Origin of the sequence: Alistipes sp., assembly GCF_048465575.1 — a bacterium.
GTDB lineage: Bacteria > Bacteroidota > Bacteroidia > Bacteroidales > Rikenellaceae > Alistipes.
The window spans coordinates 57,672-115,342 of sequence record NZ_DBFWLG010000036.1; the positions used below are offsets into that span (position 1 = coordinate 57,672).

Consider the following 57,671-nt stretch of genomic DNA (forward strand, 5'->3'; position numbering starts at 1 on the left):
GGCCGCGGGCGTAGTTGTCCGGAAGACCGGTGAGGAATCCCAGCGAACGGAACGAACGAATTTCTTCGGTGTAGACGTCGAAGACGCCGTCGTTATGCGTTTTGCGGTAGTGCGTGAAGATGTCCTTTACGCGCTCGTCCACCTCCGTGCCCCGCTCCCGGCAGGCGCGGGCCACGACGTTGATGCCGCCGAACGGTTTGATGGCGCGCTTCAGGAGTTCATCGGTCTGAAGGCCCACGATCAGTTCGTTCTCGCGGTCGATGTAGCCGGCGCGGTGCGAGGTAATGGTCGAGACGGTCGCGTTGTCGAGCGAGCGGATGCCGCCCCGCTGCCGCTCCTCCTCGAGTGCTTCGAGACAGCGGTTCCAGAGGTTTCGGGTGCGCTCGGTGGGCCCTTCGAGGAACGAGGCGTCGCCCAGATAAGGGGTAATGTTCGTCGAGACGAAGCTCGCGGGGTCGATCTCCCGGCTCCAGAGCCCGTCGATAAAGGTCTTGTTGAGTTCCATGCTGTTATTCAATAGGTAATGAGAATTGTCCGATTTCGGCACTGCAAAGATATGTTATTTTTTTCACAATAACGTAAAAGGGCGCTCTTTTATTAAAAAAAATGAAAAAATACCTACATGTTGGGAGGGGCTTGGAGCGGCTGTCTATGCCGGGCTCCGGAGCGGGTTTGCACGGGGCCGGATTATTGCGTAATTTCGCGGCATGAAATATTTTGCAAAATGGAAGAACTGACGCTCACCACACCCGCCCTGTTGTTTTCGGCCGTATCGCTGATCCTTTTGGCCTATACCAACCGTTTTCTCTCCTATGCACAACTGGTCCGCACGCTCAAGGAGCAGCACTTGCAGCACCCCTCGAAACTGACGCGCGCGCAGATCGACAACCTCCGCCGGAGGCTCCATCTGACGCGCACAATGCAGATTCTGGGCGTTACGAGTTTGTTTCTCTGCGTGGTGACGATGTTTCTGATCTATGTGGGGCTCTTCGCGGCCTCGGCCTGGGTTTTCGGCCTGGCGCTCCTGCTGCTGATCGGCTCGCTCGGCGTGTCGATCCGCGAGATACAGATTTCGGTCCGGGCGCTGGAAATTCACCTGCGGGACATGGAGCATTAAAAAACGAAGATGCCGCGACCTCGCGTCGCTGCATCTCCCACTAACCTGATTACAACCTAAAACCAACTTTTTCGTCCGCATAAGAACGAAGGCGGGGCCGCTCGGGCCGAGCTTCGTTGCAGAGGGGATCGAAAGAACCTTACCGGAAAGGTATTGCTCCTTTCACGCTACAAAGATACGGGGCCGTCGTTACAGCGTAATGACGGCCCCGTTGCGTTTCGGTTACGATTCGGGGTTCGTGACTGTCCTGTTTCCCCGTCTGAAGCCCTCCTTTGAAAAGGAGGGCTTGGGTGGATTGTCGACAGGGTGCTGTTGGTACTATTTTTTGGAACACAAAAAATAGTGTTGCGATTTCAGAAGATTGCGCGCCTGCAAGACCATGGTTTTGGTCTCGTTGAGGATCGTCAGATACAGCACGCTGGCGCGCGTGCTGGCCGCCGGGTCGCCGTTCAGGCGCCGCAGCTGGCTCTTGATCGCCGCGGCGATGGTGTCGAACAGCCGGTCGCGCATTTCGAGCACGCGGTCCAGGTCCGAAAAGTCCTTGGACGCGAGCATGTCGTTGATCTTGTCGAAAATGGCCTCGACCTCGTCGTTGACACGCATCAGATCGACGATCTGCTCCTTGGAAAGCCCCTCGTGGTTGTTGTCGATGTGCTCGGCGGCCGGGCGCGTGATGTGCATGAGGGCCTTGCTTACCTCCGAGAGGTAGTCCGTCACCTGCACGTAGAAATGGCCCGTGTCGATGTCGCAGCGCTCCAGGCGGCGCAGCGTCGGCACGATGCCGTACTTGCGCGTGCGGGCCTGCTCGAAAAGGCGGTCCGAGGTCTGGACCATCTCGCGGAGGACCTTGCGGTTCTCCTTGAATACGGCCACCAGCGTGCGGTTGTAGATGCGCGTGACCTCCTGCATCGTGGTGCAGACCTCGCCGATGCAGGCGCACAGCACCTCGTCGGGGGTTTCGGCCGTCTCGATGGGCAGTTGCGCGCGTTCGGCCTCTTTCAACTCGGGCGTTTTGCGGTGGCTGCGCACCAAAAGCCAGACGCAGAGGAGCGTCAAGGCGGCCACGGCGATCCAGCCGCCCCAGAGCAGCAGGGCCGTGACGGCCAGCGCGATCAGGAATCCGCCCAGCGCCGTGACGAACCAGCCCGTGATGACGGCCATCACGCCCGTGATGCGGTAGACGGCGCTTTCGCGGCCCCACGAACGGTCGGCCAGCGACGAGCCCATCGCCACCATGAAGACCACGTAGGTGGTCGAGAGGGGGAGTTTGTAGGAGGTGGCGATGGCGATCAGGATCGAGGCGGCGGTGAGGTTGACCACGGCGCGGATCATGTCGTAGGGGGCCGACGAACGCTCCTCGGGGGGCAGGGGCTCGAACCGGCGGTCGATGGCCCGCTGGATGCGGAGGGGCACCAGTCCGGTCCAGAGGGTATTCATCACCAGCGTGGCCCGCACCAGGCTGCGCGAGACGAGCGTCGAGCCGAAGCGTTCGTCGCCCTCGTGCTGCGAGGCCAGCGAGAGTTCGGTCTCGGTGACGTGCTGCGATTTTTTCGAGAAGAAGAGCGTCAGGACCATGATAACGCCCGCGGCGGCGAGCAGCAGGAAATCGGCGCGCGCGGGGTGGGCCAGTGCGCCCATCATGATCTGCTCGCTGCCCGCCTCGCGCGCCGCCGACCAGGCGTCGTAGCCGGCCAGGGGCACGCCGATGAAATTCACCAGGTCGTTGCCCGCGAATGCGAGGGCCAGGGCGAAAGTTCCCGAGAGGATGGTGATGCGCATGATGTTGAGGCGCATGCGCTGTAAGAGGTAGAGCAGGATCGCCGACACGATCCAGAATGCCAGCAATGTCAGCAGTACATGCTCGCCGACCAGCTCGGAGATTCGTTCGGGAATCAGTCCCGAGCTCTTCAGCCCCTTGAACAGGGCGAAATAGAGGATGCCGGCCAGCGAGATGCCGCACCAGAGGGCGCCCCAGCGGCGGAAAACGGCCGCGTAGCGGAATGAGAAGATGAGCCGCGAGAGGTACATGAAGAGCGTTCCGGCGACGAATGCCAGCGCCACCGAGAGCAGGATGGCGGCGATGATTACGAGCGCCTTGCCTGTGTTGATGAACTGCGGCAGGTCCGAAAGCGCTGCCGCCGGGTCGCCGGCGATGCGCAGCAGCGCGGCGGCGACGGCTGCACCCAGCAGGCCGAAGACCATCGACACGGTGGTCGAAGTCGGCAGCCCCAGCGAGTTGAAGAGGTCCAGGAGCAGCACGTTTCCGAGCATCATTCCCAGAAAGAGCATCATGATCTCCGAGAAAGAGAACTGCGCGGGGTAGAAGACGCCGCTGCGGGCCACCTCCATCATGCCCGTGGAGGTGAGCGTGCCGACCAGGATGCCGGCTGCGGCGACCGTAAGGATCACGCGGCGCGGTGCGACTTTCGACCCCAGGGCCGAGTTGAGAAAGTTGACGGCGTCGTTGGCGACGCCCACGACGATGCCCATGACGGCCAGCAGGGCCAGGACGACGACGATCGAGGTGAAGAGTGGGGACATAGTTTCCGGTTTTTGCCGCTGCAAAGTTGCGAAACGGATGTTACAAAGCCGTTACGCAGGGGTTGCGATGCGGTGAATTCCGGCGGCTCAGGCGTGTTTGCGGAGCGTGAAGACGAACTCCAGGCCGCCCCGTTCGCGGTTGCGGACCGTGATGGCGCCGCCGTGGACGGCTACGGCGTTGCGGACGATGGCCAGTCCCAGACCCGTGCCGCCGAGCTTGCGCGAGCGGCCCTTGTCCACGCGGTAGAAGCGTTCGAACAGGTGGAGCAGGTGCTCCTCGTCGACGCCGATGCCGTTGTCGGCGAAGAGGATCGTACACGAATCGGCGGTCTCGGACAACAGCCGGATGAAGATGTCGCGGCCGCCCGAGTAGGCCGCCGCATTGTCCGCGAGGTTGCGCAGGAGCGAGCCCAGCAGGGAGGGGCTGCCCACGACGGCGACGGGGTGCGGGAAATCGCAGTTGACGCGCAGCCGCTGACCCGCGGGTCGAAGCTCCATCTCGGCCGCTATCTCGGCCACGATGTCGTTCAGCACGACCCGTTCCCGGCGGATTTCGCCCCCGGCCTCGTCCATGCGCGTGATGGTCGCCACGTCCGATAGCAGGCGAGCCAGCCTCTCCGCCTGTTCGCGGCTCTTTTCGAGGAATTCCATGCGCCGTGCATCATCCAGCGAGGGGTTGGCCGCAAGTGTCTCCAGATAGCCCCGGATTGCGGCCACGGGGGTCTTGAGTTCGTGGTTGATGTTGTTCGTAAGCTGCTTCTTGATGCGGATTTTCTCCTCCTGTTCGTGCAGCGCCAGCGCGTGTTCGCGGTCGCGGTCGGCCGTGGTGCGCTGCAAGGCGGCGTAGAGGCGGACGATGTGGCCGGAGATCGCGCCCAGTTCGTCGTGCGGAAAGTGCGGTATCGGGTCGATCGGTTCGCCGCGCTCGGCCCGCTCGGCGAACGCTTTGAGCCGCGTGATGTTCTGCCCCAGCCGCCGCGTGACGAAATAGCCCGCCACGCTCATCAGCAGCGTGACTCCGAGCATGAACCAGAGAAATTCGCGGTCGGCGGCGAGCAGCTCCCGGAGTGGGAGGGTGTAGGGAACGGCCGAACGGACGATGCACCGCTCGCCCCGCATGGCCGAGTAGAAATAGGAGCGGTCGGTGCTCTTCGAGTGGCGGCGGATGGTGTATCCCGTACCGCGGGATAAAGCCTGGGCGACCTCCGGGCGGTCGAGGTGGTTCTCGAGAAGCGAGTCGGCCGAGGTGTCGAAAACCACGGTGCCCCCGCGCCCGATCACCGTTACGCGCAGGTCGCCGAACGGTCCGCTGTGGAGCCGTACGGCTTCGGCCGCCGGAATGCCCTCTTTGAGCGCGTCCAGCAGGCGCAGGTTGAAGAGTTGCAGCCGGGCGTCGAGCCGCTCGGCCTTGAAATGCTTTTCGCGTCCGTACTGGAAAACAAGAAACGACGCCACCAGGGTCCACGAAAACCCCAGCAGTACGAGGAAAAGTCTCCGATGGTAGGGAAACCTACTTTTCGAAGCCGTAGCCATAACCCAGGCGCGTGATGATATGGTCCCCGTAAGGGCCGATCTTGCGGCGCAGGCGGGTGATGTTGACGTCGATGGTGCGGTCCAGGACGATCACTTCGTCGCTCCAGACGCGGCGGAGTATCTCCTCGCGCGAGAAGATCACGCCCGGGTGCGCCAGCAGCAGCGCCAGAATCTCGAACTCCTTTTTGGTCAGCCGCACCTCGGCATCCGCAAGCGTGCAGATTTTGCGTTTCAGGTCCAATCTCAACTCCTCGAAACCGACGGTCTCGGCCTCGGGCTGCGCCGCGCGACGGAGCACCGTTCGCACGCGGGCCATCACCTCGCGTACGGAGAAAGGTTTTCGGATGTAGTCGTCGGCGCCGAGGTTCAGTCCGGCGACCGTGTCGTCCTCCGTGTCGCGGGCCGTGCAGAAAATGACCGGAATGTTCGCCGTGCGGGGATTCGAGCGGAGCAGTTGCGCCATCCTGAAGCCGCTCATCCGGCCCATCATCACGTCCAAAAGGATTAGCGAGAAACGTTCGGGGTGCATCTCCAGCCCCTGCTCGGCACTGTATGCCACCTCCACCTCGTAGCCCTCTATTTCGAGGTTGAATTGCAGAATCTCGCACAGCGACTCTTCGTCGTCCACTACGAGAATTTTTTGTTTTGCCATGTCTGCGATTTGAATCCGGGTCAAAAATAGCACATTCCGGCCGCTTGCGGAGTGGCGGGCGGAATATTTAACCGAAATGTAATATTCGACTCACGATCAGGGGGTGTGCGATTCCTGATTTGTCATTCCGAACGCAGGTGAGGAATCTTCCATTTATCGTGTCGGCTTGCGACGCGTTGCTCGGGGATCGGAAACAAGTTTCGCCGCCACGGGCTGCGGCCCGCACCTGCGGCGTCTTGACTTTGCTCACGTTCGGCATAGCCTGCAAGCGGTCTCTTTCTTCGCTTGGCCGCAAAGTTCACTTTCACCTTTCACTTTTCACTTTTCACCTTGAGAACCTCCATCTGCTGCCGGATCGACTCTTCGTGGATGGCTTGCAGGACCGAGCGCATGAACTCGCGGTCCATACCCATCCCGACTGCCTGGGCCGCCCGGCGCGAAAGCAGCTCCTCGTACCGTTGAGTTTGCAGCACGGGCATGGCGTGCTCTTTCTTGTATTGTCCGATTTCGCGCGAGACGCGCATGCGGTGGGCGAGCAGATCGAGCAGCTGATCGTCGAGCTTGTCGATCTGGGAGCGGAGTTCGTTCAGACTTTCGGTCGTGGTATTCATTTCGCGGAGGATGAGGTTGCGGACGATGTAGGCCAGTGTCTGCGGCGTTACCTGCTGGGACTTGTCGCTCCAGGCCAGGTCGGGGTTGCTATGCGCTTCGACCACCAGCCCGTCGAAGCCCAGGTCCATCGCCTGCTGCGCCAGGGGTGCGATCAGTTCGCGCTTGCCGCCGATGTGGCTGGGGTCGCAGAAGATCGGCAGTCCGGGCAGACGCCGCCGCAGCTCGATGGGGATCGACCAGATCGGGTGGTTGCGGTAGAGGCTCCGGTCGATGGAGCTGAAACCGCGGTGGATAGCCCCCAGGCGGCGGATGCCGGCGTTGCGGATGCGCTCGATGGCACCGATCCACAGTTCCAGGTCGGGGCTGACGGGGTTCTTTATGAGCACGGGAACCTCCTGTCCCCGCAGGGCGTCGGCGATCTCCTGCATGGCGAACGGATTGGCTGCGGTTCGCGCTCCGATCCACAGCAGGTCCACGCCCCCGTCGATCGCGGCGGCGACGTGTCCCCGCGTGGCGACCTCGGTGGCGGTGTACATGCCCGTCTCGCGCTTCACACGCCGCAGCCACGCCAGCCCCTCGGCGCCCACGCCCTCGAATCCGCCCGGCTTGGTGCGGGGTTTCCAGAGCCCCGCGCGGAAAATGCGGAACCCCTCGGCGGCCAGTTCGCGGGCCGTGCGGAGGGTCTGCTCCTCGGTTTCGGCGCTGCACGGACCGGTGATAAGCAGCGGGCGGCGCGTGTCGACGCCCGGAAATTGAATGGGTTGCAAATCGTTCATGGTTTATCTGTTTTCGTCGTTTTCGGGATGGGGCGGATTGGGACACTCGGTGTATCGGCCCAGGAGGGTGAACTCGCCGGCCAGCGGCCGGGCCGCCTCGACGGCCTGCCGGAAGCGCTCGTGGTCGTCGAATGTCACGTCGACGTAGAACCGGTACTCCCACTCGCGTCCGATGATCGGGAGAGACTGGATTTTCGTGAGGTTCATGTCGTAGAACGACAAGACGGTAAGCACTTTGGAGAGGCTGCCGCGGGTATGCGTCAGCGTGAACACGAGCGAAGCCTTGTTGCATCGGAGCGGGTCGGTGAGCTCCGCCGCGCGGCTGCGGTCGGCCAGGATGAGAAACCGCGTGAAATTGTGGGGGTTGGTCTCGATGCCGCGGAAAAGAACCTCCAGCCCGTAGAGCCGCGCGGCCTCCTCGCCGCAGATGGCCGCCGTGCCCCGGAGCTGTTCGCAGGCGATTTCGCGGGCGCTGCCAGCGGTATCGTCCCGCTCGACGATCTTCAGATGGGGCCGGGTTTTCAGAAAGTCGCCGCACTGCATCAGCGCGATGGGGTGTGAACGCACCTCGCGGATGTCGTCCGCACGCTGCCCCGGCAGCGCCGCGAGCGTGTGCGAAATGCGGAGCTTGTACTCGCCGACGATGGCCGCGCGGCTGCGGCGCAGCAGTTCGTGGTTCGGAAGAAGGCTTCCCGCGATGGTATTCTCGATGGCGGCCACGCCCAACAGGCCGGGATCGCTGTCCATGCGTGCGAACAGCTCCTCGAAACGCTCCGCCGGGAGCGTTTCGAGCGGTTCGCCGCGGAAGAACTCCCGTGCGGCCGTTTCGTGGTAGCATCCACGGATGCCCTGTATTACTACCTGTTTCATATCGAGTTGCATAAAAAATCCCGCTCGGCACGAGCGGGATTTTCAGGTTTATGCTATAATCGTATCATCCGGTTACATACACGCCATCCCGCTCTTTCTCGTGCCGTAAAAGAAAAAGGAATAAAAATAGGATGCAAAACCGTACAATCTCATTGCAAAGCGTCTTTGTAGGGGACAAATGTAGCGAATTATTCGGGAATTCCAAATTCCGGGACCGTTTTTTCGCTTGTCAGGCCGCTTTTGGGCGCTGCCGCGAGCGGGTGCCGGGATGCTTCAGCCGTTTCTTGATCCGGCGGTGGCGGCTGAAAACCAGCCGGAAGAAAGTGCCGCGCAGCAGGGTGTCGTCGATGTTCCACGAGCGGTGTTCGGCGTATCGGTCGAGGATGCAGAGGAAAGCGCCTGCCGGGCACGCCAGCCGACGCAGGTTGACCATGCACTCGCGCGGGCGGAGCGCCCGTCGGCGGAAGCGCATCCGGTTGATGTCGATCAGTTGGAAACGGTAGCTGTCCGTGGCCCCGTCGTGCTGCCAGAGCACGTTGCTCTGGTTGAAATCCTCGTGAACGACCCCGGCGGCGTGCAGATCGGCTGCGAAGCGGGCGAAAGCCGCCAGCACGGGCAGCGTGTCGCGCGCCGGGAACCGTTCGGTTACCTCCGGGAGCGCCCGGTAATCCGAACGCAGGGTGACCAGGTAGGCATCGCGCAGCAGTCCGTGCCGACGGCATTCGCACCAGGCGACCGGACAGGGGGTGTCGAAACCCAGTCGCCGCAGACGCAGGGCGTGTTCGTAACCGCGTCGGGCCTTGCTTTTGCGCAGGAAAGAGTAGATAAAGGCATTGAGCGGGTTGGGACGCTTGTATCGCTTTACGACCAACTGTACTCCCTGCGCATCGTAAGCACGGATCGTGTTGCGCCCCTCGTGGAGCGTTTCGCCCCCGGCGGCAAAGGTGTCGGGCAATCGTTCGACCCAACCGCGCAACCGATCCCATGCGGGATTCAATCGAAGTTTCATACGGCAAAGGTAGGGCTTTCGGGCCGAACGGCGCAGTCCTTTTCGGCTGCGGGACTCTCCGAAAAGTTGAAAACGCACGTTTCGGGAGTTCGACGGTTCGGATGCTCGCTTTTCCTGAAGCCGAAGCAACAATTTACGAAAAAACCTTACATATCGTTGACATGTAAGGTTTGCTTTTTTTGCCTCTTTCTCAGTGCCTTGGGTGGAAGATGGGGCTCGAACCCACGACCTTCGGAACCACAATCCGACGCTCTAACCGACTGAGCTACATCCACCGTGTCGATACGCATCCGGCGTATCGGAATGCAAATGTAATACACTTTTTCGGTCCGTGCAAAAAAATCCCGGGAAAAATCATACGGAGTGACAAATTGGCAGTCGCCTCTGCTCGTTTGTCACCTCGAAACTGCCAAAAAACGGTTGGCACAGCTATTGATGGATGAGAGGTTGCAAACGCAAAATATTCTTCAAACTAATTAAATACGAAAGCTATGAATGTAAAACCCTTATCGGATCGTGTGCTGATTCTCCCGAATCCTGCTGAGGAGAAGACGGCCGGCGGATTGATCATCCCCGACACGGCAAAAGAGAAACCGCTTGCAGGCAAGGTCGTGGCAGCAGGTCCCGGCACCAAGGAGATCGCAATGGAGGTCAAGGTCGGTGACCAGGTGCTTTACGGCAAGTACGCCGGACAGGAGATTCAGATCGACGGGGTGGATTACCTCATCATGAAACAGTCGGACATTTTAGCAATTATCTAACACCATGGCAAAAGAGATCAAATATAACGTAGAGGCGCGCGAGCTCCTCAAGGAGGGCGTCGATGCGCTGTCGAACGCAGTGAAGGTCACCCTCGGCCCCAAAGGCCGCAATGTCATCATCGACAAGAAATTCGGTGCTCCGCAGATCACCAAGGACGGCGTGACCGTGGCCAAGGAGGTCGAGCTCGAAGATGCGTTCGCCAACATGGGCGCCCAGATGGTCAAGGAGGTCGCTTCGAAAACCAATGACGACGCCGGCGACGGCACCACCACGGCTACCGTGCTGGCGCAGTCGATCATCGGCGTGGGCCTGAAGAACGTGACGGCCGGCGCCAACCCGATGGATCTGAAGCGCGGTATCGACAAGGCGGTGTCTGCCGTCGTGGAGTCGCTCAAGAAGCAGAGCCAGGAGGTCGGTACGGATTTCGCCAAGATCGAGCAGGTGGCTTCGATTTCGGCCAACAACGACGAGACGATCGGCAAGCTGATCGCCGAGGCGATGGCCAAGGTCAACAAGGAGGGTGTCATCACCGTCGAGGAGGCCAAGGGCACCGAGACCCACGTGGAGGTGGTCGAGGGCATGCAGTTCGACCGGGGCTACATCTCGGCCTATTTCATCACCGATCCCGAAAAAATGGAGGCGCAGCTCGAAAAGCCCTATATCCTCATCACGGACAAGAAAGTTTCGACGATGAAAGAGTTGATGGGCGTGCTGGAGCCGGTGGCTCAGAGCGGACGTGCATTGCTCATCATCGCCGAAGATGTCGACGGCGAAGCCCTCTCGGCCCTGGTGGTCAACAAGCTGCGCGGCACGCTGAAGATCGCCGCCTGCAAGGCTCCGGGCTTCGGCGACCGCCGCAAGGAGATGCTCGAGGACATCGCCGTGCTGACCGGTGCAACCGTGATCTCGGCCGACAAGGGTATGAAGCTGGAGGATGCCACGCTCGACATGCTGGGCTCGGCCGAGAAAGTGACGCTCAACAAGGAGAATACCACCGTCGTGGACGGCTCGGGCAGCAAGGAGGCCATCTCGGCCCGCGTGGCTCAGATTCGCGCTTCGATCGAGAAAGCCACCTCGGACTACGACAAGGAGAAGTTGCAGGAGCGTCTGGCCAAGTTGGCAGGCGGCGTGGCCGTGCTCTATGTCGGCGCCGCAACGGAGGTCGAGATGAAAGAGAAGAAAGACCGCGTGGACGACGCGCTGGCCGCTACGCGCGCAGCCGTCGAAGAGGGTATCGTCCCGGGCGGCGGCGTGGCCTATATCCGCGCAACGAACGCGCTCGAGGGCATGAAAGGCGAGAACGAGGACCAGACCACGGGTATCCAGATCATCCGCCGAGCCATCGAGGAGCCGCTGCGCCAGATCGTCGAGAATGCCGGCGGCGAGGGTTCGGTAGTAGTGAACAAGGTCCGCGAGGGCAAGGACGCCTACGGCTACAACGCCCGCGACGACAAGTACGAGGATCTGATGAAAGCCGGTATCATCGACCCGACGAAAGTGGCCCGCGTTGCGCTGGAGAATGCCGCTTCGATCGCTTCGATGTTCCTGACGACGGAGTGCGTACTGGCCGAGAAGAAATCGGAGACGCCCGCCATGCCGGCAATGCCCGGAGGAGGTATGGGCGGTATGATGTAATCTTCAGTTGAAAATAAATCTGCCAAGAGGGGCGGTCGGAATTTCCGGCCGCCCCCTCTTTTTGTGGAACCAACGGTCTGCGAGCTACCTCCATCGGATCGTCGTTTCCGCTCCGGCGTCGAGCCTGAGGCGCCAGGTGCCGTCCGAAAGGCGCTCGGCGGGGAGGTCGGAGGTGGCGTTACGGGCTTCGGCGGGCAGGGCGATATGCAGTTCCGTCGCGCTGCCGCTGCGAACATGGAGGCTGTGCGTGTCGGCAGAAAGTGCATCGAGCCATCCGGTCGAGGAGAGGATGCGCACGCCCGTACCGTTATTGCCCAAGACGAACGCTTCGCGCGTGTCGTCCGGGGCGGCGAATTGCAGGTCGAGCCGCACGCCGCCGGAATCGGTCGAAAAGGCGTGGTTCAGTACGCCGAGAACTTGCGCGGTATCGAGTGCGATGTACGCCGTGTGGGCGACCGGCGAACCGCTGAATGCCGTGAACAGGGCGTACCCTTTTTCGGGTGCAGCCTGGATATATAGCTCTGGCGATGCGCCGACCCTGCCGGTGATGCTCAGGGGGCGTCCGGCTACATGGCGCAGGACGCGGCGCGCTTTGCCGGTCTGCTCGCGGATATAGCTTCGGTCGGCCGCGGTGGTTGCTGTCAGGTCGCCCCAGAATCCATGTCCGGCTTGCAAGACCGTGTTGACGTTGTAACGTTGAGTACAAAAGGGCGCTTTGTTGTGGGGATAGACGGCGTAGGTAAGCAACTCGGGCGGCAACAGACCGGCGGTGGCGTTGATCGATTGGCGGATGCTTTTGGTGCGGTAGGCGGAGTAATCGCCGTAGGCGGAAGCGCCGTTGTTCATCCAGAAGAATTTGCCCTCCTGCAACGGCATCAGACCGATCAGGGAGCGCTCGGGTTCGGTGAGATCGATCTCGACCACGGCGTCGGGACAATAGGCGCGCAACTCGCGCATCAGTCGGGTTACATAAAAAGGCAGGAGGTAGTTGTAGCGGTCGATCCGCTCTCGGCGGCTGTGTGTCGCATCGCCGTGGTCCAGTCCGGGCTGGGCGCTGTTGAATGTATTGACGGCATCCCACTTGAAATAGCGGATACCCATGTCCGCAAGACGCTTCAGGTCGGAAAGAATACAGTCGTAGAACCCGCCCACCAGGTCGCACGCCGGAAAATTCCACTGCGCCGCATAAGGCACACCCTGTCGGTCGCGGATGATCCACCCGGGATGCTGGCGGGCGCGCTCGGTCGAGGGGTCGATTCCCAGAAGCGAGAGCCAAATGCCCGGCGTAATGCCCTTGCAGCGCAGGGAATCGACCAGCGGACGGAGTCCCCGCGGCAGCCGTTCGCCATGCGGCCGCCAGTCGCCCAGGGTCTGCTGCCATCCGTCATCGAAAATGAACAGGTCAACGCCCGTTTCGGCTGCCAGGGCGATTTCGCGGGCGATGCGCTGCTCGGTGAAAGTTTCGCGCATATGGGGCGAGGCGTCGCGCTGCATGCCCCACGTGTTGTAATAGAATCGGGTTTCGCGCGAAGCGGCATGGTCGGTGATGCGGTGCAAGAGGTATTCGCGGATCGCATCTGCCGGTTCCTGGTTCTCGGAAAGGATGGAGATCGTGGACCAAACGGTTTCGTAGCAGCGGTCCGCGGGGATCACCTCGCCGTCGAGGTAGCCGCCTCGGCGGATGCGGCCGAAGAGCGTGCGGCGGTCGCCGTGCTGTCGGACGCCCGTGGAGATGAACCACAGGTCGTCGTCGGTCACCGTGTCGGAATCCCCTTTAACGCCCTGAGCCGCGTCGGTCAGGGCGGCGTCGATGGCCTGCTGCGTGGAGCGCATGTAGGTGCGGTCCTGCGAGGCGTGCTCGTAGGAGGTCAGGAGGCGGTGGCGGCGCGTGGGAATGAGCAGAAAGGGGCCTTTGACCTCGCAGCAGGTGTCGCCGCTAAGCCGATGGCGGATGACGTCGGGATGGAACATATGGCACGAGGCCAGGTTGCGCTCGGGTCGGCGGTCCTCGGTGCGTGCGGGATCGTATCCGGGCAGGATTTCGCCTCCGTAGGTTCCGATCCGCATTTCGGTGAGCGCGGTGCCGCCCGCAGCATCGGCCAGGGTGTAGCGCGGGAAGATGAAATGGTTGCGGCCTCCGACGTTCGTCAGGCGGAATGCCCCCTCCCGCTTCGAGCGCAGGCGCAGGCGTTCGCGCAAAAATGCTCCCGACGGGAAATAGTGGCGGTCGAGCAGCAGCAGGAGCCCTTGCAATGCGCCGCTGCCTTCGAACGTATAGGTCTCGATCCTGCCATCATTCGCAAGCCGTTGTTCTGCGGTCGAGACATAGCGCCACAGCGGCATGTCGGAAGAGACGCTGCGGCCGTTGACCGAAAATTCGAAGAGCGGTTCCCCGTCGGGCGCGAGCAGCTCGGACGCCGTGGCATTGTCGTAGAGCGAAACGGCGCGGATGCGGCCGTCCCGGACGAGCAGCGTGCTTCGGAAATCGTCGTTTCGTATCGTGAGCCGTTGTTCCGGTGTCGAAGCGTTTGCCGCGAGGAGCGGGCCGAGCAGAAGCAGGGCAGTCAAAATTCTATTCATGCGTTGTGTTCGGTTTGTCCGGGCAAAAATAGCGTCGGCTGCCCGATTCGGTTGTGCGGATCGATCCAAAGAGTTATTCCTGCGGTTCATTTTCACCGTTCGGAGCGGTTTCCCCGGCTTTTTCAGCCGCGTAGCGCGAGGGCGCGACGCCGTACTGTTTGCGAAAGGCGGCCGAGAAATGAACCAGGCTGTTGAATCCCGAAGCGGTGGCTACCTCCGAAACGCTCATGTCGGTTCGGCGCAGCAGCCGTGCCGCCAGATTGAGCCTTACGGACTGGATGTAGCGTGCCGGTGAGAGTCCGGTAGCGGCGGTGAGTTTGCGGTAGAGACTCGCGCGGCTCATGCCGATCCGCTGGCAGAGGGCATCCAGGTTCAGAGCCGGGTCGGCAATGTCGCGGTCGATGGCCTCGGTGAGCTGTTGCAGGAACTTGTCGTCGTCCGTGTCGATCTCGACGCCCAGGTTTTCGAGCGAGAGGCGCTGGCCGTAAAGTTCCTTGAGACGTTCGCGCGAAGAGATGATGTTGCGCACCTTGAGGATCAGCGCCCGCATGTGGAAAGGCTTGGTGATGTAGTCGTCGGCTCCGAACTCCAGCCCCTCTTTCATCTGGAGCACGAACTGGCGCGCCGTGAGCAGCACCACGGGGATGTGGGCCGTGCGGGGGTCGTGCTTGAGTGCATGGCACATTTCCAGACCGTTCATCACGGGCATCATCACGTCGCTGATTATCAGCGAGGGCATTTTTTCGAGTGCCAGCAGCCGGCCCGAGCGCCCGTTCTCGGCTTCGATGACGCGCCAGTAGGGCGAGAGGCTGCGGCGGATGTAGGTGCGCAGCGGACGGTTGTCCTCGACGATGAGCACCAAGGCGTCGCTGCGTTTTTCAGGGAGACGGACGGGGGCATCGGACTCCTCCGAGGGCTCCTCGGCATAGCGTTCGAGCGCTTCGCTGTCGCGGTAGTTCGTGATGATTTGATCGGGGCGGAAATGAGCATGCCCGGTAGGGAGGTATACGTGGAACGTGCTGCCGCCGGCAGGCGTCGATTCGGCCCGGATTGCGCCGCGGTGCATCCCGACGATACCTTTCACGAGCGAAAGCCCGATGCCCGTACCCATCCGTCCGAACGAGGATTCGCGGACCTGGTAGAACGGATCGAAAATGCGTTCCAGATCGTGCGCGTCCATGCCGATGCCGTCGTCCGTAAGTCCGAGATGGAGGTATTGCTCCGCCTCGGCATAAAATTCCTTGTCGTGCAGCACGACGTCGGGCAGCGCCGAACGATCTACGAGTTCCGTGCAGAGGGTGATGCGGCCTCCGTCCTGGGTGAACTTGAACGCATTGGAGAGCAGGTTCAGCACGACCTTTTCGAAAAGCCAGCGGTCGTACCACAGCATCAGTGGCCGCTGGGCGGATTGGAAACGGTAGTCGATGCGGTGCTGGCGGGCCTGGTGGTTGAAAGCGATGAAAATCTCCTCGGTGAAACCCGCGAAATCCCCCTCGGCGACCCGCACGGTCATCGTGCCGGACTCCTTGCGCCGCAGGTCCATCAGCTGGTTGATAAGCAGCAACATGCGCCGGGCGTTGGCTTCGATCATCCGCAATCCCTCCCGGGTCGGCGGCAGCGGGTTGTCCGCCGAAAGCATCTCTTCGAGCGGAGAGAGAATCAGTGTCAGCGGTGTCCGGAGTTCGTGAGCGAAACTGGTGAAAAGGTCGATGCGGGCCTTGTAGAGTTCCTCTTCTTTTTGTTTGATAAGGACGTGCCGCCGCAGTCGATGCCGCTCGCGTGCATGGCGCAGAACGAGCCGGGCTGCCGTGCCGAACAGAAGCGCATAGAGCAGCCAGGCCCACCAGCGGAGCCACAGAGGCGGTAGAATTTCGATTGCGAGGGTAGCTTCTTCGGGATTCCAGATGCCGTCGTTATTCGACCCGCGTACGCGGAAGAGGTAGCGGCCGGGCGCGAGGTTGGCATAGTTGACTTCCCGGTTCGAACCTGCGCTGCGCCACTCGTTGTCGGCTCCGTCGAGTTTGTAACAATAAGCGTTGCGCTCGGGGTAGACGTAATTCAAAGCACTGAATGCGAAGCTGAGGTTGTTTCGGTCGTGGGCGAGCCGCAGCCCCTTTCCGGCCGGGTACTCTCCGTCGAACGGGCGGTTGTTGACGTGGACCGACGTGATTACGACGGGCGGTACATAGGTATTGGCTTTTATCCGGTCGGGGTTGAAACTGACCAGGTAGTTGTCCCCGCCGACCCAAATCGTATTGTCGTCGGAGACCAGCGCCGAGGCGGGTGAAAATTCCTGCACCCTCAGGCCGCTCGAATGGTCGTAGGTCCTTCGAACGCGGTTCCCGGCGTCCAGCTCCGAAATGCCGGTCCGAGTAATGACCCAGATACGGCCCTGGCGATCCTCGACCGCCGAGCAGACCGTGTTGTCGTGAAGACCCTCCCGGTGGGTGACGGTCGTGAAGCGGTCGGCCGCGGGGTCGTAGATGTTCAGGCCGCCGTCGGAGGTGCCCGCCAGAATGCGTCCCCGGCTGTCGGCAGAAATTGTCGTGATGCGGTTACCCCAGATCGAGTTGCCGTCGTCGGAGGTGTACCGGATGAGTTCGCCCGAGGGACGGTAGCGGTAAAGTCCGCGGCTGCGGGTGCCGATCCACAACTCGCCGTCGGGCATGGAGTGGAGGGCCGAAATCTGGTTGATGTTGAGCGTGCGGCCGTCGTTCGATACAAGGTCGCGGTCCCGGATGCCGTCCGTAGCGAGGTATTTGAGCCCGTGAGCCGAATAAGTACCCAGCAGCAGCGTGTCTCGCATGCGCGCCAGGGCGTAGATGGCCGTATGGTCGGGATTATGCCATGTTTCGGTCCAGCGGCGGGTGCGGGTATTCAGCGAATGTAACTGACCGGTGTAGAGTCCGGCATAAAGTATTTCATCCGCCAACAGGAGCGTCTTGACGTTATTGTCTTTGTACAGATCGCCCGCGATGGGAGTGCAGGGGTAATGGTCGAACCGCTTCGAACGGGTGTCGAACCGCAGCACCCCGCCCGCATCGGTGCCGATCCAGAGCGCATCGCCACCGGGGTCGGCGACCAGGGCGCTCAATACCCCCGGCAGATGGCCGCTCTGCCGCGGGTCGTAATGGCTGAACATCTCCCGCTGCGCATGGGCGTAGTTGACCCCTCCGGCATACGTGCCGGCCCAGAGCGTGCCGGCCCGGTCGATATAGACGGTCTCGACGGCGTAGTGAGAGAGTCCGCCCTCCTCCTGCGGAGTTTGGTTGTAACTTTCGGTCAGTCCCGTTGCGGGGTCGTAGATGCGAAGCCCGTCGTAGGTGCCCAGAACAAGCCGTCCGCCGGGCTGTTCGGCGATGCTTCGGATCAGGTTGTCGCGCCGTTCGGGGGCGGCGGCGATGATCGTGCGTTCGAGCATTTCGCCCGTTCGGGGATCGAGCATGGCGAGCGTTCCGGTATTTGCGTAGCTGAAATGGATGAGTCCTGCGGAATCCGGGTAGATGAGGTTCACGGCACGGCTGCGGTCATCGCGGATGAGGTGGTGCAGCGTGCCCGAAGCGGAGAGCGTGGCAAGGCCGCGATCGTGGCCTACATAGAGCAGCGAATCGCAGTAGGCCAGGCTGTAAATGCGTTGCGGTAACGAGTCGACCCGCTGCGGTTCTCTTTCGACGTCGTCGATCCTGTAAAGCCCGTTGTAGGTGCCCAGCCACACGCCGCCCGCCGGATCGGTGCAGAGCGCATTGATCTCGTTGACGTTTCCCGTATGCCTTGTGCGGTCGACATAGCAGCGCGTGAAATTCCCCGACCTGGGATCGTAACGGTTCAACCCGTTGGTCGTGCCGATCCACAGTCCCTCGCCGCGGTCGCGGACCATGCAGCGGATGTAGTTGTCGCTCAGCGAGAGCGTATCGTGCAGTTCGTGCCGGAAGACGCGGAATCCGTAACCGTCGTAGCGGTTCAGGCCGTCGCGCGTGCCGAGCCAGAGAAAACCTGCGCCGTCCTGGATGATCGATACCACGGACATTTGCGACAGCCCGTCGCTGACCGAAAGATGACCGAAATGCAGCCGGCGTGTCTCTGCCACGGTGTCCGTGGGCGTATTCGCCCGCACGGTGGCTGTGGCCGGCAAAAGAGCCGTCAGCAGGACGAGGATGCGATTCGGGAAGAGGTTGCGCTTCATGACCCAAAGATAGGATATAATCGGAATAGTCCGTTCGGGCGCGACGGTCTTCCGACCGGTCGCAGGGCGGATTGAAACGCAGGAATAAATCGCTGAACGTTTCGATTAACCCCGTGCCGGCGATAATCCGTTCCTTTGTCTGTGGAAACGAATTCCTGAAATCCCTGATGAAAACTTTTTTTACTCTCTGCCTGTTCCTGCTCTGCTCGCTGCCATCGCGTGCTGTCTTACCCGACGAGGCGTTGCTGCGCCGAATCGCGGACCGTGTTTTGTCCGAGTATACCCTCTCGTATACAGACCGAGGAACGGGTTCGATCTACCGGAGTGTGGATGAAATACCGCAGGGTGCTCGCGTGCGCCTGGGGTGCAAATACATGGACTGGCATTACAGTCTCGGTGTATTGGACAGGGCCATGATACGCATGACAGAACGGTTCGGCGATGATCGCTTTGCCGGGTTTGCGGAACGGCAGATCGATTACGCCCTCGCGGTTTACGACCGTTTCGGCGTCACGGAGGGCGAGGACCACGAGCCGTTCCATTTTCTGCGCAAGTTCAACGAGCTGGACCACATGGGAGCCCAGTGCGCCGCCATGATTCTTCTGTTGGAACGCCGTCCCGCCAAAGCCGCCGTGTACGATCCCTGGATCGAACGTGCCGCGGACCATATTCGCCGGATACAACTCAGGTTCGCGGACGGTACGCTGGCGCGCACGTGGCCGCACCGCCCGACCCTCTGGGCCGACGATCTCTACATGGGGCTTTCGTTCATGGCTATCTATGCAAGCCGGTACGGCGACCGGAAGATGCTGCACGACGCCGTGCGGCAGGTGCGGCGGTTCCACCGCTACCTGTGGAATCCCGCGGCGGAGCTGATGTACCACGGCTATTACGGCGATCTGAAGCGCCCGGCCGGGGCGCACTGGGGCCGCTGCAACGGCTGGGTGATGCTGGCCACCTGCCATCTGTTGGACGTGCTCGAACCCGGAAGCGGGGAGCACAAAAGGGTCCTCGCGCTGCTCGAACGCCAAATAAGCGGCATCGTGAAGCGTCAGACGGCATCCGGGCTGTGGCGTCAGCTGCTCGACCGCGAGGACGCATGGGAAGAGAGCTCCTCGTCGGCGATTTTCATCTATGCGATCGCCCATGCCGTATGCGAGGGGTGGATCGACGCCCGCTATGCCACCGCCGCCCTGCGCGGCTGGGAGGGGCTGCGACGCGAAAAGATCACCCTCGGGGGCGAGTTGCGCGACGTCTGCGTGGGTACGGGTATCGGCGACGACATGCCTTTCTACTACAACCGCCTCCGGGTAGACGGCGAGACCCACGGCACGGGGCTGGTGCTGGAAGCGGGTCTGGAAATACTGCGGCTTAAAGAGAAAATGAATCCGAAAAAATAACCTGTCATGAAAAAACTGTTGCTGCTTGTTTTCCTGTCGATGCTTGTAGGTGCGGCTTCGGCAATTCCCGAGGGAAAAATACGGATCGAAATCACGCCCGACCGGGCCGACAGTTGGTGCTATGCCGCGGGCGACAGCATCGCCTACGACGTAGCGGTCACCGTAGACGGAAAACCGCTGCGCGGCGCTCGGGTGAAATACACGTTCGCCCGCGAAAAAATGCCCGCCTGCCTTACGCAGCAAGCCGTGCTGGCGGAGGGCCGCATCCGGGTGAAGACGGCGGGTTTGTCCTCGCCGGGGTTTCTGACCTGCCGCGTCTTTCTGCTCGACGAAGCAGGCCGCACGGTGGCGCAGGATCTGGCGCAGGCGGCCGTCGAGCCCGATCGGCTGCGTCCGATGACCGATCTGCCCGAAGATTTCAGGGCGTTCTGGGAAGAGGCCAAGGCCGGGCAGGCCCGGATTCCGATGCAACCGCTGGTCGTGCGCGCTGCGGAGTGGTGTACGGAAGAGGTCGAGGTCTACTACGTCCGGTTGCAGAGTTTCCGCAAAGGGAATTATGTGTACGGCTACGTCTCGGTTCCCCTTGCCGCAGGGCCCCATCCCGCGGTGCTCTACCTGCCCGGAGCGGGCGTGACGAAGATCGAGCCCTCGCTCTACATGGCCGAAAAGGGGGTCATCACCATGACCGTCGGCATCCACGGCATCCCGCTCGACATGCCCGAGGAGAATTACGTCTGTCTGAAGAACGGCGCCTTGTACGACTACCCGCTCTTCGATCTGGATGACCGCGACCGCTATTACTACAAGCGGGTGTTCATGGGGTGTCTGCGTGCCATCGACTACCTTTTCACCCGGCCCGAGTTCGACGGCGAGCGGATGATGGTCGCGGGCGGCAGCCAGGGCGGCGGGCTGGCGATCGTCACCGCGGCGCTCGATCCCAGGGTACGCTATTTCGTCTCGTTCTATCCCGCCCTGTGCGACCACATGGGCTACCTTTACGACCGGGCCGGCGGCTGGCCGCACCTCTTCGACCGGGTGCGCACGGCCAACCGCACGGCTCGGCGCATCCTCAATTCGCGCTACTACGATGCGGCCAATTTCGCACGCTTTGTCCGTGTTCCGGGCTTCTTCTCGTGGGGTTACAACGACCTTTCGTGCCCTGTGACCTCCATGTATTCGGCCTACAACGTCGTCACGGCACCCAAAGAGTTGGTTTTGGAACGTCGCAACGGACACCGCCGCAGTGTGCGTCAGAACAATTCGGCCGACGAGTGGATGCTGCGCCGGTTTTTCGGAGAGGGTGCCCGATGAACGGAGCGGTACTTTTTCCGGCGATGTTGCTTTGTTTTCGGATTGCCTTTGTAGAACCTCAAACACGGATCGATATGAATTTCTCCCGCATTTTATGTTCGCTGACGGTGCCGACTGTCCTGCTTCTGAACGCCTGTACGGCCGACGAGCCCCATTTCGAATACCCCGAACCGAAACCCGATACCGGAATCCGGCATCCGATGCTCTTCTTCAACTACTGGCAGGGCGAGCAGCTTCGCACGGCTATTCACTCGACGCACCTTGCACAGTGGACCCGTTTCAAAGCCCAGGCCGATGGGAAAGTCCGGCGCGATCCTCCCGCTTACCGGGAGGATGCAGGCGAACAGCTGTGGCAGCGCGAGGTGGGCAACACCGTCGCGGCGCTGGCCGTGGCAGGCTACCTCACGGGCGATGAAGCGTATTTCGAGGCCGCCGAACGGTGGGCGCTCGCTTCGTGCAGCTATCCCGCGTGGGGCCGCGACGACACCCCGGACGGCATGGAGTACGGACTGGCGTACGGGCACCAGCTGTTGGGGTTGGCGATGCTGTACGATTACGGGCAGCGCTTTCTTTCCGAAGAGACCCTTGCGACGCTGCGGCAGACGATGATCGCCCGTGTCGGGCGGCAGTATGCGGCCTATGCGTCGCTGGAAAAGGCCTACATCCAAAATCACACCTGGATCAACGTCTGCGGGATGCTGGCCGCGGCTCTCGTGCTGCGCGGCGAGGCTCCCGAAGCGGCGAAGTGGATCGCGTTCACGCAGCAGATGCTCGAAAAGTCGTCGCGCCTGCTCTCGCCCGACGGGGCGAGCCAGGAGGGACCCGGCTACTGGCAGTACGGCATGGAGTTTCTGATGATGGCTTTCGACCTCTCGCGCGGGGTGGGAAGCGATTTCTATGCGAACAGTACGTGGTGGAAGCACACGGCGGACTACGCCGCCTGGATGACCCTCCCGGCCGACAGGTGTACTGCCGAAAACAGCATCGTCGACTGGGCCGATGCGCCCCGCTATGCGTGGTACGGTCCCGAGCACCTCTACCGTCGTCTGGCAGCGCTCAACCGCGATGCCCGTGCACACTATTTCGCCGACAGGGCAGTCGCCTACGACACGACCTCCTCGTGGCTCAACCTGGTGTGGTACGATCCGTCGGTTTCGTCGGTGCTCTTGCCCGCAACGCCTACCTTGCGCCATTTCGAAAACATGGGTCTCGCGGCGGCACGCACCGACTGGAGCGGAGACGAGTCGCTCGTGGTTTTCCGCTGCGGCGCACCCTTGGGCACTTTCGCCCACACGCAGCCCGTCGGCTCCTATGTCGAGTCAGACATGGGCCATATCCATCCCGATGCCAACCATTTCATCCTCTATGCCAACGGCGAGTATGTCCTGCGCAACAACGGCTATGTGAAACGCCAGACCAAGTACCACAATACGCTGCTGGTGAACGCCGTGGGGCAGTGGGGCGAGGTTCGCACCTGGTTCACGCCTTGGCCGCTGACGCCCGGGCGCGATCCGCGGATTGTGGAGGCGTCGGCAGAGGGAGAGGTGGTCCGCATCGCGGGCGACGCTTCGGAGGCCTATGCGGATGCGGCGGGGGTGAAACGCTTTGTCCGCAAACTCGTCTGGCTGAGAAAACACGATGTGGTGATCGTTTCGGACGAGGTGGAACTCGCCGCGGCCGGAAATATCGAACTGTTGTTCTATCCCGAGCAGGCCCTTTCGGCAGACGGCGAAAACGCCGCGGAGTCGACCACGGCGCGCAACTCGATCCGCATCGAGAACCTCACTCCGGCGCAATCGACGCTCCGGCTGGGTACCGGGGCCGTCGAGGAGCGCAGTTCGACGCGCAGCGAGGAGCGTCCGCTGGTCACGATTGCGGCTTCGGCCTCCTCGTTGAGGCAGGTCACGGCACTCAGTTGGGCCGCGCTGCCTGCACGGGCGCCTCGTGTAAGCTACGACGCCGCGGCCGGAACGGTCGCGGTCGGCGAAGAGACATTCGTCCTGTGATTGAACGATTCGCTTCATTTTCCGAATCGCTCGGATAAGCCCGCCCCGAAGCGAATGGCTACCTTGCATCGGCTGCATAATCCGTGGACCAACCAAACGATAACCGATATGAAAAGATTCAATCTGATGATCCTTGCCGTCCTCGTCTTTTCGTCTTGCAACGACGTGGACAAGATACTCGGCCGCGAACGGACGTTCACTGTCGAACCGGCCACCACCGGGTGGCCCCGCAGCGAGTTCGGCGCCATCGCGCGGAGCTACCGCGTGACGGCTTCGGGAGCCGAGGGGAGTTGGAGCGCCCGGCTGCTCGACGGTGCGCAGGGCTTCGTGCTCGAAACCGATCCCGGAAGGGGGTGTTTCACCGTCTCGATCGGTCCGAACACGGGCCGGGTCAACCTCGCGGACAAGGTTTGCGTGGCCTATGCGGGCGAAATGATCTACCTCGATCTGATTCAGATTTCCAACTATTTCTCCGTCAGTCCGGGGCGCGACGTCGGGGGCGGCATCTGCAAATATACCGTAGCCGACGACGGTTCCTCGACCTACACGGGGGTCATCGCCAACCCGGGAAGCGGCCGGGTTACGGTGGGCTGGGTGAGCGGGTCGGAGCTCTTTACCGCCTTGCTGACGCCCGAGGACAAACCCGACGCCCTGCGCTTTACGGCTCCGGCCAACACCACGTTTTTCCCGCGGGAGGCTGTGTGGGAGGTGGCCGTTTCGGACAAACCCGACCAGACAGTTCGGATCGACGTCTGGCAGGCGGGGCTGGAGGTCCCCGCCGGCGCCGAGCCCGATGCGACGGCCCCGGGCGGCTACTGCTATCCGCTCGTGTGCGGCATCGACGTCGCGGGCGTGGATGTTCCCGTCGCGGCGACCGACACCTGGAACGATGTGTTCGATCCGCAGAAACTCCTTGCTCAGAACGGCACTGCCGCGAACCTCACGGCGACGGTCAATCCCTGCCCCGAGGGGTGGAACGCCCCGACCGAAGCGCAGTTGCGCCGGATCATCGACCCGGCGTGCTGGACCTGGAACAAGACGGCCGACGCCGCGGGACCCAACTATTTCTACTGGAACATGCGCGGCGGCGGGCGCAGCGACAAGGAGATTTTCGGAGCCACGCGCACCCATCCCGAGGTACGTTTGTGGTCGAGCGAAACCCGTCCCAACGCCCAGCCGCAGGCGTGGCGCGTCCAGATCAACCGCAGCTCGAGCGCCAAAGTCCAGATTTCGAGCGCCGGCCGCTTGACGGCGATGGGTTCGGGCAACTACCGCTATGTCGTGCGCTGCGTGCGCGAAGCGGAAAAATGACGATCATGCCGAGAAAATCAACATACCTGAGAGGATTGCTTTGTGCCCTGTTCACGGTCCTGGCGTCCACCATCGCAGCAGCTCCGCATGACGGTTTTCCGCTGGTCGCGGGCGGTCGCCCCGCGCCGGTCTGCCATGCGGGCCGCAGCGAGGTCGTCCGAACGGCTCTTGCCATCTACGAGGAGGATGTCCGGCGTGTGGCCGGCTCGGCTCCGGCTCGGCGGGCGGCTCCGGGGAATGGGGTGGTCGTCGTCGGCACGCTCACCGAGCGGGAGCGGATCGAACCCCTGTTGCGCGCATGGGGTGTCTCCGTGGCTGAGATCGGCGGACAGTGGGAGGCTTTTCGCATCACGGAAGCCGTGCAAGGCACACAACGTGCGCTGTTCGTCGTGGGCAGCGACGCCCGCGGCACGGCCTACGGGGTGCTGGAACTCTCGCGTCTCATGGGGGTCTCACCCTGGGAGTGGTGGGCCGATGTCGCCCCGCGCCGGAGCGATAGCGTGGTGCTGCCCGCAGGATTCGACCGAACCGCCTGTCCCTCGGTACGCTACCGGGGTATCTTTCTCAACGACGAGGACTGGGGGCTCGATCCGTGGGGCACGCGCTTCGAAGCGAGCGATGTGGCCGGGAAACTCGGGCCGAAGACCTATTCGCGGGTGTTCGAACTGCTGTTGCGCCTGAGAGCCAACACGATCTGGCCCGCGATGCACGCTTCGACCGTGGCGTTCTACCGGGTTGAGGGCAACCGCGAGGCGGCCCGCCGTTACGGCATCGTGGTCGGCACGTCGCATTGCGAGCCGATGATGCGCAACAACGTCGGCGAGTGGGACCCGGCGCGCTACGGAGCCTATGATTTCGCGGCCAATCGCGCCGGGGTCGAGCGCTACTGGCGCGAAAGGGTGCGGGAGGTATCCCGCGACGAGACCCTCTTCACGCTCGGGATGCGCGGCATACACGACGGCCGGATGGCCGGAGCCGAAACCCTCGACGAGCAGACCCGTCTGACGGGCGAGGTGATCCGCGCCCAGCGCCGGATGCTCGGCGAGGAACTCCGGCGGCCCGTGGAGAAGATTCCCCAAATGTTCGTGCCTTACAAGGAGGTGCTGGCCATTTACGATAACGGCCTGGCGGTGCCCGACGACGTGACGCTGATGTGGTGCGACGACAACTACGGCTATCTGACGCGCCTGTTGAATGCCACCGAGCGGATGCGCAGCGGCGGAGCCGGGGTCTACTACCACGTCTCCTATTACGGCAAGCCGCACGACTACCTCTGGCTCGCAACGACGCAGCCGGCGCTGATGGCCGCCGAGATGCACCGGGCCTGGGAGCATGGCGCCCGGACGATCTGGATACTCAACGTGGGCGATCTGAAACCTGCGGAGTACCACACCGAGCTGTTCCTCGACATGGCCTGGAATATCCGTTCGGTCGATCCCGCCCGCACGGGCGAGCACCTGGCGGGGTGGCTCTGCCGCGAATTCGGTCGGGAGGTGGGCCGCGCTGCCGCGCTGCTTATTGAGGAACACTACCGCCTGGCCGCCCAGCGCAAGCCCGAGCACATGGGGTGGAGCCGCATCCAGCAGCCGGGGTTCCCGGGCGGCTTTTCGCCCGTGGGCGATACGGAGTTCGGCTCGTTTGCGCCGGAGACTTTCGACCGCCTCGAAACATACGCGCGATTGCAGACCGAGGCACGGCGCCTGGGTGCGCAGTTGCCCCGCGACCGGCGGGACGCCTGGTTCGAACTGGTCCAGTATCCGGTCGAAGCGGCTGCGCTGATGAACAGGAAACTGCTCTACGCCCAATTTGCCCGCCGCTATGCCGCCGAGGGGCTGGCTGCGGCCGGGGAGTATGCCCGGGCCGCCCGGCAGGCCTACGATTCGATCGGCCTGATTACGGAGCACTACAACCGCGAAATCGCCGGCGGCAAGTGGCAGGGCATGATGTCCATGTCGCCCCGCGACCTGCCTGTTTTCGCGGCCCCGGCGTGCGACGGCCTGCCTGCCGGGAGGGGCACGGCGTTGTGGGTCGACGGAGCGCCCGGCCGGGTGGGTGTCGATACCGTGGTGTTGCCCGCATTCGTGCGCTCTGCTGCGAACCGGGTGACTGTCAATCTATTCAGTGCATCGGAGTCCACTTTGGAGAGCCTCCCCGCGTGGCTTCGAGCGGAGCGCCGGCGCATCGTGCCCTCGCACGAACGGCTGACGCTTCGAGCCGACTTTTCCGCTCCGGGCGGTGCGGATTATCTTTCGATCCTCTCACGCGGCCGCCGTTACGTCTTTCGTGTCGAACGGGTGGACGATGTCGGCGAGCCGGGTGCGGCCATGGTCGCGGGCGTGGCTGCCGTGGCCGGCGACGGTTTCACGAAAGCCGACGGCCCGGTCGCCGTCGTCGAGGGCCTGGGCCACAGCGGCCGGGCGCTCTCGGTAGAAAAGGGGGGCCGCGCGGAGTACCTGCTGCGCTGCGACCGGACTGCCGAAGCCGACGTGGTGGCCTGCTTCGTACCCCGCCACCCAGCGGCGACGCAGTATCTGCGTTTTCGCCTCGTGGTGGACGGCGCCGAAGCGGGGGTGTTCGATCTGCGGGAAACGTTCGGCTCGGAAAAGTGGAAGATCGATGTGCTGCGCAACCAGGCGCGGCGCGGCGTGCGCATCCCGCTTGCAGCGGGCCCGCACCGCATCGGTATCGAACCGCTGGACGAAGCGTTGCTCGTCGACGGGGTCTTCATCGACCGCACCTTTCGCCGGCCCTATGTCCTGCGGGGCTTTACCAGATAGCAACCGAAAACCAAACCTATAACTCAACCGATATGAAGAACTTTTTACTGCTGCGTGCCTTGTGCATGCTCTCGGCGCTCCTCGTTTGCACGGGTGCCGGAGCCCAACATGCAAAAGAGGTCCGAGGCCGTGCCACCGACGCATCGGGGCGGCCGCTGGCGGGCGTAACGGTCATCGAAAAGGGGACCACCCGCGGCACCACGACCGACACGGATGGCGCCTACGTGCTGCGGACCGCATCCCACGAGCCGACTCTGATCTTTTCGATGCTCGGATACGCTACGGTGGAGGTAGCCGCAGGCAGCCGCACCGAGGTGGACGTCACGCTCGGCGAGGAGGCGAGCGAGATCGACGAGGTAGTGGTCGTGGGCTACGGATACGTTCGCCGCGTGGACCTGACCGGGGCGGTGGCGTCGGTCAATACCGACGAGATGCGGAAAGCCCCCGTGCGGTCGTTCGACGAGGCGCTGGCGGGCCGCGTGGCCGGGGTGCAGGTCACCTCGTCCGAGGGCGAACCGGGTTCGTCGGTCAATATCGTCGTCCGCGGGCAGAACTCCCTCACGCAGGACAGTTCGCCGCTCTACGTGGTGGACGGGTTCCCGCTGGAGAGCTTCAACACCTCGTCGCTCAACCCGGCGGACATCGTTTCGATCGACGTGTTGAAAGATGCTTCGGCCACGGCCATCTACGGAGCGCGCGGGGCCAACGGCGTCATCATGGTAACAACCCGCAGCGGCCATGCCGGCCGCACGCAGGTGAGCTACGAGGGTTCGTTCGGCTTGCAGAACACCACCAACCGCATGGAGCTGATGGACCCCTACGAATTCGTGAAGCTGCAACTGGAGATCGACCCCTACCAGGCCCGCAAGAGCTACCTCAAACCCAACTCCGACGGGCTGGATACCCGCACTGCGGATTATTACCGCTATGCGCAGCATGTCGACTGGCAGAAACGGGTGTTGCAGGTGGCGCCCATGCACAACCATACGGTCTCGCTCACGGGCGGATCGAAAGCGGTGAAATACGCCGCTTCGCTCAACTACATGGGCCAGGAGGGCGTCGTCCGCCAGTCGGGCTACGACCGCGTCACGGGACGCCTGCGTCTGGATGTCGAGGCCACGAAGCACCTGAAAGTGGGCTTCAACACCAGCTACTCGTGGACCAGTCAGTACGGAACCTCGGTGCGCATGCCCTCGAGCAATGCCGAAGCGTCGCTGACGCTCATGTACAACATGTGGGGCTATCGTCCCGTGACGGGCGGCAACATCGACGACCTGCTGAATGCCGACGAGGATACCGAGATCGTGGAGATGACGACCTGGGGCAATCGCTACAACCCGATGCTCTACCTGAATAATGAACAAAAGGATTATGCGCAAAATACGTTCGCAGCCAATGTTTACGGCGAATACCGCTTCGGCAAATACCTCAAGTTGCGCGTCTCGGGCGGCATCAATCGCAACACGGCCATCCTGGAGGACTTTTTCAACAGCAAGCATCCTTATTCGCAGAAGATCGCGGGCATCATCAAGGGGGTGAACGGTTATGCGCAATACGAGGTCCGGCAGTCGCTGCTGAACGAGAATACGCTTACTTTCGACCGCACTTTCAACCGCCGCCACCACCTGAACATCCTGGGCGGCGTGACGGTGCAGGAGTACAAATACTTCTCTTTCCGGGGCACGGCCTGGAACGTCCCCCGCGAAAGCCTCGGCATTGCGGGTCTGGACGAGGGCGAAGCCCAGCCGCTCAATTCGTCCAAGTCCCTCAACCGCATGGTTTCGGGTCTGTTCCGCCTCAATTACGATTTCTCCCGCAAGTATTATGTGACTTTCTCGTTCCGGGCCGACGGTTCCTCGAAATTTCCGGCCGGGAACAAGTGGGGCTATTTCCCCTCGGCTTCGCTCTCGTACCGTCTCTCGCAGGAGAATTTTCTCCGCGACAGCAAGGTGATCTCCGACGCCAAGATCCGCCTGAGCTACGGCCTGACGGGCAACAACCGGGTGGGCGATTTCGCCTACATGTCGCAGCTGAACCTCTCGAACCTCGACGGCTACACCTGGAACAACCGATTCGTTCAGGGTGCGCAACTGGCCTCGCTGGGCAATTACCGGCTCAAATGGGAGAGCACCCGGGCTGCCGATGTGGGGCTCGATCTGGCGCTGTTCGATTCGCGTATTTCGCTTACGATGGACTATTACACCAAGAAGACCTACGACCTGCTGCTCAACGCCAACCTGCCGCTCTCGTCGGGTTACCAGCGGGCGATGATGAACGTGGGGGCCGTGCGCAACTACGGTTTCGAATTGACGCTCAATACGGTGAATGTCGAGACCGAACATTTCCGGTGGACAACCAATTTCAATATCTCGCTCAACCGTTCGCGGGTGCTCGGCCTGGCGGACGGCGAGCAGAAGATGGAGTCGTTCATCAACTGGAACTCCGACTACCAGAGCGTGCCGCTCTACGAGACGCGCGTCGGGCAGCCCGTCACGCGCTTCGTCGGCATGGTCTGGGACGGGCTTTACCAGATTTCGGATTTCACGTGGCAGAACGACAGCGACCCCTCCGTGCCGCACGAGAGCCGCCAATATGTGCTCCGCGACGAGGTGCCCGACAACGGCATGGCCCGCAACCAGATCCGGCCGGGCTACATCCGCTTCCGCGATTTCGACGGTGACGGGCATGTCGGCTCGGAGGACCGCCGGGTGCTGGGCGATCCCAATCCCAGTTACACGGGCGGATTCTCCAACAGTTTCGTCTGGCGCAATTTCGACCTGAACCTCTTTTTCCAGTTCAGCGGCGGTAACAAGATCATGAACGCCAACCGCATCCTCTTCGAGGGCACCTACCGCTACGGCCTCAACCAGTTCGCCTCCTACGTGGACCGCTGGTCGCCCGAAAATCCCCGCTCGCACAACTACGTGCCCGGCGGACAGAAGGTGGCCTACTACTCGGACAAGACGCTCGAGGACGGCTCCTACCTCCGGTTGAAGACCGTGCAGATCGGCTACACGCTGCCCCGGCGGCTGCTTGCGCGGCTGCATATCTCCCGGCTGCGCATCTACCTGGCGGCGCAGAATCTCTGTACCTGGACGGCCTATTCGGGCTATGACCCCGAGGTGTCGATCTACAATTCGCCCCTCACGCCCGGATTCGACTACCTCTCCTATCCGCGCAGCCGGACCTGGACCGTGGGACTGAACCTCTCTTTCTGACCATCAAACAGTTTGACATGAAACGATCGATACTTTTACTGCTGGTCGCCTCTGCATGTGCGGCATGCCTGGATACCCAGCCCGAAGATTTCACCTCGCCCTCGACCTGGTACCGGAATGAGAAAGAGCTGGAGGCGGCGCTGGCCACGGTCTACGACCCGCTCCGGGACGTGTACGGCCTCTACCTGAGCGTCGAATTCTCGCAGGGCAGCGACGAGTGCTTCTCCAAGGAGTCCACGCCCAAGCTGGTGCCCTATTATTACAATTACGATACCGGCAACGCCAGCGTCAAGGTCGTCTGGCAGGAGCTCTACAAGGGCATCGACTGCGCCAACGTGCTGCTGGAGAATGCCGGCAAGGCGGCGTGCGCGCCCGAACTGCTCCGGCAGGTCGAGGGCGAAGCGCTCTTTCTGAGGGCGTACTACCATTTTCTGCTGACGGCCTATTGGGGCGATGTGCCCCTCAGGCTCGAATCGACCAAATCGGCGGCCGACGTCCATCGCCCCCGTGTAGCCTCGCAGACGATTTATGAAACGGCGATCGGCGATATGGAGGATGCACTGGAAATGGTTGCGGACATTCGTACTCTCGGGTTCGGGGGCCGCGTTTCGAAACAGGCCGTCAAGGGCATTCTCGCCCGCGTGTGCCTCCATGCCGCCGGGCGGCTCGGCCGGCCCGAATACTATGCCGAGGCCCGCAAGTGGGCGTGGAGCCTGATGGAGGAGGGCGTGCACGGGCTCGAACCGGATTTCCGCGAGCTCTTCATCCGGCTCATGCAGGACCGCTACGACATCCGGGAGTCGATTTTCGAGGTCGAGTGCTACGGCAATGTCGAATCGGCGGAAATGAAAGAGACCGGTCAGTTCGCGGCCTACTATACCCCCATGTATACCAAGCAGGACTACTGCGCCGACGAGCAGACACGCCTCTCGATCGCCCGCGGCCGCGGGGTCTTCTACTGCACGCCGCAGCTCTACGACTCCTACGAGGAGGGAGACCTGCGCCGCGACTGGACCATCATGCCCTACATGTACCGCAACGACGCCGTCGTCGAGCGGATTCCCTACAACGAGCCTTTCCGCTTCCGCTGGCCCGGCAAGTTCCGCCGCGAGTACGAGATCAACCTGCCGGTCTACTCCTGGGGCAACTCGACCAACTACCCGCTGCTGCGTTATGCGGATGTGCTGCTCCTGTTCGCCGAAGCCGACAACGAGGTTAACAACGGTTCGACCCCCGAATCGCTCGAAGCCGTTAACCAGGTCCGCCGCCGCGCTTTCGGGTTCGATCCGCTGACCCCGCTTGCGGAGGTGGATCTCGGGGCCATGCTGCACGACGAAATGCTCGCATACCTCCAGGCCGAGCGCGCCCGCGAACTGGCTTTCGAGTCGCACCGCCGGCTGGACCTGCTGCGCTGGGGCATCTTCCTCGAACGGATGCACCGCATCGGCGAGGAGCTGGCGGCCATCCCGCTCAAGGTGACCGTCGACGGCAAGCCGGTCGACAATCCCGTCTTCACGCAGTCGGGCTCGGGCTTCCCGATGAACAGCAACCCGACGGGGCCCGAGATGATGGCCCGGCCGTTCCGCAACGTGGCCGATAAACACTGCCTGATGCCGATTCCCGAGTTGGAAATGTCGGTCAACAAAGCCATCACGGAGAACAACCCCGGGTGGAATTAGCCGGGTCGCCGGTCCACGGAAAGGGGATGCACCGTTCGGCGGCGCACCCCTTTTCTTTTGCCGGACGGGTTAATTTTCGTACCTTTGCGGCCGTAAAAATGGGCAGAATATGAAAAAAGGGATACTTTATGCCGTGCTGGCTTCGGTGTTGTGGGCCATCGTCAACCCCTTTATCAAGCAGGGGCTGAGCTACGATTTCACGCCCATGAACTTTGCGGGCCTCCGCTTCATCGTCGTGGGCATCCTCCTCTTCGCCTACACCGCTCACCGCGGCATGTGGGCCGAGATCGTCCGCCACCGCAGGCTCTTCGGCAACCTCATACTCATCAACATGTTCCTGGGCTACACGGGGTTCTATTTCGGCGTCGATTTCGTCAGCGGCGCCATCAGCTCCATCGTCATGGGCCTCACGCCGCTCATCAACGTCCTGCTGGCGCACCTTTTGGCCTCCGACGACCGGCTCAATCGCTACAAGGTCATGAGTCTGGCGGTCAGCCTGGCGGGTCTGCTGCTGATCGTCGGCACGGGCGGCGACGGCCGGCCGCTCGACTGGCGCGGCATCGGGGGTATCGTGCTGCTGCTGGCGAGCATCGTATTCCAGGGCTATTCGGCCATCTCCGTATCGGAGGACAAGGGCAAGGTCGACCCGGTCTTTCTCAACGCCGTGCAGATGTTCTTCGGCGGCCTCCTGATCTACGGCGTGGGCGTCGGGGCGGAGGGCTTCCAACCGTTCTGGGCCAAACCCGCCGGTTTCTATCTGAGCCTCGGGGTGCTGGTCTTCATCTCGGTCTTTGCTTTCAGCTTCTGGTTCATGGCCCTCCGTACTGCCGGAACGAAAGTCAGCGACATCAACATGTGCCGGCTGATCAATCCCGTGCTGGGCGCGGTGCTCAGCTGGATCATGCTGCCCGGCGAATATCCCCGGTTCAGCACCGTGGCGGGCATGGCGGTCATCGTCGGTTCGCTTCTGATCTATTTCAAGGGCGAGCAGTTCGTACAGCGCTTGCGCCCGATGCGCGGATAAACCTCCCGCTGGACGCTCTTCGTCAGGGCATCCACTCCAGAATGCCCATAACCGGATTTTTCGCCCGCCACGCTGCGAACTCCTCCCACGAGCGCACGCCGTCGCGGATTACGGCCTGGTAGTATTCGATCCCCATGATCTTCTGGTCGGCGGGCGTGTCGTACTTGATTTTCAGAATGGCATACCGGGTCTCGGGGGTCAGCACGGCCGCAATTCGGTCGGCCACCCGTTCGAAATAACCCTCCCAGGCCGAACCCCGAGCCATGTGGATCAGGTCGATCTGCCACGGCTCCCCGTCGGTGGCTTCGTACCAGGCGTGCCATTCGAGGCATTGGTCGGGGGCGTCCAGCAGGTTCGTGTACCCGATGCGGCGGATGCGTGGGTGGCGGGCCAGCCGGGACATGGCGGCGAAACTGTCGGCGATCCGCAGAGGCGAGGAGTAGATGTGAAAATCGATGTCGCGGTGGGTCATCAGCAACCCCGACCGGAGCGAGCCCACCAGGTTGGGCTCGGCACCGACCGAGCGCCAGCAGGCTTCCAGTTCGCAGTCGCGGATGACGTCGCGGGCGCGCTGCTGGTTGGCGGCCGCAAGGTCGAGAATCTTGTCCATATAAGTTTGCTATTGAGGGCGGAACGTACGTTCCGGGTTATTCGCCGAGCAGAATGCGGGCCTGGGCCAGTGCGGCTTCGGTAATTTCGGAGCCGGAGAGCATCTTGGCGATTTCGCGGGTACGCTCGACGGCCGTGAGACGAGCGATGGAGGTCTTTCCGTCCGATTTCGAAACCACGAAATGCGCTTCGCCTTTCGAGGCGACCTGCGGCAGGTGGGTAATGTCCACGACCTGCATCGTGCGGGAGAGCCCGTCGATGATAGCGCCCATGGCGTCGGCGATGCGGCCCGAGACCCCGGTGTCGATCTCGTCGAAAACGATGGTCGGCAACTGCTTGTGCTCCGCCAGAAGCGCCTTGATCGCCAGCATGATGCGTGAAAGTTCGCCGCCCGAAGCGATGCGCTCCGCGGCCTGTGGTGCGACGTTGCGGTTGGCTGAGAAGAGAAACGCGATCGTATCGCGGCCCGTGCTGCCCAATTCGCCTGCTGTCACCTCGACCCGGAACACCGCCTCGGGCATGCCGAGCCGGGAGAGCATCCGGAGCATGTGTTTTTCGAACTCCGGAGCGGCCTGCTCGCGCGCCTTGTGGAGTCGGTCGGCGAGGGCTTCGGCCCGGGTGCGGGTTTCGAGCAGTTCGGCTTCGGTGCGGGCGATCTCTTCATCGCCGTGGGTGATGGCCGCCAACTGCGCCGCATAGCGGTCGCGGGCGGCGATAAGCTCCGCCTCGTCGGCCGCGCGGTGTTTCTGTTGCAGGGTGAGGAGCGTATCGAGCCGCGCGGAGAGCTTCTGCAACCGCTCCGGATCGGCGTCGATGCGCTCGCTGTCGGCGGCTGCGGCCTGGCCGATGTCTTTGAGTTCTTCAATGGTCGAACGGATGCGCTCGGCGTACTCCCCGGCAGCGGGGTAGTGCCCCCGGATGCGGTTGAGCCCGTTCTCGCACTCCTTGAGCCGGGCCAGAACGCCCGTTTCGTCGGCATCGAACGCGTTGCGCAGCGCCGCGAATACCTCGCCGATGCGGTCCGCATGCTCCAGCACGGTCAGTTCCTGCTCGATCTGCTGCTGTTCGCCCTCGCGGAGATTCGCGGCTGTCAACTCGTCGTGCTGAAAGCGCAGCCACTCCTCGTCGCGGCGGCCTGCGGCGGCCGCCTCCCGGAGGGCTGCGAGGCTGCGCTGCAACGCTTGCAGGCGGGCGTATTGCTCGGCGTAGGAGGCGAGCAACTCTGCGTTGTCAGCCACCGTGTCGAGCGCTGCCGTACGGAACTGCTCGGAGGAGAGGATCAGGTTCTGGTGCTGCGAGTGAATATCCACCAGCCGTGTGCCGACCTCGCGCAGCTGGGTGAGCTGCACGGGCACGTCGTTGACGAAAGCGCGGCTCTTGCCCGCCGGGGTGATGATGCGCGTAAGTGTCGTCCGGGGCGCATACTCCAGGTCGTTCTGCTCGAAAAAAGCCTCCAGCGCCAGCCCCTCGATGTCGAACATTCCCTCGACGACGCAGTTGCGCGTGGCGTCCTTCATCGCCGAGCCGTCGTTCCGGGCGCCCAGCAGCAACCCCAGCGCCCCAAGCAGGATCGACTTTCCGGCACCCGTCTCACCCGTGATGATATTCAGGTGCGGGTCCAGCTCCAGGCTCAGCGAGTCGATCAGGGCGTAGTTTTCAACCGACAGACGACGTAACATACCAGTGAAATCTAAATGAAGAATTATGAATTAAAAATTTCAAAAGCGGCCGAAAGACAACGGACGAAACGGCGAATGATCAATCGATGGGCGCTACCGCTCGAAAAACCGCTCGATCCGTTCGACGATGCGGACGGCCACGTCGCGTTTGTTCATCAGCGGCAGCTCCTCGTGCCCCCTGCGGTCGATCAGCGTCACCTTGTTGGTGTCGCCGCGAAAGCCCGCACCGGGATCGCGCAGCGAGTTGAGGACGATGAAATCGAAATGCTTGCGGATGAGTTTAGCCTCCGCATTGTCCGCTTCTTGGTCGGTCTCCAGGGCGAATCCCACCAGCAGACGCTTCCCTTTGCGGGCACCCAGTTCGGCGGCGATGTCGTGCGTGCGGCGCAGTGTGACGGTCATCTCTCCCTCGCTCTTTTTGAGCTTGGTCGGACTGACCTCGACGGGGGTATAATCCGCCACGGCCGCGCACATGACCCCGCCGTCCGCCTCCTCGAAAGCCGCCGCTGCCGCCCGGTACATCTCCTCGGCCGAGAGTACGTCGACGCGCTCGACGCCTGCGGGCGTCGGCAGCGCGGTCCGGCCGCTGACGAGCGTCACGCGGGCGCCCCGGAGGGCCAGCTCCGCGGCGATGGCGTAGCCCATCTTGCCCGACGAGTGGTTGGAGATGAAGCGCACGGGGTCGATCTGCTCGATCGTGGCCCCGGCGGTGACGATCAGGTGCTTACCTGCCAGTGTCTTTTTTTTTTCGGCCAGCATCTCCTCGACGAACGCCACGATCTGGTGCGGTTCGGCCATGCGGCCCTTGCCCGTCAGCCCGCTCGCCAGTTCGCCCTCCTGGGGCTCCACGATACCGACGCCCTGTTCGGCGAGCCGCCGCAGATTCTGCTGCGTGGCGTGGTGGGCATACATGTCCAGGTCCATCGCCGGAGCCACGACCACCCGGCAGCGGGCCGAGAGGTAGGTCGTCAGCAGCAGGTTGTCGGCGATACCTGCGGCCATCTTGGCCAGCGTGTTGGCCGTGGCCGGGGCGATCAGGTAGCAGTCGGCCCACTCGCCCAGCGCGACGTGGGAGTTCCAGGCGCCGTTTTCGGGGTCGAAGAACTCCACCAGGATGGGGTTTTTCGAGAGCGTGGCCAGCGTCAGGGGCGTAATGAACTGCTTCGAGAGCGGGGTCATCATCACGCGCACATCGGCGCCGGCCGTCTTCAGTAAACGACAAAGCACAGCGGCCTTGTAAGCTGCTATGCTGCCTGTGATGCCCAGTAGTATGTGCCGCCCCTCCAGCGGGCGTGCGGCGTGCTCGGAATCCATTGCGGGGAAGCCGTTACGCCTCTTTCTGCTCCTTGGCTCCGTCGCGGTAGAAAAGTTCGCCGTCGAGGAACTCTTCGGTGGCGATGATGACGGGCTTGGGCAGGCGCTCGTAGTAGCGCGAAATCTCGATCTGCTCCCGGTTTTCGAAAGTCTCCTCCATCGTGTCGGTGGGCGACGAGAAATCGGCGAGCTTGCGGTTGAGTTCGCTCTTCAGTTCGGTCGAAATCTGGTTGGCGCGGCGTGCGATGATATTGACGGTCTTGTACACATTGCCCGTCTCCTGGTCCAGATCCACCAACTTGCGCGTGACGGTGTTGTTGGGAATGTTCTTCTTGATTTCCATTTCTATATGTTGTTTTCCTTGTTGTTGCGGTCCAGGTAGTCGCGGGCGTGCTTGGCCATGCGCTCCACCTCTTTAGTATGCTCCGACTCGGGAAACTCCTCGCGGAACGAGAGGTAGGAGTCGAGCATCGAGAGGTAGCGGTCCGTCTGCTTCTCGGCGATGGAGTTGCTGGCGAAACGGTAGCTGGCGTCGACGATGAGGTACATGATCTGCTCGCGGTGGTTGCTCTCGGGGTAGAGTTTGAGGGCGTTTTTCAACGCAGTGATGGCCGACTTGTAGCGGCCGATCTTGTAATAGGTGTAGGCGTTCAGGTAGGCTTTGTCGTGCAGCCGCTGCGTCAGCTCGGCGTTGATCGACTTGAAATTCTCTACCTGGTCGCTCTCGGGGTAGCGCGACATGAATTCGTTGATGGCGATCAGCGCGTGCCCGGTCATGGTCTGGTCGCGCGAGGGCCCCGGCGAGAGGTAGTAGAAGCAGAGCGCGTACATTCCTTCGGCATCCTCGACAAAGGGGCTGTGACCGAACGTGCGGCGGAAATCGTCCAAAAGGGTCGAAGCGGTGTCGTAGTCGCGGTTCTTGAATTTGCAGCGGGCGTTGAAGAACGTGATGCTGTCCTCGCGGGGGGTGCCGACATAGTAGTGCTGCACGCCCTCGAAGAGGGTCGAGGCCCGCGACCATTTCTCTTTCTCGTAGTATTCCAGCGCCTTGCTGTATATCAGGTCGGGCTGTCCGCTCTTGAGCAGCGAATTGATGCCTGCGCATCCGCTGAGAATGACCGCCACAGCCACTCCGCACAGGAGGTTTAAGAAAGTCTGCTTCATGTATGAATCTTTTACGGCGCTTTATCGCGCAAAGTTACGCATAAATAAACGATTTGCAAAAAAAATTATTGCCTCGTGCGGTGCGGAAGCAGTGCGAACCTGCATCCGGCAGGGGCGCCCAAAAGAAACCCCCGCCGAAGCGGGGGCAGTGGGGTTGGGACGGGTGCGTCAGAAGAAGAAGCCCAGCGAACCGCCGTAGACGATGTCGTGCGGGACCTGAACGCGGGTGGTTACGCCTTTGGAGGTGAACGTCTGCCAGACGTGCGAGCGGGGATAACCCGAGACGCGCAGGTCGATGAAGAATTTGCGGATGTTGATTCCGATACCGCCTATCAGAGCAATGTCGCTGTCGTTGAATTTCACTTTCAGAAGCTGCGGGGCGCTGCTGCGGCCGGTGTCGGCCACACGGAACTGCGCGCCGCCGAAGATGCGCACTATGCCGAACTGGAGACCCAGCTGGACGGGGATTTCGAGCCGCTCGGTGCGCAGCCTGACCTCGCGCGTCGAGTAGGCGCTGCGGGCGTGCAGGGAGTAGTTGACGAAATCGTAGTTGAACTCCGATTGCAGGTGGAGGTGTTTCGAGAGGTTGAACCGCACGACCAAACCGGCCTGGTAACCGACCTGCGCCGGACCGGGCGAGAACGTGTAGTCGCCGATACGTGTACGGGCGGCCTTGTATTCCGTGGCGTTGATACCGCCGTGGATACCGACCTGGAACCGTTGCGCCGAGGCGGTGCCGGCCGCCAGTAGGAGGACCAAAAAGAGGAGGACAAATTGTTTCATGACCAAATTGACTGATTTAAAGGTTTTCGTAACGGCGGTTACATGACAGGTGACACCAGACGCAGCACATCGCCCAGGGTTCTTCGCCAGAGCGGTTGCCCCCACTGGCCGGGCGGGATGCGCCGGCACAGGGTCAGGTCCCGGTCGAACGTGGCGGCCAGTTCGCCGACCGTTTCGCGGTCGTAGAGAAAGGCCGTCACCTCGAGGTTGTACCTGAGCGAACGGTAGTCCAGGTTGGCGGTGCCGACCGAAGCCACCCGGTCGTCCACGATCAGCAGCTTGGCGTGCAGAAATCCGTTTTCGTAGCGGTAGAGTTCGACCCCGGCGTCCAGCAGGTCGCCGATGTAGGAGTCGGACACGAGGTCCGTGAACGGGGAGTCGCTGCACGTGGGGATCATCACCACGACCCGCACCCCGCTGCGAGCAGCCAGGCGCAGGGCGTCGAGCAGCATGCCGGGCGGCATGAAATAGGGGGTGCAGATGCGTACCGCCCTGCGTGCCCGAATGATCGTGGCGGCGAATGCGTCGGCGATCGCTGCTCGGCAGCGGCCCTCTTCGGACCAGGCCAACTGGATCGGCAGCCGTCGGCGGATGTCGTGCGGCGCGATGTAGAGCGAAGCGTCGAGACGCTCCGCGCTGGCGCGTGCCCAGTCGGCGATAAAAAGTCGTTGCAGGTCGGCTACGGCGTCGCCCTCGATGCGGAGGTGCTCGTCGCGCCACTTGCCCATATAATCTCCGTCGAGGTAGTATTTCGCAATATTTATGCCACCCAGGTAGGCCACGCGCCCGTCCGTTACGACGATCTTGCGGTGGTTGCGCCGTGTCACGGCAGGCCTGAACCACGGGAAGCGGATCGGCTCGTAGGCAGCCGTCCGCACGCCCGCCTCGCGCATGCGGCGCAGCATCCGCCGGCTCAGGCGCCACGAACCCACGGCGTCGTAGATCACCCGTACCTCCAGCCCCGCGCGTGCCTTGCGGATCAGTATTTCGGCGATGGTGCGCCCGATGCGGTCGTCGCGGATGATGTAGTACTCCATGTGGATGGTGTGCGTGGCCCGTTGCAGCGAGGCGATCAGCGCTGAAAAGGCGTTGTTGCCGTTGTGCAGCAGGGTAACCTCGTTGTGCCGTGCGGGAGGCGTGCCGCAGCTGCTGGCGATAAGGGTTTCGAGCCGTCCTCCGCAATGGCCGGGCGTGCCTGCGGCGGGCGTTGCGCGGCGGTAACCGGCCAGTATGTAGAGCAGCGTGCCTCCCACGGGCACGAGGAAAATCAGCGCGATCCACGTTGCAGCCGCAGCCGGCGCGCGCTGTTGGCGCGTGACAACCACAAGGGCGCAGAGCGTCCAGAGGAGGTGAATCACCAGAAGAATATACATACGCCGCACGCCCGGCACGATCCGTGCCATAAAAAAGATTTGGAAATTCGGATTTTACTTTCTACCTTTGTCTACACGATACACAAGGGGTTCTGGCCTGCATGGGCCAGGATTCTTATTTTTTTACGTTTTACAGATTATGGCAAAAGAGATTATTTACCTGACGGCGGAGGGTTACAAACGCCTCAAGGAGGAGCTCGACCACATGCGCTCGGTCGAGCGGCCGGCCATGTCGGCGGCGATCGCCGAGGCACGCGACAAGGGAGACCTCGCGGAGAATGCGGAGTACGATGCCGCCCGGGAGGCGCAGGGTCTGCTCGAGATGCGAATCGCCAAGATGGAGGATACCCTCTCCAATGCGCGCGTAATCGACGAGTCGAAGATCGACAAAAGCAAGGTGCAAATTCTGAGCCGGGTGACGCTGCTGAACCACAACAACGGCAAGCAGGTGACCTACACCCTCGTAGCCGAGCACGAAGCCAACCTGCGCGAGGGCAAGCTGGCCATCGGTACCCCGATCGCCAAGGCGCTGCTGGGCCACAGGAAAGGCGACCGCGTCGACGTCGAGGTGCCCGCCGGCATGCTCCATTTCGAGATTCTCGACATCAGCATCTGACGCCTCCGCCCCCGTGGGCCGCGCGGCGCATCGCCCGGCCCGCAAATCGGGTAGCCGGGCACGACATACATCCCCATTTCGGGGTATTTTGCAGGGACCGCTTTGAGCGGTCCTTTTTTATGGTTACCTTTGCCGCGAACCGGGACGGGCAAACACTCCCGGTGCGGAAAGATGAAACGGACGACGCTCAAACGAATCCATGCACTGCTCCTGCTCGTGATTCTCTTCACGGCCTACGCGGGACAGCAGCTCCATATCTACCTGGAGCGTCCCGAGCATTTCGCCGCATTCAACAGCGATCCGGCGGCTGACGACACCGCCCGCAGCCGGGTAGTGCAGCAGCACGTCGTGGACGATTTTTCGTTCTATCCCTGTCTTATCGAAACGCAGTTTGCGCCCAGGTTCCACGCCGAGGTGCTGGCCGTCGTGCGCCCCGCCGCTACGCACTGCAAGCGGGCGCACTCCGAACGGGGCATTTCGCTGCGCGCTCCGCCCGCGGTCTGATCCGAGCTTTTCCCCGTTTTCACTTTTTTTGCCGCCGGTTCTTTCCGTGCGGTTCATTCACCTAATCGCAACATGATATGAAACGATATATCCTGTCGGCACTCCTTGTGGCGTGCCTGCACGTCTGGGCTGCACAGGCTGCCCAGACACCCAAGAAAACAACCGATGCCAATCTTTTCGGGCACGTCGTCGACCGCCAGACCCACGAACACATCCCCTACGCTTCGGTGGCGGTCGCAGGAACCGCTTTGGGCACCACGACCGACGCTTCGGGACATTATTACCTGAAGAATCTGCCCGAGGGCACGCTGACCCTCGAGGTGCGGGCGCTGGGGTACGCTCCCGCGCGGCAGACCGTCACGCTGCGCGCGAAGCAGACTTCGGAGTTGAATTTCGAGGTGGCGCAGAGCGGCATTTCGGTCGACGAGGTGGTCGTCTCGGCCAGCCGCACGGCCACCTTGCGGCGCGAGGCGCCCTCTCTGGTCAGTGTACTGGATGCGGGACTTTTCGAGAAAACCAATGCCGCCTGCCTGGCGCAGGGGCTGGCATTCCAGCCGGGCGTGCGGGTCGAGGACGACTGCCAGAACTGCGGATTCACGCAGGTGCGCATCAACGGACTGGACGGCCATTATTCGCAGATATTGGTCGATTCGCACCCCGTATTCTCGGCCCTGACTGGCGTCTACGGACTGGAGCAAATTCCGGCCAACATGATCGAGCGGGTCGAGGTGCTGCGCGGCGGCGGCTCGGCCCTCTACGGCTCGTCGGCCATCGGCGGTACGATCAACGTCATCACGCGGCAGCCCGCGCGCAGCTCGGCGCAGTTGTCCCACACGCTCACGGCGGTGGGCGGCAGCAACTCCTACGACAATACGACGATGCTCAACGGGTCGCTCGTCTCCGAGAGCGGCCGCATGGGGCTCGCCGTCTTCGGGCAGAACCGCCACCGCTCGGGCTACGACCACGATGGCGACGGGTTCACCGAACTGCCCGCCATCCATTCGCAGGCGGTGGGCCTGCGGTCGTTCGTCCGCACGGGCGCTTATTCGCGCCTGACGGCGCAGTACCACCACATCGAGGAGTACCGCCGTGGCGGCGACCTGCTCGACCAACCGCCCCACGAGGCGCTGGTCGCCGAGCAGACCGACCACGCGATCGACGGCGGCAGCCTCTCTTTCGACCTCTCCTCGGCCGACCGCCGCAACCGGTTCAACGCCTATGCCTCGTTCCAGAACACGGCCCGCCGCAGCTATTACGGCAGCAAGCAGGACCCCGACGCCTACGGCACCACGCACGACCTGACGATCGCCGCCGGTGTACAGTATATCCGGGCTTTCAAAAAGTTGCTTATCATGCCCTCGGAACTGACCCTCGGCGCCGAGTACAGCTACGACGGACTCGAAGACCGTTCGATCGGCTACTCGATTCACACCGACCAGACGGTGCATATTGCGGGTGCCTATTTGCAGAACGAATGGAAGACGAAGAGGTGGTCGCTGCTCGTGGGCGGCCGCCTGGACAAACACAACCTGGTGGACCACGCGATCTTCAGCCCCCGTGTCAATGTGCGCTTCAACCCCTCCGAGGCGGTGAACCTGCGTGTGAGCTACGCTGCGGGGTACCGTGCTCCCCAGGCGTTCGACGAGGACATGCACATCGCCATCGCGGGCGGCGAACGGGTCCGCATCCGCCTGGCGGACGATCTGAAAGAGGAGCGGTCGCACAGCCTAAGCCTCTCGGCCGATCTCTACCGCACGTTCGGCCGCGTCGGGACCAACCTGCTGGTCGAGGGGTTCTATACCCGGCTCGACGACGTCTTCGCCTTGCGCGACCTGAAAGACACGGCCGACGGAGGGGTCATCAAAGAGCGCTACAACGGCTCGGGCGCCACGGTCGGGGGCGTGAATGTCGAGGGCCGTGCCGTGTTCGCCCGCTGGTTCGAGTTGCAGGCGGGCATGACATGGCAGCGGAGCCGCTATGCCGAACCCGAAAAATGGAGCGAGGACCCGGATGTGCCGCCCGTGAGGCGCATGTTCCGCACGCCGGACCTCTACGGCTATTTCACGGCGGCCCTCAAGCCCCTGCGTTCGCTGACGGTCGATCTTACGGGCACCTGCACCGGGGAGATGCTCGTGCAGCACATGGCCGGTTCGGGCGTGGAGCGTGACGTGGCCGTCACCACTCCGCGCTTTGTAGATGTCAACCTGCGTGTAGGATACGATTTTCGTCTCTACAAGGAGGCTACTTTACATCTCTACGGCGGCGTGCAAAACCTCTTCAACGCCTACCAGGACGATTTCGACCGGGGCCCCGACCGCGATTCGGGCTACGTCTACGGCCCCTCGTTGCCCCGTAGCTGGTTCCTCGGCGCCAAACTGAGCTTCTGATCCGGCGGGGGCATTCTGTTTTTCCGAATGCCCTCCCGACTGTCATTCCGAACGCATGTGAGCAATCTACCGCTTATTCTTGTCTAAGGCAGATCCCTCGTCGCTAACGCTCGTTCGGGATGACATGTGAGTTGCGCGGCCCAAAGCCTGCGTAAGGGATGCTCGAAGCCGAATGGCCGAGTGCAGCCCTACGCCGGGAGAGGCTTCGGGCTGCCGTCTCCGGCCCAGGGCCGGAAGCGAACCCTGAATTATTTCAGATATTTCTCATTCCTAAGTCCTCCCCGCTGTCTTCCGAAGCGCCAGCGAGGAATCTACCGCTTTAATAATTGCTTCACAGATCGTTAATAAAGGCAGAGATATAGGAAATGCGGCTCTGCGCGTTGAAATAGAAATCGACAGACAGCCATTCATAAATTCCCTTGTCGGTCGGTCGCCAATTATAAAGCGAATTGATTTCGGTTCTGACAAGTTTTTTAATTCCACCCAATGCGTTCAATGCAGGCAGGAAATTTCCGACTCGAATCGTTCCGTTTACTAAGAATTCGCTTGTCTGGATTTCGAATCCGTAAAAAATCCCATCGATCCAATAAAACCGATCTTTGTCGTAACAGTAAGTGTATGCATTGGGATATTCGTCAAATTCGGATGGGGGTATTATTTTGGTTGGCTTGCCCAATGCCTCCACGAACTGCTCTTGCGTATAGCGTTCCCCGACCCGTAACCCGTTGATCGTGATGGCATCCGTTACAATCGTATTCTGGGCGGATGCGAAGAGGGCGAATGCCAGCAAGACGGGGAGAAACAACCGCCGGTATTGAAACGGGAAAACACGCCCCGTGGACGTGTTTTCCAGAAAAAGTTTGCCTTTTGGCATTTAATACTCAGGCTTGTTTTACAGCGCCTTGATCTCATGGAGCACGGCGTTGGTCTTGTGGACCGCGGCAGCCGAAGCGGCGAATGCGGCGGCCTCTTCGGCCGTAAGGTCGATCTCGACGATCTTCTCGATGCCCTTGCGGCCGATGATCGCCGGAACGCCGATGCAGAGGTCCTGCTGGCCGTACTCTCCCTCGAGGTAGCACGAGCAGGGGATCATCTTCTTCTGGTCCTGGAGGATCGCCTCGACCATCATCGAAGCGGCGGCTCCGGGGGCGTACCAGGCCGAGGTGCCGATCAGTTTGGTGAGCGTGGCGCCGCCGACCATCGTGTTCTGCACGGCCTCCTGGAGCTTCTTCTTCGACGCGAACTGTGCGACGGGCACGCCGTTTACAGTGGCTTTCGAGAGGAGCGGAATCATCGTCGTGTCGCCGTGGCCGCCGATGACCATGCCGTCCACGTTGTTGATGTTGGCGCCCGTGGCCTTGGCCAGGTAGCACTTGAAGCGCGACGAGTCGAGCGCGCCGCCCATGCCGATGATGCGGTTCTTCGGCAGGCCCGATGATTTCAGCGCCAAGTAGGTCAGCGTGTCCATCGGGTTGGCCACCACGATGATGATGGTGCGGGGCGAATACTTGATGATGTTCTCCACGACGCCTTTCATGATGTTGGCGTTGGTGCCGATCAGCTCCTCGCGCGTCATGCCCGGCTTGCGGGGAATGCCCGAGGTGATGACCACCACGTCGGAGTTGGCGGTTTTCTTATAGTCGTTGGTCGCGCCCACGAGCTTCGTGTCGAAATCCATCAGCGTTGAGCACTGGTACATATCGAGCATCTTGCCCTCCGAAAGACCCTCCTTGATGTCGATGAGGACCACTTCGCTCGCCACCTCGCGGCAAGCCATCACGTTCGCACAGGTTGCGCCCACGGCGCCTGCACCTACAACGGTAACTTTTGACATAACAGGTAAGTATTTGAGTTAATTGTTCGTTTTCTCTCTCCCGGCCGTCCTTATCGCCGCCGTTGGCGGCGTTTACAATTCGGACCCCTCCCCAAACCCCTCCCTTGGGAGGGACTTTATCCGGGCCGAATCAAGTGTTGCCAGACGGGTATGTATAAGTTTGCGGGCGCCCGGACCTTTTGCGGTCATTCGAACCGCGTGAAGAATCTGACACCGGGCATAGTCCAGACCCGTTTTTAATTGTTCCTGTGGAACTATCCGATCAGCTCCTCGTACTGCGCGGCGCTCATCAGGCCGTCGTACTCCTCGGGAGCGGTCATGCGGACCTTGACGATCCACCCCTCGCCGTAGGGGTCCTTGTTGACGGTGGCGGGGTCGGCGTCCACGGCGTCGTTGAATTCGACGATCTCGCCCGACACCGGGAGGAATGCGTCGCTGACGGTCTTGACGGCCTCGATCGAGCCGAACACCTCGCCCGCTGCGAGCGTCTCGCCGACCGTGGGCACGTCTACGAAAACGATGTCGCCCAACTGGCTCTGGGCGAAATCCGTAATGCCGATCACGGCTACATCGCCCTCGATGCGGCACCACTCGTGGTCGCTGGAGTATTTCAGGTTTGCAGGTACGTTCATGGTAGAATCTCTCTTTTAGGTTGTTTTACGATGCAAATATAGTTGTTATTTCGGTAACAGCAAGGGTTTCTGTTATTTTTTTCACACGATTCCGGGCCGTTTTCCCGGCCGCCGGCCGGGGTAAGGGCTCAACGGTCCGCAATGACGAATCCGATCTGCTGGAAAAGGTACTCCCCGAGGCGGCCGTCGTCGTGCCGCAGGAGCAGCTCCCCCGTGGGGCGCACGCCCTCGATCACGCCGCCGATGAGCGTTCCGTCGGGCAGACGGTAGAGGTGCCGCTCGCCCAGGCGGTACATGCGTGCGCGGTACTCCCGCTGCAAGGCCTCCCGGTCGCCCCGTTCGAGTTGGGCATAACGGGTTGTGACGCAGGCGGCGAACGTTTCGAGCACCTCGCGGCGGTCGAACGTATGGCCTGCGGCGACGGCCAGCGAGACGGGGTTGGGCAGCGCCGGGTCGAACACGGTCTGGTTGACGTTGATGCCGATTCCCGCAATGGAGCGGGCAAGCATCGGGCCCGAAAAGTTGTGCTCGATCAGCATCCCGACCAGCTTGCGGTCGCCGGCGTAGATGTCGTTGGTCCACTTGATGCGGGTGTCGACGCCGAGGGCCGAAAATGTGTCCGTGAGCGCCAGTGCTACGGCCTCCGAGAGCAGGAACTGCTCCGTAACGGGCAGGAAGCGGGGTTCGAGCATGAGCGAGAAGGTGAGGTTCTCGCCCTCGGGACTGGTCCAGGTATGGCCCCGCTGTCCGCGCCCGGCGGTCTGCCGCTCGGCCCATACGACGTCGCCGTGTCGGTATCGCGGGTCGCGCGCCTCGTCATTGGTCGAGGTGGTCTGTGCAATCGGATAAATCATATTTCAATTCATAATTATGAATTCACAATTCATAATTCCGCAGTATCCTGTCTATCGGCCTTGCAGGCGGGATGTTCCTCCAATTATGAATTGTGAATTAGGAATTGCTCACGCCGACACCCCGAAATCTCTGAGTGCGTCGTTCAGCGAGGTTTTCTTGTCGGTGGACTCTTTGCGTTGCCCGATAATCAGTGCGCACGTGACGTTGTATTCGCCCGCGGGGAACTGCTTGCGGTAGCTGCCCGGGACGACCACCGAGCGGGGCGGCACGTACCCCTTGTAGGTCACGGGCTCCGGCCCGGTCACGTCGATGATGTGCGTCGAGCCCGTGATGACGGTGTTCGACCCCAGGACCGCTTCGCGGCAGACGTGCGCCCCCTCGACGACGATCGAGCGGGAGCCGATGAAGCAGTTGTCCTCGACGATGACGGGCGCCGCCTGCACGGGTTCCAATACCCCGCCGATCCCCACGCCGCCCGAGAGGTGGACGTGGCGTCCGATCTGGGCGCACGAACCGACCGTGGCCCACGTGTCGACCATCGTGCCCGTATCGACATAGGCCCCGATGTTGACGTAGGAGGGCATCAGAATGGCTCCCGGCGCGATGTAGGCGCCGTAGCGCGCGACGGCATGGGGCACGGCCCTGACGCCCAACTCCTCGTAGCCGTGCTTGAGCTCCATCTTGTCGAACCACTCCAGTTCTCCCGCCTCCATCTTGCGCATGGGCTGGATCGGAAAATAGAGGAGAATGGCTTTCTTGACCCACTCGTTGACCTGCCACTCGCTTTTTGCGAGGTCCACGGGTTCGGCCGTGCGCAGGCGGCCCGTGTCCACCCGTGAAATCACCTCGCGGATGGCCTCCTGCGTGGCCTCTTCGCGGAGCAGGCCGCGCTCCTCCCACGCCTGCTCGATTATGCTCTTCAGTTCTTCGTACATATCGTACCTTTTTTTCAGCAGGTAAAGATAGTGCAAAATCTTCGTTTTTTTCCTAACTTTGCACCGGTCATCACCCAAACCGTTTCGACAATGAGAAAAATCGCGTTCCAAACCGTTCTGCTGCTCGCGGCTGCGGCCGTGGCGGCAAGTTGCAGCAACATGAAGCAGATAAAGCACCGCTCCTATCCCGCCGCCGAGCGGCAGGAGGTTACGGACAACTATTTCGGCACCGAGGTCCCGGACCCCTACCGCTGGCTCGAGGACGACAATTCCGAGGCCACGGCGGCTTGGGTGGCGGCCGAAAATGCCGTCACGGAGGATTATCTTTCGCAGATTCCGTTCCGCGGCGCCATCCGCGAGCGGCTGACCCAAATGTGGAACTACGCCAAGCAGAGCGCGCCCTCGAAGCATGGCCAGTGGTGGTACTACTCCTATAACGATGGCCTGCAAAACCAGTCGGCCATCTGGCGCACGGCCGAGCCGGGCACCCCGGGCGAGGTGTTCCTCGATCCCAACACCCTCTCCGAGGACGGCACCGTGGCGCTTGTCTCCGTCTCGTTCTCCGAGGACGGCCGTTACTGCGCCTACGCCGCCTCGGCTTCGGGCTCGGACTGGGTCGAGATCCGCGTGCTGGATGCGGCAGACGGCCGGCTCGTGGAGGACAAGATCGAGTGGGTGAAATTCTCGGGCGCCACGTGGGCTCCCGACTCCAAGGGATTCTATTACAGTGCTTACGATGCTCCCGAAGAGGGCGTCTACTCGTCGCAGAACCAGTTTCAGAAAGTCTACTACCACCGGCTCGGTACGCCGCAGTCGTCCGACAAGCTGATCTACCACGACCCGGCGCATCCGCTGCGCTATTTTTCGGCCTGGCCCTCCGACGACGGCAAGTGGCTCTTCGTGGTCGGCTCGGAGGGCACATCCGGTACGGAAATCCTCTATAAAAAGGTGAATGACAAGACGTTCCGGACCCTGCTGCCGGGCTTCGACGCCGACTATGCACCCGTCGAGTGCGTGGACGACGCCCTCTACTACGTCACCAACCGCGACGCGCTGAACTACTGCCTGCGCAAGATCGATCTGAACAATCCCGCCAAAGACGTAACCCTCATCCCCGAGCATGCGAAGAACCTGCTCGAAGGGGTCGGCTCGGCGGGCGGTTACCTCTTCGCCACCTATTTGCAGGATGCGCAGAACAAGGTCGTCCAGTACGGCTTCGACGGCAAGCCGGTCCGCGAGGTCGCGCTTCCGGCCATCGGTTCGGTCGGCGGCTTCGACGGCGAAAAGGAGGACACCGAACTCTACTACACGCTCTCGAACTACACGGCACCGGCCACCATCTACAAATACGACATCGCCTCGGGCACCACCGAACTCTTCAAGGCTCCCGAGGTCAATTTCGATCCCTCGCTTTTCACCACCGAACAGGTGTTCTACTCCTCGAAAGACGGCACCGAGGTTCCCATGTTCATCACCCGGCGCAAGGACCTGAAACGCGACGGCAAGAATCCCTGCCTCTTGTACGCCTACGGCGGGTTCCAGATCAACATGACTCCCGGCTTCAACCCCTCGGCGATGATGTTCGTCGAGCAGGGCGGCATCTACTGCGTGGCCAACCTCCGGGGCGGCTCGGAGTACGGCGAGGCGTGGCACAAGGCGGGCATGCTCGAAAACAAGCAGAACGTCTTCGACGATTTCATCGCCGCCGCCGAGTACCTCGTCGCCGAACGATACACCTCGTCGGACAAACTGGCCATTCACGGCGGCTCGAACGGCGGCCTTTTGGTCGGCGCCTGCGAGGTGCAGCGCCCCGATCTCTTCGCCGTATGCCTCCCGGCCGTGGGCGTGATGGACATGCTGCGCTACCACAAGTTCACCATCGGCTGGGGCTGGGCCGTCGAATACGGTTCGTCGGACAACGCCGAGCAGTTCCCTTATATCTATAAGTACTCGCCCCTGCACAACATCCGCGAGGGCGTGGCCTATCCCGCCACGCTGGTGATGACCGCCGACCACGACGACCGCGTGGTTCCGGCCCACTCGTTCAAGTTCGCCGCCACGATGCAGCACTGCCAGGCGGGAGAGGCTCCGGTGCTGATCCGCATCGAGTCCAAGGCGGGCCACGGCGCGGGCAAACCCACCTCGAAGCGCATCGACGAGGCGGCCGACATGTATGCGTTCCTGTTCCAGAACGTCGGTGTGCCGTACGAACCGATTAAGAATTAAAAATTTTGGGGAGGGCACTACCCGGGTAATGTCGAGGGGCGCAGGGCAGGTGAAAGGTGAAAGGTGAAAGGCGAAAGGCGAAAGGCGAAAGGCGAAAGGCGAAAGGCGAAAGGCGAAAGGCGGCACTCGATCCCCGAGCAATGTCGAGGGGGCGGCTTTTGAACTTTTTGTCATTCCGAACGCAGGTGAGGAATCTTCCGCTTCCTGTTCGCTCCCGGCCTACAACCGGAAGCGGCGGCCCGGGGCTGCGAAGATTTCCGAAGCGACAGTTTCGGAAAAACAGCGCAAAGACCATCGGGAGATCGATCGCCTATTTAAGTATTAGAAGTCACAAAGCATGAAAGTCTATAAATTCGGAGGTGCTTCAGTGCGCAATGCCGAGGGCGTGCGCAACCTGCGGAAGATCATCGACGACGAGCAGAACCTCTTTATCATCGTCTCGGCCATGGGCAAGACGACCAACGCGCTCGAAAAGGTGTTCGAGGGGGTTCAGCAGGGCGACCGGGCGATGTGTGACGAGCACGTGGCCGCCATCCGCGAATACCACACCGGGATCATCTCCGAACTGTGGCGCGGACCGCGGCGTCTGGAGCGGGTCGAGGAGCTGTTCGACGAGCTGGCCGGGTTCGCCGCCCGTCCGGGCTACCGCGCCGAGGAGGCCGAACTGTGGTACGACCGCATCGTGGCCTACGGCGAGTTGGTCTCGACGACCATCATCTCCGAATACCTCAACCATGCGGGAGTCAGCAACCGCTGGATCGACATGCGCCGCTGCTTCGTGACCGAGCAGCGCCACAAGGACGCGGGGGTCGACATCGCGGCCTCGGCGCAGCGGCTCAAGGGCGCGCTGGCAGCCTGCGAGGAGACGATCTTCGTGGGGCAGGGCTTTATCGGCGCCGCACCCGACGGTACGACCACCACGCTCGGCCGCGAGGGGTCGGACTACTCGGCGGCCGTCGCGGCCCACATCCTCGATGCCGAGTCGATGTCCGTGTGGAAAGACGTCGACGGGGTGCTCAACGCCGATCCCAAGATCTTCCCCGACGCCGTGCAGATCGCCGAACTGAACTACCTGGACACGATCGAATTGGCGTACAGCGGTGCGCAGATCATCCACCCCAAGACTATCAAGCCGCTGCAAAACAAGAATATCCCGCTCTACGTGCGGCCTTTCGGCGACAAGCGCAAGCCGGGCACTGTGATCCGCGGCATGTCGGCCCCGGTCGAGGTTCCCATCCTCATTCTCAAGAAAGACCAGGTGCTGCTGACGATCCGCTCGCGCGACTTTTCGTTCGTGCTGGAGGAGAAATTCGCCACGATCTTCGCCCTGCTCGAGCGGTTCCGCATCAAGGCCAACCTGATCCACAATTCGGCCGTCAATCTGAGCCTGTGCGTCGACCGCACGTGGCATATCGACGAGGCGATCGGCGCCCTGCGCGCGTCGGGCTTCGACGTGATGAAAGCCGAGAACATGGAGCTGCTGACCGTGCGCGGCTATACCGACGAACTGTGGCGGCGCTATGCCGACGGGCCGCAGGTCTTCGTGCGGCAGTCCACCCAGTCCACCGTGCGCGTGGTCCGCAAGCGCGGATAGACCGGTCCTTTTACGGCAACTCGCCCAGCCCTAATTCTTAATTTTTAATTCTTAATTGAATTACTGCTGCCTGAGGTTGCGCAGGATGGTGAGGTAGGAGTCGCCCTCGATCTCTCCGCGGTGCTTCATGTCGATGATCGTGCGGACGATGTAGCGCGTAATGTCGCGCTGCAAACGCTTGTACAGCGGACACTTGGTGTAGTTCTCGTTGTCCAGCAGCACGTCGCGGATCGAGCGCAGCGAGTTGGTGTAGTTCGACATCTCGTTCTTAAGCGCCACGCCCTGCTTCTTCGACGAGGTGATCTTGGCAATGGACATCTGCCGCAGCTTCTCGCACACCGTATTGAGACAGATCAGCACCACGTTGTCCATCAGCGTGTGGCCGTGCATGAACAGGTAGGCCGTCTCGGGCGCGAGGCCCCGGGCCTGGAGCTGCTCTTCGAACGCCTGCATCGGTTCGATCATCCGCGGGTTGCGCTGGCGCAGCAGCTGCTCGCGCTTGGAGACGTTGCGCCGCAGCCACTGCAAGGTCCGCTCGCCGTTGTCGGCGATGTCGAGGTAGTTGATCCGCACCGCGGCCTTGAAATCGATGAGCGGAAAGACGCTCTCCGACGCGAGCTGCGCCGAAAAGGCGTACCACACGAACAGCGGGTAGATCGCACACGAATAGGCGTGGAGGAACTCCACGAAATCGAAGATGCGCGTGTCGTTCTTGGTGGCCTTGACGCAGACATTGTGCAGCGAGGGAGCGTAGCAGAGGTAGTTCTCGGTGGCGTAGGCGTAGGTGTGGAACATGAAGCGCGAGTCGTTGACCTGCTGCGACTGCTCGGTGCGCCCGGCGAAGAGGTAGTCGAAATCCGAATCGACGCACAGCAGCAGCTCTTCCGACGAGCGGGGGATCATTCCCAGCAATACTTTTTTGCCCTTGGGCAGGTCACCGCGGTCGGGCACCGAAATTTCGAACCGCAGGTAGGGATTCTGGAAATGGTCGAAGATACCGCGCCAGAAAGCCACGTCCTCGTACCCCTCGACGTAGACCCGTACCAACCGCTGATTGGGGTTGGCCGGCAACGGCCGGGGCAGCTCCTCCGGCGCCAGGGGGCGCGTAAAGGGGTTCAGGCGGCGCAGTTTTTCGCTAATCTTGTTCGGCATACGACGTAAAGATAAATATTTTACTAAATTTGCGCAAAATAACGCGGCCGATTCGGCGTTTTATTTCTACTTTTCGAACAACACGATGGCGGATAACGATTGGAAAACACGTCTGGGCATGGTCTACTCGACCGACCCCGATTTCAAATACGAGACCGAACGGCAGGCCGACCGGCCGACGCTGCCGCCCGCACAGCAGGAGCTGCGCGTGTGGCTCGACCGCAAGCAGCGCGGGGGCAAGATCGTCACGCTCGTGCGGGGGTTCGTCGGCAGCGACGCCGATCTGGAGGAGCTGGCGCGCATGCTCAAGACCCGCTGCGGCGTGGGCGGCGCGGCCAAGGCGGGCGAGATCATCATTCAGGGCGACCACCGCGACCGCGTGGTCGAACTGCTCACGCGCGGCGGCTACCGCTGCAAAAAGGCCGGCAATTGAAACGGCTGCTGCTCCGAGTCGCTTTCGTGCTCTGCGCCCTGACCGGCTCGCAGCGCCTCTCGGCCCAGTACTACACCTGGGGCTCCGACCCCACGGGGCTCAAATGGTCGACGATCCGAACGCCCGACGTGAGGATGATCTATCCCGACACGGTTGCGGCCGTGGCGCGGCGTACGCTCTTCTACATCCGCTCGGTGCAGCCCGACATCGCCTACGGCTTCCGCCACGGCCCGATGCGGATTCCGTTCGTCATGCACCCCGAGAATTTCCAGTCCAACGGGCTGGTCATGTTTCTGCCCAAGCGGGTCGAATTTCTCACCTCCCCGGCCATCGACGGCTACTCGATGCCGTGGTACAAGCAGCTGGTGGCGCACGAATACCGCCACGCCGTGCAGTACAACAACCTCAACCGGGGCGTGATCCGCGCCCTGAGTTATGTCCTGGGCCAGCAGGGCTCGACCATCGGCCTCTTGTGCATGCCCATCTGGGCGATGGAGGGCGATGCCGTAATGTCCGAGACCGCCATGTCCTCGTTCGGCCGCGGACTGCAACCGGCGTTCTCGATGGGCTACCGCGCCATGGGCCATGTGGGGGCCGACCGCCGGGGTCGCCGCGATCGCTGCAACATCGACCGCTGGTTCTGCGGCTCGTACCGCGACTACATCCCCGACCACTATGAGCTGGGCTACCAGATCTGCTCCTACGCTTGGGAGCGCTACGGCGAGAACGTCTGGGACCGCGTGGCGTGGTTCGGCTCGCGCAACCCCTACATGCTGGCCACCACGCGTATCGCGCTCTCGAAATATTACGATACGAACGTCAACCGCCTCTTCCGCGAGACGTTCGCCGACCTGGAGCGGCATTGGAATTCGCTGCCACGGGTCGAGGACAGCGCTGCGCCGCTCACCGACCTGCCCGAGGGGAACTACACCACCTACGCCTGGCCGCAGTCGCTCGGCGACACGACGGTGCTGGCGCTCAAAACCGATTACGACCGTCCGACGCGCTTCGTGGTGCTCGACCCCCGCACGGGCCGCGAGCGCCGGGTGGCCTACACCGGAAGCGTCTCGACCCGCCCGGCACTGGCCGGCGGCCGCGTCTGGTGGACCGAGTACCGGCGCTCGAAGCTCTTCGAGCAGCGGGTCAATTCGCAGCTCTGCTACATGGACCTTTCCGACGGCCGGCCCCGGCAGGTCGCGGGGCGCCGCAACGCGCTCTATCCGACACCGGGCGGCCTGGCGATGGGGTGGGTCGAGTACAATCCCGACGGCCGTTACTCGGTGGTCGTCGAGCATTGGGGCGGTGCCGAGGAGCGATTCCCGGCCCCCGACTGCGCGGAGTTGCACGGCCTGGCGTGGGATGCACTGACGGTGGCGTGGTACGTCCTGGTGACCGACGACACGGGCATGTGGATCGGCCGCATCGACCGCGAGGGTGTGCACCCGATTACCGACGGAGCCTACATCACCCTCTCGAACCTGCGCGCCGCCGACGGCTGGCTCTACTACGGTTCGATCCAGTCTGGCAAGGACGAGGCGCACGCCTACGACCTGATGGGCCGCCGCGAATACCGCCTCACGGAGTCGGCCTACGGCTCGTTCGCTCCGGCGCCCGCGGCGGACGGGGTGCTCGTGACGACCTACGACCGCCACGGTTACCGCGTGGCCCGGCAGCGCGTGGCGGACAGCCTCATGATCCCCGTCACGCCGGCGCGGCTGCCCCTGAATACGGTCAACCCGTCGCGCAGGCGCTGGAATGTCCTCAACCTCGACACGGTGCGTTTCACGGCCGTGGATTCGGCGCGGCAGGAGCGTTCGTTCCGCTCGAAGCGCTACCGCAAGGGACCCAATCTGGTGAATGTCCACAGCTGGATGCCTGTGGCTTTCAATCCGTTCGAAGCGGTGGACGAGCATGTGATCGACCTCAACGTGGGCTTCACGCTCCTCTCGCAGAACCTCTTGTCGAACACCGAGGCGTTCGCCTCCTACGGCTGGAACCGCCGCGAGGGTTCGCTCTACAAATTGGGCGTGCGCTATTTCGGTCTGGGCGTCCACCTCGATCTCGATGCGACCTACGGCGGCAACCAGGTCTTCTACTCGCTGGCGCAGTACAACGAGCAGACCGGAAAATACGAGTACCAGCAGCGTCCGGCTCCGAACAAGTACTACTCCGTGGGGCTCTCGGCCCTGCTGCCGCTCTATTTCCAGCGGGGCTACCACACCCGCCAGCTCTCCCTCTCGACGGGCTGGAACTTCTCGAACGGCATGGTAGCCAACATGGACAAGATCGACTGGAAGAACGGCGGCATCACCAACATCCAGCACATCGGCTTCCGCAAGGGGCTGCACAAACTCTCGTTCGGCATCGGTTTCTCGGACCAGGTGCGGCTTGCGCACCGCGATTTCGCACCCCGCTGGGGCTATACGCTAAGCACCTCCTACACCTTCAACCCCGCCAACGACCATTTCAGCGACCTGATCTCGGTCTACGCCCGGGGTTACCTGCCGGGCGTCGCCGACCACCACTCGCTGATGGTGGCCGCCACCTACCAGACCTCGGTCGGCGGGTACAAGTTTCCGACGGGCTACGCGCCACTCAGCTACCGCTCGACGCGCCTTATCCCGCGGGGTTTCACGTCGGCGGATATTCTCTCGAACAACTATACGGCTTTTGCCGCGAACTACCAGCTGCCCGTCTGGTACCCCGAAGGGGGCATCGGCTCGGTGATCTATTTCAAGCGCATCCGCCTGAACGTCGGGGGCGACTACGCCCGCTTCCGCGACCTCACCCCGAAGGGGATGCGCTGGCGGCACATCTGGTCGGTGGGCGGCGACCTGGTGTTCGACATCAACGCCTTCCGGCAGCCCGCATCGGCCACCTCGACCGTCAAGATTTCGGTCTATCACCCCTCGAACGGGGGCATGTGGTACGCCGCGTCGGTGGGACTGCCGTTCTGAAAAGGTGAAAGGTCGAAGGTGAAAAGTTGCCCAACCCTCGCCCCTGAGCGGTGGTGCCCGAAACCATCCCGGGCGGAGGCGTGCATCGTGGCGCGGGCCCGGTTTGTCCCCCGGTGGCTGCGTATCGCAAACGACAAGCGGGTTCTGGCCGCTTCGGGTCCGCAGCCCGAAACGGCAGACAGAAGCCTCGCCCGGCGAAGGGCTGCATTTTCAGCCTTCAGGCTTCGAGCGACCCTTCGCAGGCTCCGGGCCGCAATGCCCATCCCGACTGCGATAATTGTGAATTATGAATTGTGAATTTTGCATTGTCTTTTCGTATCTTTGTCATCAAAATAGCGCACTATGGCCCAAAAGAAAAAAACGGACATCTCTCCGAAGACGATAAAATGGATCTGGGGCGTGGCCCTGGCTCCGTTCGCCCTGCTGCTGGTGATGCTTCTGCTGACTGCCGTGGGGTTGTTCGGCCGCATGCCTTCGTTCGAGGAGCTGGAGAATCCGCGCAGCAACCTCTCGACCGAAATCTACTCCGAGGACGGCAAGGTGATCGGCACGTTCTTCGTCCAGAACCGCTCCTACGTGCAGTACGACGAGCTCTTCCCGGCCGATTCGACGCTCCATGTTTGGCTCGGCGGGCACGAAGTGCCGCCCATCGTCGCGGCGCTGATCTCCACCGAGGACGTCCGTTTCCGCAGCCACTCGGGCATCGACATCCCCTCGCTGGCGCGCGTGGCCTTCAAGACCGTGCTGATGCAGAATACCTCGCAGGGCGGCGGTTCCACGATCACGCAGCAGCTTGCCAAGAATCTTTTTCCGCGCGACACGGTCCGCAACCGCGGCCGCATCGTGCGCAACGCCAAGCTGGTCACCTCGAAGCTCAAGGAGTGGATCACGGCCCTCAAGCTCGAATACAACTACACCAAGGAGGAGATCGCCTCCATGTACCTCAATACGGTCGAGTACGGTTCGAACGCCTACGGCATCAAGTCGGCGGCCCAGACCTTCTTCAACAAGGAGCCGCATGAGCTGAACGTGCAGGAGGCCGCCGTGCTCGTGGGCGTTGTGAACGCCCCGACGCGCTACTCTCCGGTGCGCAACCCCGTGAACGCCCTCGCGCGCCGCAACCTCGTGCTCACGCGCATGGAAGATGCCGGGGCCCTGACGCGCCACCAGCGCGACTCGCTCGCGGCGCTTCCGATCGTACTCAACTACAAGCCCGTCTCGCACAACGAGGGCTCGGCGACCTATTTCCGCGAGATGCTGCGCCTGGTGATGAACGCCTCCCGTCCGCGCCGCAGCCAGTTCTACAACGAGTCGGACTACGAGGTAGCCGTCAGGGAGTACGACACCAATCCGCTCTACGGCTGGTGCCGCAAGAACCGCAAGGCCGACGGCACGGAGTACAACATCTACCGCGACGGATTGAAAATCTACACCACCCTCAACTCCGCGATGCAGACCTACGCCGAGCAGGCCGTGCAAAAGCAGATGGAGACGGTGATCCAGCCCCAGATGGATGCGCAGTACAAGCGCACGAAGACCCTCTTCATCGACGCCGACCGCGAGGAGCGCGAGCGGATCATGCGCCACGCCGTCCGCTATTCGGACCGCTACCGCGAGATGAAGAACGC

Annotated in this window: 41 protein-coding genes and 1 tRNA gene (2 of these 42 cut by a window edge); 19 read left to right on the forward strand and 23 right to left on the reverse strand. The window is 62.2% G+C overall.

What is annotated here, in order from left to right; all coding sequences use genetic code 11:
* Positions 1-505 carry the 5' end (the start) of a formate C-acetyltransferase gene (gene pflB, locus ACMQ11_RS09595; RefSeq protein ID WP_418992550.1) on the reverse strand. It extends 1,724 nt beyond the left edge of the window, so the window shows 505 of its 2,229 coding nt (coding positions 1-505); the start codon lies at positions 503-505; its stop codon lies off the left edge, out of view.
* A 219-nt stretch (positions 506-724) separates the two neighbouring features.
* On the opposite strand from pflB, the gene ACMQ11_RS09600 reads away from it, so the two are divergent.
* The gene (locus ACMQ11_RS09600) at positions 725-1,117 is read left to right on the forward strand and encodes a DUF2721 domain-containing protein (protein WP_418992551.1); all 393 of its coding nucleotides are present in this window, start codon (positions 725-727) and stop codon (positions 1,115-1,117) included.
* Positions 1,118-1,435: 318 nt separating this feature from the next.
* On the opposite strand, the gene ACMQ11_RS09605 is transcribed toward ACMQ11_RS09600, so the two are convergent.
* From ACMQ11_RS09605 to ACMQ11_RS09635, 7 genes are all read right to left on the reverse strand, one after another.
* Complete coding sequence (locus ACMQ11_RS09605) at positions 1,436-3,658, reverse strand: inorganic phosphate transporter (RefSeq protein ID WP_418992552.1); 2,223 nt, start codon at positions 3,656-3,658, stop codon at positions 1,436-1,438.
* 87 nt (positions 3,659-3,745) lie between these two features.
* The gene (locus ACMQ11_RS09610; protein WP_418992553.1) at positions 3,746-5,191 is read right to left on the reverse strand and encodes a sensor histidine kinase; all 1,446 of its coding nucleotides are present in this window, start codon (positions 5,189-5,191) and stop codon (positions 3,746-3,748) included.
* Entirely contained in the window at positions 5,169-5,843 is a 675-nt protein-coding gene (locus tag ACMQ11_RS09615; RefSeq protein WP_418992554.1) for a response regulator transcription factor, read from the reverse strand. The genes ACMQ11_RS09610 and ACMQ11_RS09615 overlap by 23 nt, the downstream gene beginning before the upstream one ends.
* A gap of 311 nt (positions 5,844-6,154) precedes the next feature.
* The gene (locus ACMQ11_RS09620; protein WP_418992555.1) at positions 6,155-7,231 is read right to left on the reverse strand and encodes a chorismate mutase; all 1,077 of its coding nucleotides are present in this window, start codon (positions 7,229-7,231) and stop codon (positions 6,155-6,157) included.
* A gap of 3 nt (positions 7,232-7,234) precedes the next feature.
* Positions 7,235-8,101: a prephenate dehydratase gene (locus ACMQ11_RS09625; protein WP_418992556.1), complete on the reverse strand. Its 867-nt coding sequence runs from the start codon at positions 8,099-8,101 to the stop codon at positions 7,235-7,237.
* Positions 8,102-8,330: 229 nt separating this feature from the next.
* Entirely contained in the window at positions 8,331-9,110 is a 780-nt protein-coding gene (locus ACMQ11_RS09630) for a lipopolysaccharide kinase InaA family protein (RefSeq protein ID WP_418992557.1), read from the reverse strand.
* Positions 9,111-9,310: 200 nt separating this feature from the next.
* A tRNA-His gene (locus ACMQ11_RS09635) sits at positions 9,311-9,386 on the reverse strand.
* Positions 9,387-9,601: 215 nt separating this feature from the next.
* On the opposite strand from ACMQ11_RS09635, the gene ACMQ11_RS09640 reads away from it, so the two are divergent.
* Together ACMQ11_RS09640 and groL are read left to right on the forward strand one after the other, a co-directional pair.
* The gene (locus ACMQ11_RS09640; RefSeq protein WP_418992558.1) at positions 9,602-9,871 is read left to right on the forward strand and encodes a co-chaperone GroES; all 270 of its coding nucleotides are present in this window, start codon (positions 9,602-9,604) and stop codon (positions 9,869-9,871) included.
* A gap of 4 nt (positions 9,872-9,875) precedes the next feature.
* Positions 9,876-11,507 carry a chaperonin GroEL gene (gene groL, locus ACMQ11_RS09645; protein ID WP_418992559.1) on the forward strand — a complete coding sequence of 544 codons (1,632 nt, stop codon included), beginning with the start codon at positions 9,876-9,878 and terminating at the stop codon, positions 11,505-11,507.
* 84 nt (positions 11,508-11,591) lie between these two features.
* On the opposite strand, the gene ACMQ11_RS09650 is transcribed toward groL, so the two are convergent.
* Both ACMQ11_RS09650 and ACMQ11_RS09655 read right to left on the reverse strand, forming a co-directional pair.
* Positions 11,592-14,087, reverse strand: a complete 2,496-nt coding sequence (locus tag ACMQ11_RS09650) for an alpha-galactosidase (RefSeq protein WP_418992560.1) — start codon at positions 14,085-14,087, stop codon at positions 11,592-11,594.
* 73 nt (positions 14,088-14,160) lie between these two features.
* The gene (locus tag ACMQ11_RS09655; RefSeq protein WP_418992561.1) at positions 14,161-18,270 is read right to left on the reverse strand and encodes a hybrid sensor histidine kinase/response regulator transcription factor; all 4,110 of its coding nucleotides are present in this window, start codon (positions 18,268-18,270) and stop codon (positions 14,161-14,163) included.
* Positions 18,271-18,437: 167 nt separating this feature from the next.
* On the opposite strand from ACMQ11_RS09655, the gene ACMQ11_RS09660 reads away from it, so the two are divergent.
* The 8 genes from ACMQ11_RS09660 (at position 18,438) to ACMQ11_RS09695 (ending at position 32,996) form a co-directional block, all read left to right on the forward strand.
* Positions 18,438-19,670 carry a glycoside hydrolase family 88/105 protein gene (locus ACMQ11_RS09660; protein WP_418992562.1) on the forward strand — a complete coding sequence of 411 codons (1,233 nt, stop codon included), beginning with the start codon at positions 18,438-18,440 and terminating at the stop codon, positions 19,668-19,670.
* Positions 19,671-19,676: 6 nt separating this feature from the next.
* Complete coding sequence (locus ACMQ11_RS09665; RefSeq protein WP_418992563.1) at positions 19,677-20,981, forward strand: acetylxylan esterase; 1,305 nt, start codon at positions 19,677-19,679, stop codon at positions 20,979-20,981.
* 74 nt (positions 20,982-21,055) lie between these two features.
* Positions 21,056-22,987 (forward strand): DUF4962 domain-containing protein, encoded by a 1,932-nt coding sequence (locus ACMQ11_RS09670; protein ID WP_418992564.1) that lies wholly within the window; start codon positions 21,056-21,058, stop codon positions 22,985-22,987.
* A 108-nt stretch (positions 22,988-23,095) separates the two neighbouring features.
* Positions 23,096-24,298 (forward strand): hypothetical protein, encoded by a 1,203-nt coding sequence (locus ACMQ11_RS09675; RefSeq protein WP_418992565.1) that lies wholly within the window; start codon positions 23,096-23,098, stop codon positions 24,296-24,298.
* 5 nt (positions 24,299-24,303) lie between these two features.
* Positions 24,304-27,075 (forward strand): glycosyl hydrolase 115 family protein, encoded by a 2,772-nt coding sequence (locus tag ACMQ11_RS09680; protein ID WP_418992566.1) that lies wholly within the window; start codon positions 24,304-24,306, stop codon positions 27,073-27,075.
* A gap of 32 nt (positions 27,076-27,107) precedes the next feature.
* Complete coding sequence (locus ACMQ11_RS09685) at positions 27,108-30,293, forward strand: SusC/RagA family TonB-linked outer membrane protein (protein ID WP_418992567.1); 3,186 nt, start codon at positions 27,108-27,110, stop codon at positions 30,291-30,293.
* Positions 30,294-30,310: 17 nt separating this feature from the next.
* Positions 30,311-31,972 (forward strand): RagB/SusD family nutrient uptake outer membrane protein, encoded by a 1,662-nt coding sequence (locus ACMQ11_RS09690; RefSeq protein WP_418992568.1) that lies wholly within the window; start codon positions 30,311-30,313, stop codon positions 31,970-31,972.
* 109 nt (positions 31,973-32,081) lie between these two features.
* Positions 32,082-32,996 carry a DMT family transporter gene (locus ACMQ11_RS09695; RefSeq protein ID WP_418992569.1) on the forward strand — a complete coding sequence of 305 codons (915 nt, stop codon included), beginning with the start codon at positions 32,082-32,084 and terminating at the stop codon, positions 32,994-32,996.
* Positions 32,997-33,018: 22 nt separating this feature from the next.
* Here ACMQ11_RS09695 and ACMQ11_RS09700 read toward each other — a convergent pair whose 3' ends face one another.
* The 7 genes from ACMQ11_RS09700 to cls all read right to left on the reverse strand — a co-directional run bounded on the left by ACMQ11_RS09700 (position 33,019) and on the right by cls (position 39,948).
* A complete protein-coding gene (locus tag ACMQ11_RS09700; protein ID WP_418992570.1) occupies positions 33,019-33,606 on the reverse strand; it encodes a phosphoglycerate mutase family protein in 588 nt (195 codons plus the stop codon).
* 37 nt (positions 33,607-33,643) lie between these two features.
* Complete coding sequence (locus ACMQ11_RS09705) at positions 33,644-35,284, reverse strand: DNA repair protein RecN (RefSeq protein ID WP_418992571.1); 1,641 nt, start codon at positions 35,282-35,284, stop codon at positions 33,644-33,646.
* Between the two features lie 93 nt (positions 35,285-35,377).
* Positions 35,378-36,598, reverse strand: coding sequence for a bifunctional phosphopantothenoylcysteine decarboxylase/phosphopantothenate--cysteine ligase CoaBC (gene coaBC, locus ACMQ11_RS09710; RefSeq protein ID WP_418992572.1), 1,221 nt, complete (start codon positions 36,596-36,598; stop codon positions 35,378-35,380).
* A 13-nt stretch (positions 36,599-36,611) separates the two neighbouring features.
* Positions 36,612-36,941: a DNA-directed RNA polymerase subunit omega gene (locus ACMQ11_RS09715; RefSeq protein WP_418992573.1), complete on the reverse strand. Its 330-nt coding sequence runs from the start codon at positions 36,939-36,941 to the stop codon at positions 36,612-36,614.
* A 2-nt stretch (positions 36,942-36,943) separates the two neighbouring features.
* Entirely contained in the window at positions 36,944-37,762 is an 819-nt protein-coding gene (locus ACMQ11_RS09720; RefSeq protein ID WP_418992574.1) for an outer membrane protein assembly factor BamD, read from the reverse strand.
* Between the two features lie 168 nt (positions 37,763-37,930).
* Entirely contained in the window at positions 37,931-38,545 is a 615-nt protein-coding gene (locus ACMQ11_RS09725; protein ID WP_418992575.1) for a porin family protein, read from the reverse strand.
* Between the two features lie 38 nt (positions 38,546-38,583).
* Positions 38,584-39,948, reverse strand: coding sequence for a cardiolipin synthase (cls, locus tag ACMQ11_RS09730; protein ID WP_418992576.1), 1,365 nt, complete (start codon positions 39,946-39,948; stop codon positions 38,584-38,586).
* Between the two features lie 109 nt (positions 39,949-40,057).
* On the opposite strand from cls, the gene greA reads away from it, so the two are divergent.
* The 3 genes from greA (at position 40,058) to ACMQ11_RS09745 (ending at position 43,425) form a co-directional block, all read left to right on the forward strand.
* The gene (greA, locus tag ACMQ11_RS09735) at positions 40,058-40,534 is read left to right on the forward strand and encodes a transcription elongation factor GreA (protein WP_418992577.1); all 477 of its coding nucleotides are present in this window, start codon (positions 40,058-40,060) and stop codon (positions 40,532-40,534) included.
* 171 nt (positions 40,535-40,705) lie between these two features.
* The gene (locus tag ACMQ11_RS09740; RefSeq protein ID WP_418992578.1) at positions 40,706-41,038 is read left to right on the forward strand and encodes a hypothetical protein; all 333 of its coding nucleotides are present in this window, start codon (positions 40,706-40,708) and stop codon (positions 41,036-41,038) included.
* A gap of 77 nt (positions 41,039-41,115) precedes the next feature.
* The gene (locus ACMQ11_RS09745) at positions 41,116-43,425 is read left to right on the forward strand and encodes a TonB-dependent receptor (RefSeq protein ID WP_418992579.1); all 2,310 of its coding nucleotides are present in this window, start codon (positions 41,116-41,118) and stop codon (positions 43,423-43,425) included.
* 331 nt (positions 43,426-43,756) lie between these two features.
* Here the strand turns inward: ACMQ11_RS09745 and ACMQ11_RS09750 are convergent, their stop codons facing one another.
* The 5 genes from ACMQ11_RS09750 to ACMQ11_RS09770 form a co-directional block, all read right to left on the reverse strand.
* Positions 43,757-44,299, reverse strand: coding sequence for a hypothetical protein (locus ACMQ11_RS09750; RefSeq protein ID WP_418992580.1), 543 nt, complete (start codon positions 44,297-44,299; stop codon positions 43,757-43,759).
* An 18-nt stretch (positions 44,300-44,317) separates the two neighbouring features.
* Positions 44,318-45,259, reverse strand: coding sequence for a malate dehydrogenase (gene mdh / locus ACMQ11_RS09755; protein ID WP_418992581.1), 942 nt, complete (start codon positions 45,257-45,259; stop codon positions 44,318-44,320).
* A gap of 254 nt (positions 45,260-45,513) precedes the next feature.
* A complete protein-coding gene (gene gcvH / locus ACMQ11_RS09760) occupies positions 45,514-45,891 on the reverse strand; it encodes a glycine cleavage system protein GcvH (RefSeq protein WP_418992582.1) in 378 nt (125 codons plus the stop codon).
* A gap of 128 nt (positions 45,892-46,019) precedes the next feature.
* A complete protein-coding gene (locus tag ACMQ11_RS09765) occupies positions 46,020-46,745 on the reverse strand; it encodes a biotin--[acetyl-CoA-carboxylase] ligase (protein WP_418992583.1) in 726 nt (241 codons plus the stop codon).
* A 108-nt stretch (positions 46,746-46,853) separates the two neighbouring features.
* Entirely contained in the window at positions 46,854-47,681 is an 828-nt protein-coding gene (locus tag ACMQ11_RS09770) for a 2,3,4,5-tetrahydropyridine-2,6-dicarboxylate N-succinyltransferase (RefSeq protein ID WP_418992584.1), read from the reverse strand.
* Positions 47,682-47,771: 90 nt separating this feature from the next.
* Here ACMQ11_RS09770 and ACMQ11_RS09775 point away from each other — a divergent pair, with 90 nt between their 5' ends.
* A complete protein-coding gene (locus tag ACMQ11_RS09775; protein WP_418992585.1) occupies positions 47,772-49,907 on the forward strand; it encodes a prolyl oligopeptidase family serine peptidase in 2,136 nt (711 codons plus the stop codon).
* Positions 49,908-50,244: 337 nt separating this feature from the next.
* On the forward strand, positions 50,245-51,501 hold the full coding sequence (locus ACMQ11_RS09780; RefSeq protein WP_418992586.1) for an aspartate kinase: 1,257 nt from the start codon (positions 50,245-50,247) through the stop codon (positions 51,499-51,501).
* A gap of 60 nt (positions 51,502-51,561) precedes the next feature.
* On the opposite strand, the gene ACMQ11_RS09785 is transcribed toward ACMQ11_RS09780, so the two are convergent.
* Positions 51,562-52,653 (reverse strand): DUF4435 domain-containing protein, encoded by a 1,092-nt coding sequence (locus ACMQ11_RS09785; protein ID WP_418992587.1) that lies wholly within the window; start codon positions 52,651-52,653, stop codon positions 51,562-51,564.
* An 85-nt stretch (positions 52,654-52,738) separates the two neighbouring features.
* On the opposite strand from ACMQ11_RS09785, the gene ACMQ11_RS09790 reads away from it, so the two are divergent.
* The 3 genes from ACMQ11_RS09790 to ACMQ11_RS09800 form a co-directional block, all read left to right on the forward strand.
* Complete coding sequence (locus tag ACMQ11_RS09790; protein ID WP_418992588.1) at positions 52,739-53,086, forward strand: translation initiation factor; 348 nt, start codon at positions 52,739-52,741, stop codon at positions 53,084-53,086.
* Positions 53,083-56,043 (forward strand): hypothetical protein, encoded by a 2,961-nt coding sequence (locus tag ACMQ11_RS09795; protein WP_418992589.1) that lies wholly within the window; start codon positions 53,083-53,085, stop codon positions 56,041-56,043. Before ACMQ11_RS09790 ends, ACMQ11_RS09795 begins: the two co-directional genes overlap by 4 nt.
* 342 nt (positions 56,044-56,385) lie before the next feature.
* Positions 56,386-57,671 carry the 5' portion of a transglycosylase domain-containing protein gene (locus tag ACMQ11_RS09800; protein WP_418992590.1) on the forward strand. It continues 1,129 nt past the right edge of the window, so the window shows 1,286 of its 2,415 coding nt (coding positions 1-1,286); its start codon is at positions 56,386-56,388; the stop codon falls past the right edge of the window.

Coding starts and splice junctions, on each gene's coding strand:
- ACMQ11_RS09615 (WP_418992554.1), bottom strand. CDS start 5,843: ATGGCAAAACAAAAAATTCTCGTAGTGGACGACGAAGAGTCGCTGTGC.
- ACMQ11_RS09600 (WP_418992551.1), top strand. CDS start 725: ATGGAAGAACTGACGCTCACCACACCCGCCCTGTTGTTTTCGGCCGTA.
- ACMQ11_RS09720 (WP_418992574.1), bottom strand. CDS start 37,762: ATGAAGCAGACTTTCTTAAACCTCCTGTGCGGAGTGGCTGTGGCGGTC.
- ACMQ11_RS09745 (WP_418992579.1), top strand. CDS start 41,116: ATGAAACGATATATCCTGTCGGCACTCCTTGTGGCGTGCCTGCACGTC.
- ACMQ11_RS09630 (WP_418992557.1), bottom strand. CDS start 9,110: ATGAAACTTCGATTGAATCCCGCATGGGATCGGTTGCGCGGTTGGGTC.
- ACMQ11_RS09785 (WP_418992587.1), bottom strand. CDS start 52,653: ATGCCGAACAAGATTAGCGAAAAACTGCGCCGCCTGAACCCCTTTACG.
- mdh (WP_418992581.1), bottom strand. CDS start 45,259: ATGTCAAAAGTTACCGTTGTAGGTGCAGGCGCCGTGGGCGCAACCTGT.
- ACMQ11_RS09690 (WP_418992568.1), top strand. CDS start 30,311: ATGAAACGATCGATACTTTTACTGCTGGTCGCCTCTGCATGTGCGGCA.
- ACMQ11_RS09775 (WP_418992585.1), top strand. CDS start 47,772: ATGAGAAAAATCGCGTTCCAAACCGTTCTGCTGCTCGCGGCTGCGGCC.
- ACMQ11_RS09665 (WP_418992563.1), top strand. CDS start 19,677: ATGAAAAAACTGTTGCTGCTTGTTTTCCTGTCGATGCTTGTAGGTGCG.
- ACMQ11_RS09675 (WP_418992565.1), top strand. CDS start 23,096: ATGAAAAGATTCAATCTGATGATCCTTGCCGTCCTCGTCTTTTCGTCT.
- ACMQ11_RS09670 (WP_418992564.1), top strand. CDS start 21,056: ATGAATTTCTCCCGCATTTTATGTTCGCTGACGGTGCCGACTGTCCTG.
- ACMQ11_RS09765 (WP_418992583.1), bottom strand. CDS start 46,745: ATGATTTATCCGATTGCACAGACCACCTCGACCAATGACGAGGCGCGC.
- ACMQ11_RS09685 (WP_418992567.1), top strand. CDS start 27,108: ATGAAGAACTTTTTACTGCTGCGTGCCTTGTGCATGCTCTCGGCGCTC.
- ACMQ11_RS09750 (WP_418992580.1), bottom strand. CDS start 44,299: ATGCCAAAAGGCAAACTTTTTCTGGAAAACACGTCCACGGGGCGTGTT.
- gcvH (WP_418992582.1), bottom strand. CDS start 45,891: ATGAACGTACCTGCAAACCTGAAATACTCCAGCGACCACGAGTGGTGC.
- greA (WP_418992577.1), top strand. CDS start 40,058: ATGGCAAAAGAGATTATTTACCTGACGGCGGAGGGTTACAAACGCCTC.
- ACMQ11_RS09625 (WP_418992556.1), bottom strand. CDS start 8,101: ATGAAACAGGTAGTAATACAGGGCATCCGTGGATGCTACCACGAAACG.
- ACMQ11_RS09620 (WP_418992555.1), bottom strand. CDS start 7,231: ATGAACGATTTGCAACCCATTCAATTTCCGGGCGTCGACACGCGCCGC.
- ACMQ11_RS09610 (WP_418992553.1), bottom strand. CDS start 5,191: ATGGCTACGGCTTCGAAAAGTAGGTTTCCCTACCATCGGAGACTTTTC.
- ACMQ11_RS09660 (WP_418992562.1), top strand. CDS start 18,438: ATGAAAACTTTTTTTACTCTCTGCCTGTTCCTGCTCTGCTCGCTGCCA.
- ACMQ11_RS09780 (WP_418992586.1), top strand. CDS start 50,245: ATGAAAGTCTATAAATTCGGAGGTGCTTCAGTGCGCAATGCCGAGGGC.
- ACMQ11_RS09650 (WP_418992560.1), bottom strand. CDS start 14,087: ATGAATAGAATTTTGACTGCCCTGCTTCTGCTCGGCCCGCTCCTCGCG.
- cls (WP_418992576.1), bottom strand. CDS start 39,948: ATGGCACGGATCGTGCCGGGCGTGCGGCGTATGTATATTCTTCTGGTG.
- ACMQ11_RS09655 (WP_418992561.1), bottom strand. CDS start 18,270: ATGAAGCGCAACCTCTTCCCGAATCGCATCCTCGTCCTGCTGACGGCT.
- ACMQ11_RS09680 (WP_418992566.1), top strand. CDS start 24,304: ATGCCGAGAAAATCAACATACCTGAGAGGATTGCTTTGTGCCCTGTTC.
- groL (WP_418992559.1), top strand. CDS start 9,876: ATGGCAAAAGAGATCAAATATAACGTAGAGGCGCGCGAGCTCCTCAAG.
- ACMQ11_RS09705 (WP_418992571.1), bottom strand. CDS start 35,284: ATGTTACGTCGTCTGTCGGTTGAAAACTACGCCCTGATCGACTCGCTG.
- ACMQ11_RS09770 (WP_418992584.1), bottom strand. CDS start 47,681: ATGTACGAAGAACTGAAGAGCATAATCGAGCAGGCGTGGGAGGAGCGC.
- ACMQ11_RS09725 (WP_418992575.1), bottom strand. CDS start 38,545: ATGAAACAATTTGTCCTCCTCTTTTTGGTCCTCCTACTGGCGGCCGGC.
- ACMQ11_RS09790 (WP_418992588.1), top strand. CDS start 52,739: ATGGCGGATAACGATTGGAAAACACGTCTGGGCATGGTCTACTCGACC.
- ACMQ11_RS09715 (WP_418992573.1), bottom strand. CDS start 36,941: ATGGAAATCAAGAAGAACATTCCCAACAACACCGTCACGCGCAAGTTG.
- ACMQ11_RS09700 (WP_418992570.1), bottom strand. CDS start 33,606: ATGGACAAGATTCTCGACCTTGCGGCCGCCAACCAGCAGCGCGCCCGC.
- ACMQ11_RS09695 (WP_418992569.1), top strand. CDS start 32,082: ATGAAAAAAGGGATACTTTATGCCGTGCTGGCTTCGGTGTTGTGGGCC.
- ACMQ11_RS09605 (WP_418992552.1), bottom strand. CDS start 3,658: ATGTCCCCACTCTTCACCTCGATCGTCGTCGTCCTGGCCCTGCTGGCC.
- ACMQ11_RS09740 (WP_418992578.1), top strand. CDS start 40,706: ATGAAACGGACGACGCTCAAACGAATCCATGCACTGCTCCTGCTCGTG.
- ACMQ11_RS09640 (WP_418992558.1), top strand. CDS start 9,602: ATGAATGTAAAACCCTTATCGGATCGTGTGCTGATTCTCCCGAATCCT.
- coaBC (WP_418992572.1), bottom strand. CDS start 36,598: ATGGATTCCGAGCACGCCGCACGCCCGCTGGAGGGGCGGCACATACTA.